This window comes from Paenibacillus sp. FSL K6-1558 (genome assembly GCF_038002565.1).
Classification (GTDB): Bacteria; Bacillota; Bacilli; order Paenibacillales; family Paenibacillaceae; genus Paenibacillus; species Paenibacillus polysaccharolyticus.
Genome location: NZ_JBBOCV010000001.1, coordinates 3,344,945 through 3,402,615, shown reverse-complemented (window position 1 = coordinate 3,402,615; position 57,671 = coordinate 3,344,945). Strand labels below are relative to the sequence as shown.

Below are 57,671 nucleotides of genomic sequence, written 5' to 3'. Positions count from 1 at the left end.
ATCTTCTTCTGGCTTTTGTATCGTGTAAGCGAGGTTCGTGTCGATTTTGAATATTACATTAAATTGTCCAAAAATTTTATTGGCAAAATTCTGCGCATCGGTATACCGTCTGCGATGGAATCGATGGTGTATCACTCCTGTCAGCTCGTATTCACGCTGTATGTGACCTATTTGGGTGCGGAAGCCATGGCAACCAAACAATATGCAGGTAACATTTCGAGCTACATTTATCTGTTCAGTATGGCAATCGGCATGGGAACGTCCATCATTGTTGGCCGTCTTGTGGGTGCTCGGCGGAAGGATGATGCGTACAAACGTGTATTCGACAGTGTAAAATGGGCGCTTCTGGCGACCGTTGTGATTGACGTAATCATTATCATTTTCCGCGTGCCATTGATGAGCATCTTTACGGAAAATCCGGAAATTATCAGGCTCGGCGCACAGGTATTGTTGCTCAGTCTGGTGCTTGAAACCGGGCGTACGTGTAATATCGTTATCATTGGTTCCCTGCGTGCGGCAGGTGATGCGAAGTTCCCGGTATACATGGGGCTGATCTCCATGGTATGCATGAGTCTGCCTCTTGGCTATCTACTGGTGTTCCAGTTGAATATGGGGCTGGCAGGCGTGTGGCTTGCTATTGCGGCAGACGAGTGGACACGTGCAGTCATCATGTACTTCCGCTGGAAGAGCCGTGCATGGGAGAAGCATGAGCTGGTGGAACATGATGAGGAAGAGGCTGGTGCACAGCCGGTTCCGGCAGTCTGATCAGGCTGTACTTGGCCGAGGAGCACATTTAAATGAGAGTTATGAAGAGTCGGTTAGGGACATGGTTGTCCCTGATCAGGCTCTTCTTTTTTTATTTTCCGCAAAAATGATCAAAACGGCTCCTTCGTGAACACGTATAGTAAGGATATGGAAGGGGGACATCTTCAATTGAGTCGATATCAGGAGATGATTCAGGACAGCTTGTTCTACATCGAGAACCATCTGCATGAAGAGATTGGGCTGGAAGACGTGGCTTCCAAGGCGGCATTATCGCCATATCATTATCACCGGGTATTCCGGGATGAGGTGGGCATGACGGTGGTTGATTACATTCGCCATCGGAGGATGAGTCTGGCATCCACCGCACTGCGTTCTACGGATGCAGGGATTCTGGACATATCGCTGGCCTGCGGATTCGAAAGTCAGGAAGCGTTTACTCGGGCTTTTCGCAAAATGTATGGCATGCCACCTGGGCGGTTTCGCAAATTATTTGATCTTAAACTATTCACTGGGAAAACCAGAGGAGGAGAAATAGAGATGAATACGACAACGGAAATCAAAGGTTGGATGTTAACGGGAAGTCACCCGCAAAACTATGAGATGGGACTTGATCCCGCCGAGGTACATCAAGGCAAGGCCTCAGGGTATTTGAAGGCCGTTACACCGATGGAACCAAATGAATTTGCTACGATGATGCAGCAGTTCAGGGCAGATAAATATGTGGGTAAACGGATGAAGTTGACTGGATTTGTTAAAACGGATCGTGTAGAAGCATTCTGCGGACTATGGATGCGTGTGGATAATCAAGTGCACGATGTGCTGCAGTTTGATAATATGCATGACCGGCCGATTACCGGTACGCAGCCATGGAATCAGTACAGCATTGTGCTGGATGTGCCGGCTGAGAGCGCAGTGATTTCATTTGGGGTGATTCTGAACGGAAAAGGAAAGGTCTGGGTGGACAGCTTCCGCTTCGAAGAGGTGGATCTAAACACACCTGTGACGCATATGGAAACGGAATACGAGATGTCGGACGAGCCGTTAAATTTGTCGTTTGAGGAATGAATAATCAAATGATGCTATATAAGTTGAGCTGTTCATTTACACGTTAACGGAGAGGACAGAAAAAAACTGAAAAAGCGGAGCGGTCGCCTGAAAGCTTTCTGTAAGAAAGCTACATCGGAAGCATACGCTGTTCCCCGGATTTTCGCCTTTGGAGAAGGGAATCGAAAAAATCTGGGGATAACCGCTACTCTCCAGGTTGTTCTGTCATCGGAGTGGATTGTGTAAATACTTTAGTTCATTATTTTTAAACAAAAGGAAGGATGGGAATTATGGTATAATGCTGGTGAAGAATGGAGCTGATGATGTGTGGCGGAACTGCTTGATCCACGGGTAGATTTTGTGTTCAAACGCATTTTTGGAAGTGAGCAAAATAAAGATGTTTTGTTAGCTTTTCTGAACAGCACGTTTATTGAAACTGGCGAGGCTCCCTTAACGGAGATTAAGGTTATTAACACGTACACGGATAAAGATAGTCCAGAGGATAAGCAGTCCATTCTGGATATTAAGGCGAAGACGGTCGAAGGAAAGCTCATTAATATTGAGATGCAGCTGTTCAACCCGTACCATATGGAGAAGCGCACACTGTTCTATTGGAGTGAGATGTACTTCCACCAGATTAAAAAGGGTGAGAACTATAATCTGCTTAAAAAGTGTGTGACTATTAACATTTTGAACTACTCCTGTTTGGATAATGAACGTTACCACAATGTGTTTCATTTGCGGGAAGACCACACAGGGATTAGCCTGACGGATGACATTGAAATCCATGTGATGGAGTTAACGAAGCTGGAGAAACACCCTATTCCGCTGGAGAAGGGCGGACTTGTGAATTGGCTGTTATTCCTGAGAGGGATCGACACATCAAATTGGGAGGTGCTGGCGATGAATGAACCGATGTTGAAGAAAGCGATGGATACGCTGGAATTTTTGAGTCATGATGCCGCTACCCGTATGGCGTATGATGCCCGGATGAAGGCCCTGAGTGATGAAAAGTCGATGATTGAGGGAGCGCGGGCAGAAGGGACAGCCAAAGGTAGGCTGGAGGGTTTACGGGAAGGTAAAAAGGAAGGCTTACGAGAAGGTAAACAAGAGATGGCCCGTGAGCTGTTAGCCCTTGGAGTGGACATGTCCGCCATTGTGAAAGCCTCGGGTCTTTCCGAAGAGGAAATCCGTAAGTTGCTACCTTAGCAATAGGTACCAACAAAGATGATTAGAGTTTAAATATTATCAGTCAATTTCACATCGTTACAGTCCACATGTAATAGAGAAATTTTGAGCCAATCCATCGGTGGAATGGCTCTTTTTGCCGTCTTTGGGGTATAAAAGAAGAAGAGCAACGTACCTGCTGCGAGGTATCCATAGGGTAATGAAAACGACCAAAGTTTCATGGCGTAATGATCGCGATCTTGATAACATAAACGCATAAACCAATGACACAGATAAAGAGGATGAATCCGATGAATAGAAAAGTGCTGGTTGTGGATGATGAATCCAGCATCGTCAGTGCCATTGCGTACGCACTGCGGCGTGAAGGATATGAAGTAGAGACAGCGAATGATGGCGAAGAGGCCTTGGAGAAGGTGGCTTTGTTCCATCCTCAAGTCATGATTCTGGATGTGATGATGCCCAAACTGGACGGATATGGCGTCTGCCGCAGGCTAGAGGATCGGGAGGATATCGGCATTATTTTGCTCACCGTCAAGAACGAACTGGTGGATAAAATTGTCGGTCTTGAAATGGGCGCAGACGATTATATGACCAAACCGTTCGAAATCCGCGAATTGCTCGCCCGCGTGAAGGCACTGATGCGTCGGGTAGAGAAAAGCAGTACCCCACCGCAGGACGACTCCAAGAGCCAAGCAATTGTCAATGGAACCCTGCGTATTCATGTTGCTCATCGCACTGTGACGGTGGGTGAAGAGAAGCTGGATTTAACGCCCAAGGAGTTCGACCTGTTGACCATTCTGATGTCCAATCCGGAACGGGTGTACACACGGGATGATTTGCTGGATCGAGTGTGGGGCATGGAGTACGCAGGGGGGACACGGACGGTAGATATTCACATCCAGCGTTTGCGCAAAAAAATCGGAGATACCGATCAGCAAATGCTGCAAACGGTATACGGTATTGGGTACAAGGCAACTGCTCCTGAAACAGGCGGAACGGTATGAGAGTCAGCATCAAGCTAAAATTCAGCGTGTTTCTGGCCGCATTGCTCATCCTCACGGTGGTTGTGCTTAGTTCCCTCGTACTCCGAGGCATTGAGCTTAATCAGCAATCACAGGTAGAGCGTACTCTCGCGCAACAGACGCGTCTCATTAATCTGAATGTGCGCCAGGCATATTATACGGAGGCCATTCGTCAGGAGCCGGAACAGTTCCTGCAGCAAAATGGACGTAGATTGGCGCAAGCTCTCTCTGACTCAACAGGCCTGCCAATTGCACTATATGACATGAGTGGCAAACAAGTGGGAGCTTCTTTTGCGCCAAGTGAGAATGAACTCGTTCAGGAGACTCTGAATTACGCATTGAAGAATAAAATTGCCTATCACGAGCAGGGAGAGACATTGCTTTATGCCGCTCCGCTAGACGGCCCGGAGGGACAGATTGGTGCCATCTGGATTCAATATTCCGTGCAGAGTTATCAGGATTTCTATGCCCGGATTCAACAATTGTTCTTATGGGCAGGCATCACGGTGGTTGCGCTTAGTTTCATTCTAGGTTATCTGTTCTACAACCGTTTTGCTGTAGCGATTACCCGGTTGAAGAAATCAGCGGCCTCCATTCAAGAAGGCAACTATATTACCGAATCTCCGGTCAAACGCAAGGATGAATTGGGCGAGCTGGGACAAGGGATTTATTATATGAGCACGTCTATTCAACAAAACATTGCAGCCATGCATGCAGAGCAGCAGAAGCTGCAACTAGCAATCGAGAAGTTACAAGCGCTGGAGCAGCAACAGAAACAATATATCGGCAACATCAGTCATGAGTTCAAGACACCACTGACGTCCATCAAGGCATACGTGGAGCTCTTAAATATGTACAAGGATGATCCACAACTGCTGGATGATGCGACGAATAATATCGGGAAAGAAACCGAACGATTATATGAAATGGTAGAGAAGGTGCTACACCTGTCTGCGCTTGAAAAGTACGATTTCGAGAATCAGGCGGAGGATGTGGAAATCAGGGCATTGCTTGCGGACGCTTGCGGGCGAATGCGAGGCAAGGTTGAAAAGTTTGCACTGAACATGGAGCTCGATCTGGAGCCTGCCGTCATTCACAGTGACCGGGAGAGTCTGATGCACATTTTCATCAATCTGCTGGACAATGCGATCAAATATAACGTTGCTGGAGGCATCATTCGAGTGGAGAATGAGCGGCGTACAGAGGAACATCAGGCGGTTATTCGCATCTATAACTCAGGTACGCCGATCCCTGAAGAGGCACGCGAGAAGATTTTTGAACCTTTTTACACCGTCAATAAGGACAGAGCTCGCAAAACAGGCGGAACCGGACTTGGTCTATCCCTCGTAAAACAGTTTGTTGAAAAACAGGGCGGAACGATTACGCTACTACCGAGCGATCAGGAGCATCAAGATGGCGTGACATTTCAACTCGTATTCCCACTTGTAAATTGAGATCAATATATCTTGCACTAATCATTTACATAAGAAACGGAGAGGACAGAAAAAACCTGAAAAAGCGGAGCTAAAAGCTTTCTGAAAGAAAGCTAACATCGGAAGCATACCCTTCGCCTTTATCACCGGATTTTCCCCTTGAGAAAAGGGATCAGAAAAATCTGGGGATAAGAGTGATTGGAAGGTTATTCTGTCATCGGAGTATTCATGTAAATAATTTTAGTTCAATTTATATAGATACAAGTTTACAAGTTGGAAACAAGTCTGAATAACTTTGGAAGTATGCCGGCTTTATGATAGGTGTATAGCATAAGTAACCGAGGGGGATCACGACATGATGATATGGATGAAAGTCACGTTTGGAGCGCTGGGGGCAGCTGCGTTATTGATCACTGTTGCCTGTGGAAGCACCACAGAGCCGTCTGGCAATACACAAGGTGCAAAAACAGGCACAGACATTACGGTCAAAGATAACACGAACACGTCCGTTTACCAGAATTTCAAACTTGAGAAAATAGATAAACTGCCTAATATGCGCGGAATCGCTTGGTTGAGCGAGAGTTCGATTGTGACAGATAAAGAAAACACGTCCATGAAACCTGTTAGTGTAGAGGGAGAGGAACGTTATCCGCACAACCTGTACATGGTTGATCTGACGAAAGGCACAGATACACCGCTTATAGAGAGCGAGGTTAACCTGGGAGCACCGCAGGTATCGCCGGATGGACAGCATCTGTTCTACTGGCAGACGGAGGAAACGACAGGCTGGCCTTTCATTCTGAACCTGAAGAGCGGAGAAGCGGTTGCTGCGGGTGAAGAGGATGGATTTGTTCAGGAAGGTGCCTGGCTCGATAATGAACATGTTGTTTTTTCCAATATGAAAGGAGATCTGATCTCGGCTGCACTGGACGGCACCACTAAAGTATTGGTAGAGACAGGTAACTTTAACGTGCGTAGCATCAAGGTGTCGGGCAACATGATCTATTACATTACCGGAGAAGACGGTCAACTGAACACCTATGATACGAAGACGGGCGAAGCCAAACAGGTGCTCAAAAGCGTGGAGTGGGTCATCCCATCGAACGACGGAACGAGGCTTGCGATTGTAAAAAGAACAGCGGATACCAAACGGGCGCTGGTGCTCACCGATCTGGAAGGCAATGAGAAGGCCACACTCGCCAGAGGCACACAGATTTTTGGCACAAGCTGGTCGGGTGACGACTCCAAGATCGCGTACACGATTAATTCCGATAAGGATAACGAAAAAGGATTGTTTGTTTCCAACACGGAATCGGCAGAGCAATTCCAGATCTCCGCAGAGATGGACAATGTGGCTGATTCGTTAGCCTGGAGCCCGCAGGGGAACAAAATTTTGCTGTCACAATCTGTGATGGAGAATGAAAAATATCACTTTGTGACCTCGATCATTACGATTTCGGAATAGTTGCCCAATCAAAGGATAGTGGCGGTATGGAAGGCGTGTTCCATATCTTTCATGCCTTTCTATACATTTATATTGACTAAGTCCTTGCGCTTCCGATAAACTAGTATGCAGGAATATAAAGTCGAATGGTTAGACAGCAGTTCGAGACGATGTTTCGGGCGGCTGTTTCTTTTCTTTTTTTGCAAGTCAGGGTGCAATGTAGGTGGCTCGCCGGAGGAACCGGCCAACAACATGGAAGAGGAACAGGTGATATACATGTGTAACAGCGCGTATCGCGTGCTTTTATATTATAAGTTCGTGAAGATCGAAGACCCCGAGACGTTAACGCAGGAGCATTTGCAATACTGCAAGGACCTAGGGGTGAAAGGCCGTATTCTGATTGCTTCCGAAGGCATCAATGGCACAGTATCAGGAACACCGGAGCAGACAGAGCAATATATGAAGGACATGCATGCCAACCCGCTGTTCAAGGATATGGTGTTTAAGATTGATGATGTGGAAGAGCATGCGTTCAAAAAAATATTTGTACGTCACAAAGCAGAACTGGTGACTTTCCGTGTAGACGAAGAGCTTGATCCGAATGAGATTAGCGGCAAACGCCTCTCACCGAAGGAATTCCACGAGCATTTGCAACGGGATGACGTTATCGTCATTGATGGACGCAATGATTATGAGTATGAAATCGGTCATTTCCGCGGCGCCATCCGCCCGGATGTCGAATCATTCCGTGAATTCCCGGAGTGGATTCGCGAGAATCTCGGCGATATGAAAGACAAGACGATCATTACGTACTGCACGGGCGGTATCCGTTGTGAGAAGCTGACCGGGTTTATGATCAAGGAAGGTTTCCAGGATGTTGCACAGTTGGAGGGCGGTATTGTTACTTACGGTAAAGATCCTGAGGTGCAGGGACGTCTGTTTGATGGCAAATGTTATGTATTTGACGAGCGGATTTCCGTACCGATCAACCGTACCGATGAGGATATTGTCATCGCCAGCTGTTATCACTGTGGTACGACACATGACCGATATATTAATTGTCCGACCTGCAACCTGCAGCATGTCTGCTGTGAGGATTGCGAAGAGACGCATAACCGCTTTTGCTCGGATGCTTGCCGGGAGGCAGCGCCCGTACAGGCATAAGCAGGAGAGCAGGTGCTGAACATGAAGCGTGAAGAAGAACGTACAACGCGTGAACGGATTCTGTTCATGCTGAAGCAGCAAGGAACGATGACGGCCCGTGAAATCACGGCGGAGCTAGGGCTGACCGGAATGGCGATTCGTCGCCATCTGACAGCACTGGAGCAGGAAGGATGGATCGAGGTGCGTGAGGCTCGTGCAACAGCAGGGCGTCCCTCCTCGGTATATCATCTGACGGATCGCGGAGACAATTATTTCCCGAAGTCGTACTCTTCCCTAACGCTGGAACTGCTTGATGAACTGTCTGATACGGCAGGCAGTGGAGTCGTGGATGCCCTTTTTGAAGGTCGCCGTGACAAGTTGCTTCGCAGCGGCTTGCCGCAGATGGAGGGTCATGACCTTGCCGGACGTGTCGAGGAACTGGCACGAATCCAGAATGCCAACGGGTATATGGCTGATGCATCTATCGAAGAAGATGGAACGTATGTCATTACCGAGCTGAACTGCCCAATCGTGCAGGTTGCGAGTGCGTACAAGCAGGCTTGTCGTTGTGAGCTGGAGCTATTTCGCTCTCTATTGCAAGCGGACGTCGAGCGCACCGAATGTTATGCTGATGGCGGCAAGAAGTGCAAGTACCAGATTCGTGAGGTATCGGGGAAATAATGGGAAAGAAAATGTTTTTTTTATGAATATAGTCTATTCGGATGTATAAATAGTAAAAGAATAAGAGATGGTTTCGATGTTTTATCGAGACGATCTCTTTTTTGTTGTTAAAAAATGACGTATAAACGTCATTTTTGGAGTCGATTTACCGTTTTTGTTGGAAATTTTTATAGAAAAAGTATCTTATATTGAATATAATGTTGTTTAAGTTCTTATTTTGGAAAAATTGGAGGGGGATTATGAGAGGGATATCTAGAAAAGTAAGTATTGTTGTTGTCACAGCTGCGGGAGTTTTGGCTCTGATGATTGGGACAAATTTCATAGCTAAGGGTGCAGAGGGTGATAACATCAACGTGGAGACTAACCAAAATAATTCATCTAACAATGGTGATTATTTGACAGGTAAGTCTTCTATAACGCTTTCTACACCGGAAGAGTTGGAGGTCGAATCAGTAACAGGCAGATCTGTATCCTTGAAGTGGAAGTTGATGGAGGGATTCACGCCAACAGTTACCTATGAAGTTTATGAGTCTGGCAATCTAGTCGCTGAAACGAAGACTCCTTTCTATTATGCCGAGGATCTTGTCGCTGGAAGAAAATATGATTTCGGTATTCGTGCGAGACAGGGAGATCGGGTATCTGAACCCACCAAAACAACTCAAGTGACCACATATGGGGAAATAGTGCGGAATGGGAACTTTCTTGAGTTGGAAGAGGACATGAGCGGGGTTGAGTTTTGGCATACGGATCAAGACTTGGCGAAAAGCTCTTTAAAAAGGGTTAACTCTTCCGTTGAAGGAGAATCTGATGTTTTGAGCATACATCTTAGCGGCTCCACGCGTGGTAAAACGGTAATCCTTTCTCAAGACGCTCGTGTCGAAGGAAAACAATTTTACATAGGGTCTGGGAAGGCTCGGGTCGATTCTGCAACTTATACCGGGAAATTGAATTGGGAGCTTCAATTTCTGGACGAATCTGGTGATGTGTTGATGGAATCTGAATGGACAGACCATGTGACGGGAGAGACTCCCGAAGGTACAGCCGCTGTTCGTGTGCAGCTTGTTATGGAAGAAAAGCGGGATGAAGAACCGATGACGGTTTACGTTGAACCAGTAAGTGTATCTATTGAACCAGAGATACATGATACTGCTAAGCTGAACTCCCTAACAGCCAGTCCGGTAACATATCGATATCAGTATGATGTGAACGGACGTCTTACGCTTGTTGAAATGGATCAAGGCGCCATTCAATACCACTATGATGCCAAGGGGAACCTGATCGAAAAAATAAAAAAATAATTATATGACGAGGAGAACATATGAAGAAATCTCTCAGATTGAAAAAGTGTATGGGTGTAATCGTAGCACTTGTGATGATGGTTTCAATGCTTACAGGTACCCTGCAGCCTTGGGGAATTCCTGTAGCCGTAGCTGAACATCATTCTGGTGTGGAAGATAGCTCTTTCCCAGTTGAATTCGAGTCTGCAATTCCTTCGGAAGATCTGATAACGATTAGTTCCGTTGCGGAGTTATATGATGTGGAAAGTGACTGGATTGTATCGGAAATGGGGAAAGGATTCAGTCTAAGCGATATCTACCAGGGTTTGGAAGCGAAGCGTGCCGGAAACAGCTATCAAGAATTTATGGATAAGAAGTATCCTGATCGAAAGCTTACTCCGTATGAAATTCATGAGCAGGAAATGGCATTATTAGAGCAACAATTAAACAAAGATCAGAAAAAACAAATGCAACAGAATTCGCTCTCACCTTCTTCTTCAATGATGGCAGCCCAATCAAGAGGATATGATGAGGTAGCCATTCAGCGGGCCAAATTAAAATATGATCAAGCCCCATATAGCATTGGTGATTCAACGGGCGGTATATCCATGACGGACTCCTCACTCACCTTACGAGTAACTGACCTGGTCTTGCCTGGCTCAAACGGATTGGACTTTGCTCTTACCCGTGTGTACAACAGTACGGCAGGCAAGGACGACATCTATTTTGCCGAAGGTGAGGGCGGGATTTACGGGAATCAGAAACGAATATCTATAGATGATGAACGTTTTCTATTGGGTAAAGGCTGGTCCTGGGATATTTCATATTACAATGTTAGTGAGAACCGTCTTCATATTGCAGGATTAGGCTCGTTTATGCGCTCGGATCGAACGGGTAACGGACTTGAAGGAATGCCGTATCCGTATATCGGATTCGCAGAAACTTCACCTCCACCTGGAGGTAACACAGAGATCCGGTATGTTCTAGAAAATTTTGAAGAGGACACTCGTCAATATTTTGATGGATTTGGTAACCTTGTTGAGATTCGCGACGGAGTGGGGAATCGGATTGTTTTGACCTATAGCTATATGGGGAGATATGGCTATCCGGTCCTTCAGACGGTCATGACGGTTACGGCAGACGACCAGCATCGTAATTATCTGACTTTGGATTATCAGGATAGCAGCAATACGGTGCGTGCTTCTATTGGAAATCGCTCTGTGACGTACAAGAAAACGAAGCTACCTTATACAACGAATGGCACGAACAGAGATGTGTTAAGCGAGGTTATTGATCCGCTGGGACGAGCAACCAAATATACGTATACCCAGTACTCGCGGCTTCCCTTCAATTTATTTGAATCTTATAAAGACTTTACAGGTACGTTGCGTATGCTCTATTGGGGATGGCAAGATTGGGTTTTCTTGTCCGCCATTGAACATCCAAATAAGGCTATTACGCAATACAGTACAGGCATGTATCAGATCTACACTGGAAAGTATGCAGTGGAGACCATAGTTACCTATTCCGGCATGACCCATTCATACAGTTCGCCTACAGCTTCTGAATCCAGAACAAAGACCTCATTTGTAGATACTTCATACTATAACAAGAATTCATACGGCCAAGACGTTACGTACAATGCTTTCGGGGTTGAAGGTGCTCTAGAAACAAAATATACATTCAAACGAAAATATTGGGGTGACAATTCACCTGATACGTACTACTTGCTGAGTAAAGCCATAAAGCCAGCAGATAGCTCTGCTGCCGAGAAGGTCAGTACGTACACCTATGATGAGTCCAAACGGTTCCCGACACCCATTACGTTGAATGAATACAGTTTTGGTGAATCGGGGCTACTGATCGGGAAACCAACAAGACAGACGCTGGATTCGTTCGGACTGGTATCATCCATAACGGATGCAAATGGTGCAACGACGACGATTACCAACGATGTTGTTTCCATCAACAACCGTATTGCACCAACCCGAATCGTACAGCCGCTTAATGCGAATGACAGCTTGATTACAACATATACCTATGATCTGAACAAAGGGTACCTACTGACAAAGGTCTCTAAGAATAAAGCAGGGGTTCTTCTTGAACAGATCAATTATGAATATGATGTGAATGGAAATCCGATTAAAGTAACCATTAAAGGAAATGGAAAAGATACGGTTGTTCGGCAAACATTCAGTCCATCGTCCAAAACCTTTTTTCTAACAGGTCAGTCGGTTCAAGTTACGGATCATACTGGACAATCACATATTCAAACTGTACAGGCGGTCTACGATCCACTTAGTGGCGTACAGCAATCATATACAGATGGGAATATGAACACCACCTCGTTCACTTATGATGCACTTGGACGTATGACGTCAGAGAAGTATCCGGATGGAACGCAGACTAAGGTAACATATAATGATGCGTTGAATCAGGTAACCGTAACTGACCCTACCGGTGTCATGAGTAGTAAAATCTATTCACCTATCGGAGAGTTAAACTCAGAAGTGAATGTTCGGGGTTCGACGTTATATCGCTATGATTCGTATGGAAGATTAATAAGAAAGCTCGACTATAACAACGGCAGTGTCTCCTATCAATATGACCCTTGGAGCCGGGTGTCCTTAGAGGTATTTGGCATAGGGGCGAATCGATATCAATATGATGATGTGAACCGGGTAAAATCCATTACAGATGGAGCAGGTAATACGGTTAGAGAGAGCTATGATCTTTTTGACAGACTCACCAGTAAAGAAGAGGTAAAAGCATCAGGCAACGTGACTTTGATGAAATTGGCCTATGATTTTGCAGGGAACCTGATCTCCTCCACGGATGCCAATCAGAACAGCACGACGTATACCTATGACGCATTGAATCGATTGTTATCCGTTAAGGACTCGCTTGGACAAACGACGAGTTATGCATACAACCTGTCGGGCCACATGACTTCGTTGCAATATGCCGATGGTCAGCGGATGGTATACGAGCATGATGAGTTAGGCCGATTGATCAAACAGACTGATCCGCTAGGCCAACAGGAGTGGTTTACGTATGACAACGCAGATCAACTGACAGTGTACCGGGATCGTATGGGACAAGAGCAGACGTATGTGTATAACAATCGAGGTTTTGAAGTCCAACACATAACCTCAGATGAGACAGTAACATATGCTTACGATGCCGCAGGAAGACGAACAGCGATGACCGACGGGACTGGAACGACAGGTTACGCCTATGATGCCAATGGCGATCTTGCTACATTGACGTATCCCGATGGGTCCACCTTGACTTACGCTTATGAAGAACGAGGTTTGCGGACGAGTCAACAATTTGGTTCAGGCAACTACCAGTTAGGTGTGGAGCAGAGTTACCTTGTTCCGCTGCCACAGGTATCCAGTCTGAAAGTGAAGAGCGCGGGTAATACCGAACTAGGCTCGTATACGTACAGTTACCGGAGTAACAAGACCCTGTCTCAATTCAAAACAAGTAATGGATTGCAACAGAATTACATCTACAGCGGGTTTGATATGACGGGGCTTACGCAGACTCGTAATGAAAATGTATTTGGTAACTACGGGTACAGTTTCGATAACAATCGAAATATCGTATCCAAGACCGACAATGCAGAGACTTCCCTCTACACCTACGATGCACTGAATCGATTGAAGTCCTCGAGTGTATTTAACGAGAGTTATACGTATGATGCGCGTAGCAATCGTAAAGAAATGATAAGTGAACGTCAACCGGATCTGAGTCAGGCCAAGTACAGATATGACGGGCGGAATCGTCTGATCGAAGTCGACACAGAGAAAGGCAAGGTACAGTATCGCTATAACGGTGACGGCCTATTGTATGAGAGAACAGGTCAAGGAGGAGCAACAACCCGATACTACTATGACGATCGTCAATTGCTGGTGGCAGAAGGCACAGTAGGATCAAACAACCAAGTGTCCATCACAGCAGGTTACGTGTATGACGCTAGCGGGGAACTTCAGGCACGACATATCCCTGGGGATAGTGGTCTGCAAACCTATTGGAAGAACGGACACGGTGATGTGACCGAGCTGAGAAATGCCGCAGGTGACATACTGAACCGGTACATTTACGATGTGTGGGGCAATCCACGGGTGGTGGAAGAGCAAACACCGAATGTGCTCCGCTATGCGGGAGAATACTGGGATGAGGAAACAGGGCTGCAATATCTGCGATCCCGCTGGTACGACCCGAATCTGGGACGTTTTATCAACGAAGATACCTATGAAGGGGATAAAGCAGAACCGAGTAGCCTGAATTTGTACACGTATGTGGAAAATAACCCGTTGATCTACACCGATCCTAGCGGAGAGGCCAAACGAGGAGAGAAAAACGCCTTGGAAGGCTTAGGCTCAGGAAGTGGCAGCGCCAGTGGCAGTGCCGGAATGGGCCGATCCTCTGGAGGAGGACTCGGCGGAGGCGGCGGTGGAGTAAAGGGTGGAATCTCTGGCAATAAGCCTAAACCTTCGACTCCAAGTAATGGACAGTCGGGCCAGGTGACGAATAAACTAGAGAGAAGCGAACACGCAGTGCTAAGAAGTAAAGAGGGGAGGCCTGTGGGTTCGGCGATTAATGATGTTCAAAAGGCCAGACAATCTGATGTTCTTGTTCAACAAGACGGAAGATGGGTGATCAAAGGAGACAATGGCAGGATTCATATTGTTGAAGCTGATGGAAGCCAAGTAATAACATCTTTCAAGAATCCAAGTAAAAATACAAATATGAGAATACAAGATGGTAGATGGAGTAGACCCTCAGAGAGTGAGCTTCAAAAGTTTAAAGAGATATTTTCAGACTATGTGAGGTGGTAAAATGGATGTATTAAAATATGAAGAAATTGCTAGTGTGACCTTGTTTGAATTGCAATTATCAGAAGGCGAATTAATGGTGTATGAAAGTTGTATTGAATTTGTATTAGAAAATTGCCCTGAGGAGAAACTTTATGAATTAACGGGGTGTGAAAACAGGGAAGAATTATCTTCTTATCAATTGGATTTAAAGAATTTGCTTCAAAAGATTAATAAGGACTACTTACCAAATAAATATCAAAGATAATCTTGTTCAGTTTTAATTCAGACAATTTTTAATATTACCTTTCTCTTTTTAAGGAGACCTCGATGGGCAATTTGCTAATCTTGGTCTCTTTTTTCAAGATATCTTTTTGAAACAAGTGAACGTCAACCGGATCTGAGTCAGGCCAAGTACAGATATGACGGGCGGAATCGTCTGATCGAAGTCGACACAGAGAAAGATGACGATCGTCAATTGCTGGTGGCAGGAGGCACGGTAGGATCAAACAACCACGTGTCCATCACAACAGGTTACGTGTATGACGCTAGCGGGGAACTTCAAGCACGACATATTCCTGGAGATAGTGGTCTGCAGACCTATTGGAAGAACGGCCACGGCGATGTGACCGAGCTGAGAAATGCCGCAGGTGACATACTGAACCGGTACACCTACGATGTGTGGGGCAATCCACGAGTGGTCGAAGAGCAAACACCGAATGTGCTCCGCTATGCGGGAGAATACTGGGATGAGGAAACAGGGCTGCAATATTTACGATCCCGCTGGTATGACCCCAATCTGGGACGTTTTATCAACGAAGATACCTATGAAGGGGATAAAGCAGAACCGAGTAGCCTGAATCTGTACACATATGTGGAAAATAACCCGTTGATCTACACCGATCCTAGCGGAGAGGCCAAACGAGGAGAGAAAAACGCCTTGGAAGGCTTGGGCTCAGGAAGTGGTAGCGCCAGCGGCAGTGCCGGAATGGGCCGATCTTCTGGAGGAGGCCTCGGCGGAGGAGGTGGAGCAAAGGGTGGAATCTCTGGAAATAAGCCACCTACACCAACAAGTAACACAGGGTGGTTATCAGGGAAAAACGGGGTTGTGAACTGGAAAAGTAAGCCTAATTTCGGTCATACTTTTGATACTCATGGTGCAGGTAAAAAGAATCTTGAATCACTAAAGGGAAGAGCAAGAACAGCAAACGAGTCTGGAAAGATGTCAGAACAAGGCCAGTGGCTTGATAATGATAAGGCTGCAAAATTCTTGAATTCATATGGTAGAGTTGATAAGCCCACGGTAGTGGATATACCAGAGGGATTAGGTCAAATAATAAAACCCTCTTGGGATATAGTTTCAGCTAAAAGAGCAGTTATAATTCCTAATTTGAAAACAGGAACGATAAGAACAGCTTACCCAGTAAGTGAGACATTTGTATTAAAATAATTTTAAAAATTAAAATTTGATGATGGATATAAAGGAGGTTTTAATTTGTTCAAAATGTATTTAGAGAATACAATCGATATTAAAAAAATTGAAATTAATAATTTAAAATACGATGACCAGTTGGATGATCAAACTAGTGTGATCTTTGATATTTGTAGATGTTTTCAAAAAACTAATAGTGTAAATTTTGTGATTGAAGGTTTTGGGAGTAAGAGGTGGCCTGTTGACTGTGAATATGATCTCCCTTCTGTTATTGAAGAAATACCCGAGATTATAGAAAAATTTAATAATAGAGAATATAACCATACTTTAGGTTTTTATGAGCAAGGTGTCATGAGAGAATTAATTTTTAAGGAGGCAGGTGATGGAGAGCTAATGTTAGAATGCAAAAGTTTAATAGAGGGGTGGTCACCTTCGCCATCGCATATTTTAGTGGGAAAGTTAAGTGTTATGCAAATATTAGAAGAGATGTATAGAGTGTTTATTTCACTTGGTAAAATCGTGTGCCCCGAGTTATTGAGGGAGAGGATTTTTATAGATTGGATAAATAAATATAATATTTCATATATATTAAAATAGTGTATTTTTTAGAACCCTAATTGTTGTATGGCAGTTAGGGTTCCCCTTTTTCCTTAGATGAGGGACGTTTCATCAATAAAGATACTTACGAAGGGGGATAATGCAGGACAAGGTAGTCTGAAACTGTACACGTATGTGGAAAATAACCCAAGGTGATCTAGTAAATACGTTCCCAGGAGAACTGGGGTTTGGAGAGTAACGATATGTTTAAAATTATATTAGAATCTGTTGAAGGTAAAAGATTAGGACAAATATCTGAAGAGAATAATGCTGAATATCTGCAACAAGATGAGAATGAATTTGAGTTGTTAGGTGATTTATCTACATGTAGTTACGATGTATTTTCAGCTAAAGACATGGATTGTTTAATTATTGAACTTATGAATTTACAAAAGATAAGACTTGATTCTAAGGAAATTAAACATCTCGAAGATATTATAAATCTAGCCAGAGAATGCAAAAAAACAGAGGGTAGCCGAATGATTTTCACTCCTTTTGATGAGTAAACTTTAAAATGTAAGTATAAGTGTATTGATTCTAATTCAGCCCGAATCTCTACACACTCTGAAAATAACCTAATCATCTACACCGATCCTAGCGGAGGGGCCAAACGAGGAGAGAAAAACGCCTTGGAAGACTTGGACTCGGGAAGTGGTAGTGCCGGTATGGGTCGATCCTCTGGAAGGAGGCCTCGGCGGAGGCGGTGGAGTAAAGGGTGGCAGCTCGGGTAGTAAGCCATCAGTTAAGGGTAATACTGTACAAAAAAATACAGGACAAGCTAAGAATTTTATGAAATCTGATCCCAAAGCAACTGGAGACCACACAGTTCTAAAAAGAGATCCCAAAACTCATGAGGTCACAAATTATGAAATATATAAAGCTAATCCTCGAAATCCAAGTGGCTTTGATAAGGTTATACGTTCTGATGGAATAGGCAAAGGTCATTTTAATAAAGTGACAAAGCAGAATGTCCCAACACCCGATGTTAATGGTAAGTCGATTCCTGGGGGTTAGACCTGCTAATCCTAATGAAATTCCAAAGAAGAGGTAGAGAATATGGATACTTTACTATGGCTGCAGAATTGGTATTATCAACATTGCAATGGTGATTGGGAGCATACCTATGGTGTTAAAATCGATACTATCGATAATCCTGGCTGGTCCGTAGAAATCAATTTAGTTGAAACTTGTTTAGAAAATGAACATTTTGATTCTATTGATATCGAAAGAGACGAAGAAAATTGGTATTACTGTAATGTGAGAGATGGGAAATTTATTGGTGCTGGTGGGGCAAGGAATCTAGAAGAAATACTAAATTCCTTTAGACAGTGGGCTATGATAAAAGAATTAAAGTAATGACTGACCCTAAGTACCTTGATTGGCTTCGTGCCTTTCAAGGTTTCTTTTTTAAGGGGACGGGTGATTCTAGTAAATTACCAAGTCAAGGTACGATTGACTCAGGTGTAAATGGAGCACCAAAAGTAGATACAGGAAAGCAAGGTAAGCATGTTCCGGGGCATGGTAACAACGTTTCAACCAAGTTACAGTGGCCTGAAAGTCAAAATGGTGTCCAATTAACTCAAGAAGCATGGATGAAAGGTACTGGATCGGCTACACTTAGTTGGACAGAAAAGAACCGGTACACCTACGATGTGTGGGGCAATCCACGAGTGGTCGAAGAGCAAACACCGAATGTGCTCCGCTATGCGGGAGAATACTGGGATGAGGAAACAGGGCTGCAATATCTGCGATCCCGCTGGTATGACCCGAATCGGGGACGTTTTATCAACGAAGATACCTACGAAGGGGATAAAGCAGAACCGAGTAGCCTGAATCTGTACACGTATGTGGAAAACAACCCGTTGATCTACACCGATCCTAACGGAGAGGCCAAACGAGGAGAGAAAAACGCCTTGGAAGGCTTGGGCTCAGGAAGTGGTAGCGCCAGCGGCAGTGCCGGAATGGGCCGATCTTCTGGAGGAGGCCTCGGCGGAGGAGGTGGAGCAAAGGGTGGCAGTCCGGCTAGTAAGCCTAAGCCTTCGACTTCGGGTAAGATTAGTGGTTCTCTAGACGGTTTAACCAAAGCAGAAAAGAAAGTTGTAAATGATTTAATTAAAAGTGGGAAAAATGTCGAGGTTATTCCAAAAGACCCAAAAGCGATAGAAAAAAGACCAGATTTTAAAGTTGACGGAATAAAGACAGAACTCAAGACTCTAGAAAACCCCAATATCAATACAGGGATAACAAGGATACAAAAGGGATTAAAACAAGGTGCAGAAACAGTGATTATTGACGCTAGGGTTTCGGGGCTGACTACAGAGCAAGCAAAGCAGATTATTAAACGTGCTTCAGGAACATATTCTAACAAGACAATTCCTGGAAAGGTAGAAATTTGGACAAATGAAGGAACTATAACATATCCTTGAGGGGTGTTTTAATGGCAAGATTTCAATGTAAATGTGGTGCAACACTGTCGAATTCACAAGCACCTAATGATGTAGAATTAGTGGTGTATACAGATAAAGAATGGGACCGTATTATAAATTTAGGAGATTTAATTGATCCAATAACAATTCCCTTTCCTCAGTATGATGTATGGAGATGCTTACAATGCGAGAGAATTTATGTTTTTGATAAGGATACTGTCATAAAGACATACGTGCTGGAAAACAAAGATTAAGTTACTGAAAATATCTCTATAGTGAATAATATTATCTTAAATGACCACCTGCTTAAAGCCTAAAGCAGGTGGTCATTTACCTAATCAAAACACAGAGGTTAATTAATCAGTGCTGGAATAAGCTCCCGCTGGTACGACCCGAATCTGGGACGTTTTATCAACGAAGATACCTATGAAGGGGATAAAGCAGAACCGAGCAGCCTGAATCTGTACACGTATGTGGAAAATAACCCGTTGATCTACACCGATCCTAGCGGAGAGGCCAAACGAGGAGAGAAAAACGCCTTGGAAGGCTTGGGCTCAGGAATTGGCAGTGCCGGAATGGGCCGATCCTCTGGAGGAGGCCTCGGCGGAGGCGGAGGAGCAAAGGGTGGCAGCGCGGGGAGTAAGCCTAAGCCATCGACTTCCACGAGTGGACAGGCGAGTCAAGGAACTGTTAAAGCCGTCAACGTTTCTGAATCCAAAATGTATCAACTTGGTGATCACTTTAATAAACACGGGAGAGGGATGGGATATGAATCTAAAAAAGCATATGATACAGCAGCTAAAGAGTTCGCTACAAAAAATCAGTCCAACTCTAAATCTAGTGTTGTTGAAGGAACTTGGAATGGTTCGGGCTCATTAAATGGAACAACTCAACGTGCAATAACTTACGATGGAAGGACAGTTATTCTAGATACTAAAACAGGACAAGTAATCGATTTCTTTATAGGTACAGAATACAAAGGTATAAATATAGTAAAGTTACAATAAATGGGGTGTGCAAACTGTGTATGGGGAAATTATCAATGGTAAGAGTGTTGGGAATTACCAGCTCGGGTGTACGATTCAAGAATTAAAAGGGAAAATTTCTGAAGACTACACGGAGGAGTCTCTGGCCAATCATTACACTATAACTACAAAAAATATAAAATTTTGGATATCTAAAGAAAAAAATATAGTGACTCAAATAATGGTTTTTGGTTCATATAACGGTAAATTTAAAGATTCTATTGGAATAGGGAATACTATTTCCGACTTAAGGAAAATTGGAATTAAATACTCTAAAGAAGATTACATCTACACGCTACCTGATTATTCTGGCATTTGTTTTGAACTTGAGGATATAGATGATTGGGATGAGTATAACGCACCAATTGAATCAATATCAATTTTCTAATAGTGTGAATCCATAAGCCTAAAATTTTACTCACATTAGCTCTAAAAGATTATTTCTTTAGAGCTTTTTTGATTCACTTACGAACTGAAAGTGCCGATTACAGCAAGTTACTCTCACCATAAAAGTGATTTTGGTAGCACTACCGAGATCTCAATATCTAAATAGAGCAAATTAAATTATATGCTCCCAGATGAGGAGAAGTCATTGTATGAAGAGATTGCAGTGTCCGTGTTGTTATAATTTTACTATTGAAGCCGAGGAAGAAGTAATTGTAGATATTTGTGATGTTTGTTTTTGGCAGTTTGACAGTGTAGCTCATTCTAATCCCGAAATAAATATAGGTGCAAACCATATTACATTGAACCAAGCTAGAGAAAATTATAAAAAATTTGGTGTGTGTAAACCTCAATTTAAGAATATGGTGAGAAAGCCATTAAAAGAAGAGCTTCCAGAGAATAATTCTTCGGAGTAGTTAACTGTGGGCTATTACAAAAAAAGTATATAAATTAATCTTAATCAGTTACATTTGACGATAGTTTTATTTAAGCTGGAATTCATAATGTTTTTTGAACCTTGATTAGCAATTTGCTATTCAGGGTCTCTTTTTTCAAGATATCTTTTTGAAACAAGTGAACGTCAGGCCAAGTACAGATATGACGGGTGGAATCGTCTGATCGAAGTCGATACAGAGATAGGCAAGGTGCAGTATTGCTATAACGGTGATGGCCTATTGTATGAGAGAACAGGATTGGATTCAGGGCAATACTCTCGTGTAGTTAATACTGGACAGGTTGTAGGTACTGTAAAACCAAGTATCCCTGGATTTGGTGGAACTAAAACCACATGGATACAGATTTTAACAGATGTCAGAGGGAATCTGGTTACTACATTTCCAATACCTGTTCCATGATAATGAAAGTGGTTCTTGGATTTGCTAATCAACAATTTAATGAATCTCCGTTGTGAAAGGTTGTAGATGATGAATAACAAAAGGAAAAGTAAAAAGCTGTGGTCAGAAGTACTAGAGCTATTTTCAGAATTTGAGAAAATAGATATGATCAGTTTCTTATACGAATTAATTAACATAGTAAGAATTAATTCTGAGTATATCAATCAAACTTTAAATACAGGGAAAAGTGATAATAGTTACACATTTTCAGAAAACGAAGTTTTTTTCTTTGGATTTATTGCTACACTGAATCCTGAAATGTATGTTATAGGTTCGTCAGGGGATGATTTCAAGTCGATTGTTAAAAGCTACATTGACCGAGAACCTAAGACGGAATTTGAGGTTTTACGAAGGGTATCAAACTTGGTGAGAGACATCATAACATTTACATCAGCAGAGGAATGTCCGCAATGTAAAAGTGACCATCTTCGTATCTTTACTGAAGTCAATAGTGAAAAATTGTATAGACACTGCGAGACCTGTTTTTTCGTTGATACGGATGATGGAGAGATTCAAGCTCAAAATAAATTTATTCCTGCTAATATCACTTTGCTCAAGAGGGCGGGTTATTTAAATTAATAAGTTTCCTCGATACTTAGAGCCTATCGGCTGGCATCAATCATTCATCGTTATGATATGCAAGGGAATACAATTAAATAGAAGGAGATAATATTGTGGAACTACAGAAGAAAATAGATGCTTTAATTCAAAACTTGGAGTTTGAGAGGGTTCATTTAAATGGTATTCCGCTGTTGAAGTATAATAACTCTTATTACAAAATAAGTTATATTGAGGGTCTCAATTCCTATGTTATTGAATTTGCAAAAAGTTATGATGAGGCAGCTAAAAATATGTTTGAGGACGGGGATGTATATCCTTTGTCACTGGGTGAAGATAAATTAATTAATGAAATGCATCATGATCTGATAAAGTATTATCTTAATAAATTAAACTGATACATTTAATAAAATATTTGGTCCAACAAAGATGCTTAAATTTGAATTTAGAAACCTTGACTGGCTGTGAGCCTCTCAAGGTTTCCTTTGTAATGAATGAAAATGTAGTTACTTTCATATTCAGTCTGTTAATATGCTTAAAAACTAATCATGGTCAATATAGGGCAACTCATGTCCTCTCAAGTGGAAAAGTTATAACCACGGTTGGAGGTGACACAAGATCATTGAAAAATTAGAAATATGTAACTAAAATGTTAAATAACCAAGGCAGATTTAGTTCTCTACCACAAGATTAGAGGTGTGAAAATGGCTAATTTAGAAAATGAGGAAAGAAATATTTCTCTATCAATAGATTTAATAAACAATAAATTTCTTGATGTTGACTTACAAAGGGAAGATTACGAGAATTGGATACCCTTTATACTATCCTTGAATTTAGAAAATGAAAGTTATAATTACTCTGAAGCAAGTGGAGCTACTTTAACTATTTACGAGATCGAAGGTTTATTAAGTCTAATTGAAGAAATGATTGAGAAGAAAGAAAATAATCGTGTAATTGAAAAATATGAGTTCTCTAGTTCAGAATGTTATTTTGATTTGATTTTTTTTGATACATTTGAAGTCAATTTAATTTATGTAGAGGTTTGGATTAATATCGGTTCATATACTGAGGGAGGGACATTTGGTTACGATAAGGGGTTTAGGTTTGTGGTTGATCTAAACAGTTTAGAAAACTTTAAGAATAAGATTAATAGCCAATTGAATTTGTTAAGAGCTATTAAAAATTAAGATTAAAGAAGTGCCCCTTTATTGAAGGGGCACTTCAAATATAGGTTAAATCGACGAGGTTGAAACTATAATTATGATTCTAAATACTATGACGATCGTCAGTTGCTGGTGGCAGAAGGCTCCGTAGGATAAAACAACCACGTGTCCATCACAGCAGGTTACGTGTATGACGCTAGCGGGGAACTTCAAGCACGACATATTCCTGGGGATAGCGGTCTGCAAACTTATTGGAAGAACGGCGACGGCGATGTGACCGAGCTGAGAAATGAAGCAGGTGACATGCTGAACCGGTACACCTACGATGTGTGGGGCAATCCACGGGTGGTAGAAGAGCAAACGCCGAATGTGCTCCGCTATGCGGGAGAATACTGGGATGAGGAAACAGGGCTACAATATCTACGATCCCGCTGGTATGACCCGAATCTGGGACGTTTTATCAACGAAGATACCTATGAAGGGGATAAAGCAGAACCGAGTAGCCTGAATCTGTACACGTATGTGGAAAATAACCCGTTGATCTACACCGATCCTAGCGGAGAGGCCAAACGAGGAGAGAAAAACGCCTTGGAAGGCTTGGGCTCAGGAAGCGGTAGCGCCAGTGGCAGTGCCGGAATGGGCCGATCCTCTGGAGGAGGCCTCGGCGGAGGCGGCGGTGGATTAAAGGGTGGCAGCAGGGGGAGTAAGCCTAAGCCTTCGACTTCCACGAGTGGACAGGTGAGTCAAGGGGGGAATTCCTCTGTAAAGGTCAATTATGGAAACAACAAAGTAGAGGTCTATCGTGGAGGTAAAACATTTGAAGTGAGAACGAATGAAGTTAAGCTGGATAAGAAGACTGGTCTAGTAAAAACAACGCATGGGTTATCTTTGGATATAAACCCTAACACTATTTCTAAGTTTGGAGGAGCTTATAGAATTGATAGTATTCCAGATGGTCTAAAAATAATTCAAAGAGGTAGTAGACTGGAACATTTTGAGATAGTACCTGCATACGATATGACACTAAAAATGTATCAAGATTTATTGAATTTAATCAAAGTATCACCAATGAAATAGTGGAGGTATCGTTATGGATACAATTAAAATTTACTTTCTAGAAGACACAGAATTAGCCGAGTATGAAGCAGTCAGCAAAGGATATCGAAACGATGTCATTGTTGCTATATCAGATTTGATCTACCATATATATGTATATGATATTACAAGACTTCAGCAGGATTTTAAATCGGAAGTAGAAAATTATGGATATTACTCTATCGAGCCTAATCTAGTCCTGGTGAAAGAAGCAAGCAAAGAAGTAATTCAATCAACGATCAAGGCATTATTTGAACAAAACTACTTTGATAGTCTTAAACCTGTTGATAAAAGTAGTGTTGGCGATCTCTTCATGAAATAATACATCAAAAAAATAATAAAGAGACCTTGATTGGCAATTTGCTATTCAAGGTCTCTCTTTTTAAAGATATCAGATATCAAGTTATCTTTTTGAAGGCATAAATAAGTGAACGTCAACCGGATCTGGGTCAGACCAAGTACAGATATGACGGGCGGAATCGTCTGATCGAAGTGGATACAGAAGAAGGCAAGGTGCGGTATCGCTATAACGGTGACGGCCTATTGTATGAGAGAACAGGTCAGGAAGGAACAACAACCCGATACTACTATGACGATCGTCAATTGCTGGTGGCAGAAGGCACAGTAGGATCAAACGATCACGTGTCCATCACAGCAGGTTACGTGTATGACGCCAGAGGGGAACTTCAAGCACGACATATCCCTGGGGATAGTGGTCTGCAAACCTATTGGAAGAACGGACATGGCGATGTGACCGAGCTGAGAAATGCCGCAGGTGACATGCTGAACCAGTATACCTACGATGTGTGGGGCAATCCACGAGTGGTAGAAGAGCAAACACCGAATGTGCTCCGCTATGCGGGAGAATACTGGGATGAGGAAACAGGGCTACAATATCTACGATCCCGCTGGTATGACCCGAATCTGGGACGTTTTATCAACGAAGATACCTATGAAGGGGATAAAGCAGAACCGAGTAGCCTGAATCTGTACACGTATGTGGAAAATAACCCGTTGATCTACACCGATCCTAGCGGAGAGGCCAAACGAGGAGAGAAAAACGCCTTGGAAGGCTTGGGCTCAGGAAGTGGTAGCGCCAGCGGCAGTGCCGGAATGGGCCGATCTTCTGGAGGAGGCCTCGGCGGAGGCGGAGGAGCAAAGGGTGGCAGTCCGGGTAGTAAGCCTAAGCCTTCGACTTCCACAAGTGGACAGGTGAATCAGGGGACAAATTATGCTGGAAAGGCATACTCGGGTACAAGAAATACTAAATCTGATTTTATGAGAGGTAACGGGAAAAGCACCCTAAATAAACATTATAATGACCATAAAAGTGATTTTGGTAGCACCACCGAGACCCAGTATCTAAATAGCGCAAGGAATTTTCTTGATAAATCTCCGACTTCAACAACACAATCTTTTGTTTCTAGAGAAGGCACCTATTTTAGATATGATACGGCAACGAATGAGTTTGGAATTATAAATCAGTACGGTGGAATATCAACTTATTATAAACCGACAGATGGATTAAAATACTGGATAGAGCAAATTAAATTATATGCTCCCTGATGAGGAGAAGTCATTGTATGAAAAGATTGCAGTGTCCGTGTTGTTATAATTTTACTATTGAAGCCGAGGAAGAAGTAATTGTAGATATTTGTGATGTTTGTTTTTGGCAGTTTGACAGTGTAGCTCATTCTAATCCCGAAATAAATATAGGTGCAAACCATATTACATTGAACCAAGCTAGAGAAAATTATAAAAAATTTGGTGTGTGTAAGCCTCAATTTAAGAATATGGTGAGAAAGCCATTAAAAGAAGAGCTTCCAGAGAATAATTCTTTGGAGTAGTTAACTGTGGGCTATTTACAAAAAAATATATAAAATAATCTTAATCAGTTACATTAGACGATTTTATTTAAGCTGGAATTCATAATGTTTTTTGGACCTTGATTAGCAATATGCTATTCAGGGTCTCTTTTTTTAAGATATCTTTTTGAAACAAGTACAGATATGACGAGCGGAATCGTCTGATCGAAGTCGACACAGAGAAAGGCAAGGTACATTATCGCTATAACGGTGAAGGGCTATTGTATGAGAGAACAGGTCAAGGAGGAACAACAACCCGATACTACTATGACGATCGTCAATTGCTGGTGGCAGAAGGCACGGTAGGATCAAACAACCACGTGTCCATCACAGCAGGTTACGTGTATGACGCTAGCGGGGAACTTCAAGCACGGCATGTTCCTGGGGATAGCGGTCTGCAAACCTATTGGAAGAACGGACACGGCGATGTGACCGAGCTGAGAAATGCCGTTGGTGACATGCTGAACCGGTACACCTACGATGTGTGGGGCAATCCACGAGTGGTAGAAGAGCAAACACCGAATGTGCTCCGCTATGCGGGAGAATACTGGGGTGAGGAAACAGGGCTGCAATATCTGCGATCCCGCTGGTATGACCCGAATCTGGGACGTTTTATCAACGAAGATACCTATGAAGGAGATAAAGCAGAACCGAGTAGCCTGAATCTATATACGCATGTGGAAAATAACCCGTTGATCTACACCGATCCTAGCGGAGAGGCCAAACGAGGAGAGAAAAACGCCTTGGAAGGCTTGGGCTCAGGAAGCGGTAGCGCCAGTGGCAGTGCCGGAATGGGCCGATCCTCTGGAGGAGGCCTCGGCGGAGGCGGCGGTGGAGTAAAGGGTGGCAGCGCGGGTAGTAAGCCTAGGCCATCGACTCCAAGTAATGGGCAGTCGAGTCAGGGAAACAATAAGGTTACAAGCGCTAAGAATCTCATTGGGAAAGATTTTGAGGAATTCTTGACCAAGCAATTAGGTGGGAATGGAAGTTTTTCAAAAGGTGGGAGAGATTTTGATGGTGGAATTGGAGGAAAGTGGTGGGAAGCAAAATCAGGGGAATACTGGAACAAAATAATGGAAGGAAAATTTGGTGGGGTAGCAAAATTTAAATCAGATATGGGTGCGAGACTAGAGATTGCAACAAAGAATGATGCTACGTACTATCTATACTCAAATTCTAGAATTCCTCAATCTATTAAGGATTGGCTTAATAAAAAAGGTATTAGTTTTAAAGAATTTTTAGATTAAAAGAGGGAGAGGGAATGTATGTCTACTTCAATATCTATTGAAATATTCTTATCAGAGAAAATTTCAGGGATGACTATTCTTAATAAATTAGAAAAATATGGTTGGACGTACAATGACCATGGGAATGTTGCTTTTTTGCCTATTGGTGACAATGATAATTATGATTGGCAACGAACCTCCATCTCTAAAGAAAAATTGTTAGGTATTCTTAGTGAAAAGGAGAAAAGTGGGGAATTAATTGGAGTTGTAATGACTTGGGAAGATACCAATATTGGAGGAACCTTTTTAATACGTAATAATGGTACTTTTTTAATGAGCCCTGATATTAATAGAAGATTCATTGATATAGAGGGCTACAATAAAGTAACTGATTTAAATTGGTACATGACCAAATTGCTTCCCATATTTAGTTCGTTATTGGAATCATTTTCTTACCAGGAACACGTATAAGGTGTGAAGAAAGCTTAGGGATAGGATGCTAGGGCACTAGTAGCAATTGTCAGGGGTAATATGGCTAGGGGAGAATCAAAAGTTTAAAGAGATATTTTCAGACTATGTGAGGTGGTAAAATGGATGTAATAAAATATGAAGAAATTGCTAGTGTGACCTTGTTTGAATTGCAATTATCAGAAGGCGAATTAATGGTGTATGAAAGTTGTATTGAATTTGTATTAGAAATTTCCCTGAGGAGAAACTTTATGAATTAACGGGGTGTGAAAACAGGGAAGAATTATCTTCTTATCAATTGGATTTAAAGAATTTACTTCAAAAGATTAATAAGGACTACTTACCAAATAAATATCAAAGATAATCTTGTTCAGTTTTAATTCAGACAATTTTTAATATTACCTTTCTCTTTTTAAGGAGACCTCAGATTGTTTCGAATGTCGAAGCAGTCTTTTTTTTTATCTAAAAAAACATTTGTACGTAATTTTTATACACGTTTATTCGCTCTGATATGAATAAACACACCCATATCTCATTATGAACATATGTGAGTTAAATTACTTGTTATATGAATTCTGATCCAAATTTTTTTTAAGAAGCGGTATTTTTCGGATTAAAAACACTCGTGATTATACCGATATATATCATATAAAAATTATAGCTTCTAAAAAAAAGGGGATAGGTCATGGCTCGGAAAAAATCAGGTTTTCTTCGTTCAATACTCACATTTTGTTCATTAAGGCAAACGGCAGGACAAATCATGCTGTCTTCACTGATCATCGTTATTGTCTGTGTTGCGGTCCTTTCAGTTACCTTCTATGTTCCTACATCGAATCAGGTCAAAAGTTATTCAACGAAACAGCTCGTATTGGATACGAAATTGCTGGCCAAAGAAATGGATATCAAAATGAAAGAGCAACAAACTATCGTTAGAATGATTGCCGAGCAAGGTGCATCAATTGGAGACAATAAAGAGCAACAGATGCAATTTCTCTCCAGTTTAAAAGAACAACATCCGGAGTTTACTACGGTTCTCTATTCACCGGATGTAACAGGACAGTCTGCGATGGACGCGACAGGTAAAGAATATGACTTATCGAGCCGGCCTTATGTAAAAGAAATTCAGGCGGGTCGTCCGTATGTCTCTGAACCGTTGATTTCTGTAGTAGATAATAAACTTGGCGTTGCCATTGGGTCGCCGATTATGAAAGATGGTCAACCGGTTGGTTTCTATACAGCTGGATATCAGATTAATGAATTGGTCGAAGATGTAATTGCATTTAAGCACGGCAACACGGGACAAGCAGTGTTGACGACAGCGAGTGGAATCTTTATCTATTCTCCAGATGAGACGAAGATTATGAATAGTAATATTACGGATATGGGCAACACCCATATGAATGAAGCATTTGCTGAAGCGGTAAAAGGCAATTATCTTGCATTTGATTTTCAAATAGATGGTGTTAAAAGATTGGGATACATGACTCAAACAGAACTGAACTGGGTTGTTGTTACATATATGGATGAGAGTGAATTTTCAAAACCGGTTAATGATCTGCTCGTACTTGTACTAACTGTAGGAATCATCATCGTTGCGGCAGCATTGTTACTCAGTATTTTAATCGCGACAAAAATTGTAAAGCCCATTCGTCAACTCACACACGGGATTGATCTACTGGCACAAGGCGATCTGACGTATCGCATTCCTGTAAAAGGGAAAACGGATATTAGCGCAGCCTTGCATTCATTTAATAGATCTAGTGAGCAACTACATCAGTTGATGACGAATGTTTCGGATCTATCCGGACAATTAACCGATTCTGCCAAACAGCTAGCCGTAGGTGCTGAGCAAGGTTCCAATGCATCACAGAGCATTACGGAGGCTATTATGGTGGTTGCCGAGGGCTCGGAGCGTCAAACGTCGAGCGTACAAGATGGTAGCGATGTAGCGGAAAATATTGCGATGCAGATTAATGGCGTCGCAGAACATAGCTCTCATGTATCCACCGTTGCTTCGGAAGCGAATGTACTCGCAACGGATGGATCTACAGCGATGCATGATCTGGGTAGGAAGATGGATGAGATGGAGTATGGAATTCGTGAGTTGTCCGGTACGATTCAAAACCTCAGCAGTTTGTCCACCTCTATTGGTGAGGTTGTAGGTGTAATCAGCAACATCGCCCGGCAAACGAATATCCTCTCTCTGAATGCGGCAATAGAAGCATCACGTTCTGGTGAGGCTGGCCGAGGATTTGCCGTCGTGGCCGATGAAGTTCGTAATCTTGCCGGACAGTCGATTGCATCCGCAGAGCAAATTGCTGGATTTATTGGGCGCATTCAGGTGGAGATTGAGCGTACACTTCGTGCTTCTGAGCAGACCGTTGAGCAGGCTGCTCAAGGCAAACAGGCGGGCGAAGTGGCAAGTGAGCTGTTTACGAATATTCGCTCGTCCGTGGAACAGGTCGCAGATAGTATCCGTAGTGTAACAGCGGCGGCAGAGGAGATTGTCTCTGGAACGGGAAGCCTGGTGGGCTCTATTCGCCTCATTGCTGATTCGGCTAGCGAGACAGCAGCAGAGACTGAAAATGTCTCCGCAGCGGCACAGCAACAAATGGCTTCTATGGAGGAAGTCGCTTCCTCATCAGCGGAACTTGCTAATATGTCAGAGCAACTGAGGTCACAGATTGAGAAGTTTAAATTGTAGATCGGTATAACGTATTAGATCGATGCTTATGGATTAAAGTAGATATAAAAATGAGGCAACCCGTTATTTGGGGTTGTCTTTTTTTGATAATGTAAAGTTTTCTATCACGTATTCGGGTAAAACAAAAATGGAAGCGGTTCAACCATTGACGGAAGCAGGGATGCCCTTTAATATTAGGAAAACAATAAAAGAGCAACACGGCATGGACTTCAGTCGCATGCCAAAAGTCTAGATTTGTCTGCTTTTGTCGATCAAAGCAACAATGCGTTGAAGCGTTTGTTTTGTTCCGCTCTATCGTACCTGAGGGGATACAAGATGGAGTGTAACCGGAAGACCACATTTTTAACATTTGGAGAGGGGTTCTTACAGATGAAAAAAAAGTTTTGGATGTCATTGATGATGGCTGCTTCGATGATCATAGCGGCAGGTTGCGGAAATAACAGTGGTGCAGGCTCGGAGTCCAAAGGTTCAGACAGCACAACAGGGGGCGGAAGCGCAGAGAAATCCTACCAGATTGCCATCTCCCAGATTGTGGAACATCCCTCGCTGGATGCTACACGTGAAGGTTTCATCGCTGCTCTGAAGGATGCCGGCATTGAAGAGAACAAAAACCTCAAGATTGATTATAACAATGCGCAAGGGGATTCCACGAACAACTTGTCTATTGCCCAGAAAATTGCCGGTGATTCCAAAAACGACCTCGTGCTCGGGATTGCGACGCCATCTGCACTGGCTCTCGCACAACAAGTGAAGGACAAGCCACTCTTGTTTGCAGCTGTGACGGACCCACTGGGTGCGAAGCTCGTGAGTGATATGGACAAACCGGGTGGCAATGTAACCGGTGCATCGGATACGAATCCAGAGGCGATTGTGCAATTGGCTGATTTTATCGCTAAAAACCTGCCGGATGTAAAAACAGTAGGACTGGTCATTAACGAAGGTGAGCCGAATGCAGTTGTCATGGCGAATAATGCCGAGAAGGCTCTGGCAACACATAACATCAAGCTGGTTAAAGCACCAGTAACCAATACATCGGAAGTCAAACAAGCGACAGACTCGCTGGTTGGTAAAGTCGACGCATTCTACATTACACTCGACAACTCCGTTGTAAGTGCGGTGGATACGATCATCCAGACGGCAAACAGCAACAAAATTCCGTTCTTCTCCAGTGATCGGGATACGGTAGAGAAGGGTGCTTTTGCAACCGTAGGATTTAAATATTATGACCACGGCTACCAAGTCGGTGAGATGGCTGCGGACATCTTGAAAAATGGAACCAAACCGGGCGATATGAAGGTGACTGTTCCGGACAAGCTGGATCTGATCCTGAACCTGAAGGCAGCTGAAGCTCAAGGCATCACGGTAACGGATGAGATGAAGGCCGAAGTGAAAGATCAGGCAAACAATATTATCCAATAAGAACCAATGGCCGGATTCATTTATTGATTAGCTGAAAGGTTGACATTACTTCGGCAGACGGAGGCGAGGCGAACGAGCAGGTGGGTTCGCCTCATTCTTTTCCGGTAGAGATAGACAGGGAGGAAGCAGTGTGAGTATAAGTTGGAATTCCATTGAAGGGGCCATTGAACTGGGACTGTTATATGCACTGATGGCACTGGGTGTTTATATTACGTTCCGTATTCTGGATTTCCCCGATCTTACCGTAGACGGAAGTTTTACTACAGGAGGCGCTATTGCGGCGGTCATGATCTCCAATGATTACTCCCCTTGGCTGGCCTGCTTGGCAGCTATGGCTGGCGGCATGATCGCTGGAGCCCTAACGGGTCTGCTGCATACGAAAGGCAAAATTAACGGACTACTGTCCGGGATTCTGATGATGATTGCCCTGTATTCGATCAACATGCGTATTCTTGGCGCACCGAATAAATCGATTATGGGCGTGGAAACGCCATTTTCAGGCGAACATGTCATGATCATTATCATTATTGTTGTGCTGGTATTTAAAATCATGCTTGATCTGTTCATGAAAACAGATATCGGACTCGCGCTTCGCGCTACAGGGGATAACAAACGCATGATTCGCAGCTTTGGTGCGAATACGGATGTAACGACCATTATTGGTGTCAGTCTGTCTAATGGGCTGGTAGCCTTATCTGGTGCGTTTATTGCTCAGCAATCCGGGTTTGCTGATATTACAATGGGCATTGGCATGATTGTCATTGGTCTGGCCTCCGTCATTATTGGCGAAGCAATTCTGGGTGCCAGAACGGTATTCTGGGCGACGCTGGCAGCTGTCGTTGGTTCCATAATCTATCGGATTGTGGTTGCACTTGCCTTGCAGGTGGAATGGTTTGATACATCTGATCTGAAGCTGATCACTGCCGTTATCGTTATTATTGCACTCGTCTTCCCGACAATGCAGCGTTCCATGAAACAGCGTAGCCTCGCTCGCAAACGGACCGAAGAGCTGATGCGTTCCGGCGGCCAACAGGCAAAGGGGGGCATGTAGCATGTTAGAGATTACACAAGTCACCAAACTGTTCAACCCGGGCACAACGGATGAGAAAACAGCTCTGGTTGGTGTGAATCTGATTATGAATCCGGGTGATTTTGTAACGGTTATTGGCAGTAACGGCGCCGGGAAATCAACCTTGATGAACATTATCTCAGGTGTGATGAAACCCGATATGGGTGACGTGCTCATCAACGACCGTTCAATCAGAAATCTTCCAGAGCATAAACGCAGCAGTTGGATCGGTCGTGTCTTTCAGGACCCGATGGCTGGAACCGCCCCGCATATGTCCATTGAAGAGAATATGGCAATGGCGTACAAACGCGGCAAGGGACGCGGACTTGGTTTTGGTGTGACCCGTGCGAGACGTGAAATCTTTAACGCGCAGCTGGAGAAGCTGGGAATCGGGCTGGAGAAACGCCCGAATGCGAAGGTGGGTCTTCTGTCGGGCGGTGAGCGCCAGGCGCTCAGCTTGTTGATGGCAACCTTCACTCAGCCGCAGATTCTGCTGTTGGATGAACACACAGCTGCGCTTGACCCATCTCGCGCAGAGCTGATTACCGAGCTGACAGAGACCCTTGTCCGCGAGATGAGACTTACCACGTTGATGGTAACGCACAATATGGAACAGGCCATTCGTCTAGGCAACCGCCTGATCATGATGGACAAAGGGCGAATCATCCTCGATGTCAGTGAAGAGCGTAAGCGCACACTAACGGTGCCAGAACTGCTCGGCGAATTCGAGCGGATCAGCGGCAAAAAAATGGCGGATGACCGCGTGGTATTGGGATAAGGTTGAATTCATGTGAAGTCACATCCACAACTATCGTTGAGAAACAGGGCCCTTTGCGTTATCGCAAGGGGCTTTTTTTATGGTATGTTGAAGAGTGAGAATTGAAAAATACTTGAGAGATACATAGATACATTAGAAAAAAAAGATAAAGCAGATTGCTGATCTACGTATGACATATATGAGGGCACACAAGGGAGGAACGAGAATGTCTCTTCAATTTGATGAGGGAACCTATACGGTATCTCAGCAAATGGATTCGATTCGCTTGCTGGCGAAGGAGTTTGCGCTTTTGCATTTTCTGTACGAAAACAAAGATAAGGCCTTCACACGCAGTCAACTGCTGGATCGGGTATGGCCGCTAGAATATCCGGTGGAGCGCACCGTAGATGATCACATCTATCGTCTCCGTAAGAAGTTGAAGCGCTGGGATGAAGTCAGTCTAGATACGGTTCGTGGTTATGGATATCGGCTTGCTTTACGGGAGAATAGGGCCGTGTTGCCCCCGAATCCGTCTATCCATGATCCCGAGATGCAGGAAGTTGTGCATGGACTGCTTCGGAAATATCATCTGTTCGGCCAAGGGAATTCAATCCAGATGCTGATTCGTCAACAAGAGGCACTCGGCGTACGAATAGAACCGTATTATCAGTTGTACCTGCATTTCATACAGGGAGATCTGGATTGGCTAATGAACACAGCGGAGTTTCCCTTGGAGGAGCGTCTGTATTGGCTGCTGATTTATGTCCATGCTCTCGTTGAACCTGCGGAAAGTCTGATGTTGTACAAACAAGCGATTCATTCATCTGTTTTGCCTGCCGAGCACCGCCAGGAATTAAGGATTCTTAATATCATTGATATCTATGCCGAGACGGGTCAGTATCAGGAAGCCAAGAAGCAGTTGGAAGAAACATATCGGGTGATGGAAGCAAATCAGTTAATCTATTTCAAGTTACCTGTGAGTATAACTGCACTGTCTGTTGAACTATGGGGTGGGAGCGGTGAGGCCGTTGAGGAACAGATGGCCGTTCTGCGCACGCAATTAAAAGACGCTCCTTATCTGCGGGAGATCGGCCGTTTCCAGGTGATGGAGGGCTTATGGCTACTGCGGCAGGGACGGGTGCGAGAAGCTGAACTGCGAATGGATGACGGTCTGGAAGTATTGAAAATGTCGCTCCATGCACCGCTTTATCTTAATTCAGCGTATCAAATTCTCCTGTTCATGGATCATCACCGAGTTGAAGGGAGACTCCGCAATAAATACCAACAGATTTATACAGAAATCAGTAAATCCTATGGCGTGTCCGTATACGGGCAGCAGATCGTGAAGACGATCCGTCACTTTTTATCCGCTAATTCCTTATCCTCTGATCTTCCTCTGACATAGCTCACCTAAGATTACAGCTAAGGACATCATGTTCGCAAAACCGCTGTAATCAAGGGAGGAAGTACATGTATGACAGCTAATTCATCAAGAAACGACACATCCGATTCATCTACACCAGATAATTCATCTGGTAAATCTGCTGCAAAAACCTCAAAAAGCCTCTGGACTAATCTTAAGTTTGTGCGTCTGTTTGTTGCTTACGCACTCGCCACCTTTGGCGATTGGTTCGATGCGCTCGCCATCCAAGTCATGGTGGCTTACCGATGGGGAGCCGATCCGTTGATTATCGCGCTGATCCCTGTCTGTATGGCTGTGCCAGGTATCTTGTTTGGGTCGGTAGCTGGTGCTCTCGCTGATCGACTGCATAAAGTGAGAATTATGATTCTCTGTGATGGCATTACCATTGCACTAACGGTGGGCATTTTATTCGCACCAAGCCCGGCATGGCTGCTGCCACTTCTGGCTCTGCGTGCGATGATGAGTGTGTTTCACGTTCCTGCCCAGCAGGCGTTGACACGGCAGATCGTGGCAGAGGAGCAACTGTTTCAAGCCTCGTCACTGAACGGGTTTGTGAATCAGTGTGCGAAAATAGCAGGTCCCCTTCTGGGTGCAGTTGTATTGGCCTTTTTTTCTCCACAAATCTGCATTCTGATCAATGCGTGTGCTCGGCTGTTATCGGGCGCTGTATTATGGCCTTTGCGACGTTTGGTAGAGAAGAAAGAAGCTTTAGCAACCGATGAGCATAACGAAGAGAATCGGAAGGAACCCGAGACTTTCTTCAAGCAGTGGCAACAGGGCTGGAAGTATTTACGCCACACCCATACAGTCAGGAATACCATCGTGTTTGGCTGTCTTGGCCTCATGTCTATTCTGATGGTCGAATATCAATTTACGACCCTGTTTCGGGAAATCAAACCAGGTAATGAATCTATGCTCGGCTGGCTCGGTTCATCCGTAGGTGCGGGAGCAGTGTTTATCATTTTGCTGTTAAACCGATTGCCGAGATTAGGGTACGGATGGGGTCTAGGCGGCGGATATTTCCTCATTGGCGCCGGAATTGCAGGACTCGGCTGGGTTGATCCGGATACGTCGACGGCATGGATTATTATGTTGGGCCTGTGTACAGGTCTGGGGAATGGACTGTTTATGGTCACGATGAATTATTTGCTGCAAAAAGAGACCTCTCCTGACTATGTAGGACGTGTATTCGGCATTCAAAACTCGTTATACAGCGTTGTGCTGGTCGCTGCCCCGCTTGCTGGCGGTGCGATCATCCGCTTGGCGGGACCGAGTCCGACTTTTCAAATGATCGGTCTGGCTACGCTAGCCATTGGTCTGACAGGCATCCTGTTCCAGCGTATGTTGTGGTCGCTTAACAGAAGATCCACTTCGAGTGAAAAGGTGGGATCTGCACAGCAACAGCAAGGCGTCTCCTAAATTGCTTGTTTGGATCGTTCCATATCCTAACATACGAAATAGCCGCATTCGGTCCTTATCCGAACGTGGCTATTTCTGTTCTTTGGCCTGCACAGAGGCAAGGCTATAGACCATCATACTTCCCACCAAGTGAAATACGTCGTGGAGGCTAACAAACCAGCAACGGAGAGTGATCCGGTTACGGACAGGTTTATGGCCTGACCCGGAGGGATCACGTATTTACCGAACTCGTTGGATTGAAATGGACCAACTTGCAGAGGCATGGACATTATAGCGGTAGCACCGGATGGGGCTGCTGTAGAAAATCGAACAAGAGCAACACTTGTGTTACTACTGGACAGATTACTGTTTACGGCTGTAAGTGTGCTGGGCGATGAGAGTGTACCGTTTGCAGTTAGGGTCAACGTGCCGCTGAACGAAGACAGCAGATTGAGTGCAACAGTAATTCCACCAGACAAACGGGAAACATACAATGTTCTGCCGCTTCCAGTTGGATTGGCGAGTTGCAAAGTGGCCGTTACGCTCCCTCCAAGCAAACCCAGTGTGGTGGAGTTAGTGGAACCTGCATTGTACAGGTTACCTGTGCTGCCCGCATTATTTTCAGGTGGGGCAACAATGCCAGGTGAGATATATGTGTTGGTATTGGAGGTGTAAACGGGTTGGTTCAAGGGATTAAATACATTATTGTTCGGCATGATTCGCTCCACCTTTACTCAAAATACAGGTTAGAATTCCCACCAAAATAGATTGATAGATCCCACCTGGCTTCCTGTTCCCAAGCTTATGGATAACGATTGACCCGGAGGCACAACAATAGATCCATTCAAATCGAGAGCATACAGACCTGCGGTGAGCGGAATGCTGAGCAGGCTGGTGAAGGTACCTCCAAGTGTCCCTGTATTCTGTCTTGTCGTTACGATACTGGTGTTGGCATTGCCTAGCAATGTATTGACAGGCACGGGTGTGCTACCGACAGTCACGGTTCCGCCGGAATAGACCACGAGTGTGGCTGCTGCTGTTGTGCCCCCTGCGAGGCTCGCAATGCGTATCGTTCTGCCGCTACCTGCTGCATTCAAAATTTGCAGAAGTAGATTTTGGTTGGAGGGGATCGATGTATTGTTCGTGGTTAGGGCGAAAAAACTGCCTGCCGCAGCCGCACCGGTGTCTGGAGCTGCTCCGATTCCCGGGGCCGCAAATGTGTTGGTCAGCTGTGTGAATAAAGGGCCATTGGACTGGTTGAATACATTCGTATTGGTCATCCCGCTTGACCTCCTCTGAACCATGGAATAAATGGAAAAAAGCCTATAGCCTGCGTTATTTCGCCTGTCCTCATTACTAGCATGATATGTAAAAGGAAGAGAAAGCGTTTGGGGATTACATCCGAATTCCCAAATAACGGCGGATGCCGTGCCCGTATTCTCCTTCCGGGCATACGATGCGTAAGCACATTTTTTAAGGGGAAATCGAGATGAGTCGAACAGCCAAGCGAAGCAGGAAGAGAACGAAACCCTCAGCCCAGCAGACAATGAAACCAAAAACTAAATATGTCAGCCGCCGCCCATCCCGTTGTTCTCGCCGCGCCAAACTGCTGAAGCCCCCTTGTTCCCGGATTACCCGTCCTAGGTTCAAACAGGGTGCTTTCTCACGCACGAAACTCCCTGGTGCTACTCACTGTTTTACAGAGCATACCTACACTGGAGCAGAGACAGGTCGTGGTGAACATGCCCTCCCGCCGCAGGACACCTCATCTCTGAGCATGTACAGTTATGGCGTGGTCAATCGTGGAAAACATCCAGCGATCGTTCAAGTTCAGGTTAGTCCGAATGCCGTAGATTATGCGGTGGATAGTCAGGAAGTCATTGAGGGGGGACAGACAAAGGCGCTGGTTCCGTTGCGATTTCTACACTATACCCGGCTTGTGCTCCTGCCTGTAGATCCGGCTCAGCCTACTCGGCTTGATGTATATTTTCAGGCACAGCGTATGCTCGTAAGGTAGTTTAATTACCCAGATTGTCCAGGGAGGAGGACGAGGCTCATGCCTAACTTTACAACGTTTAATACGAATCCGGATAACTTGAGAACATTGATTTTTGGTCAGGATAGTACAGGTACGGCTCAGCCCGTCAGAACGGATACAAGCGGGAATGTGGTAGGTATCATTCTAGACGGGACGATCAGCAACATTTCAGGTCTGACCACGGTTACCATTAACGCGGGCACAATCACCAACATTCTGAACGGTACCATCACGAACGTACTCGGCGCGACGATTACAGCCGGAACAATCACCAGTGTGCTCGGAGCAACGGTGACTGCAGGGACCCTGACGAACTTGCTAAACGGTACCATCACGAGTGTCCTCGGTGCAACAATCACTGCCGGAACATTAACTAATCTGTTGAACGGTACAATTACCAGTGTGCTCGGAGCAACGATCACCGCAGGAACAATTAACAGCGTACTCGGTGCAACCATCACGGCTGGAACGCTGACCAACTTGCTGAATGGTACGATCACGAACGTGCTCGGCGCGACGATAACAGCTGGGACAATCACGAGTGTACTTGGAGCAACGGTGACTGCGGGGACCCTGACGAACTTGCTAAACGGTACGATAACCAATGTGCTTGGAGCAACGATCACGGCGGGAACCATCACGAGTGTATTGGGTGCTACGATTACCGCCGGAACGATTACCAGTGTGCTCGGAGCAACGTTGACGGCAGGTACCTTAACGAACCTGTTAAATGGTACGCTCACCAGTGTACTGGGCGCGACCATTACCGCAGGTACGTTAACGAACTTGTTGAACGGAACGATTACGAATGTCCTCGGAGCAACGATCACAGCAGGTACGATTACCGGTGTGCTTGGTGCTACCTTGACGGCCGGAACGCTGACGAACCTGTTAAACGGAACGATCACCAGCGTGCTCGGTGCCACTGTGACGGCTGGCACATTGACGAACTTGCTGAATGGTACCCTTACAAGTGTTCTCGGTGCCACGATCACAGCCGGAACGTTAACCAACTTGTTGAACGGGACCATTACCAGCGTGCTTGGCGCAACGATTACGGCCGGTACACTGAGCAGCGTAACCTCCATCTCGCAAAAAAGTTTTCAGGAGAACCAACTTGTCGGCACACCGACTGCTAACACATTTACACCGCTACCTGCTGTGACCACGAGTGTATTCGGCACATACTCCTTTTTCGTGTATAACAGGGGACCAGGTGTGAACAGGGTGGATGCCCAAGTGGAGATCAGTGCGAACGGAACCAACTGGTACACCGATGTGACTACGGTAACAGGGATTCTATCCGGTTCTGTAGATGTTCTGGTACCGCAACGTTTCCTGAAATACACACGTCTTTCTTATCGCTCAAGCTTGCTCGGTGCACCAAGCACGATTGACGTGTTCTTCAATGGACAAGGCACATAACCTGCTCTGCTGTCATATAGGTACATGGAGTTCACTTTAGTGGGCTTCATGTATTTTTATGTATTGGAGGTCACTGCGGATGCAGAACCGGTTACTCGGCATTCATATGATTGTGCAAAATGAAGAGCATCACCTTCCCCGCTGTCTGGACAGCTTGAAGCAAGCGGGTTCGGAATGGTTCATTACGGATACAGGCTCGTCCGATCGGACACCTGATATGGCCAGAACATATGGTGCGACAGTGCTACACGCCAGTTGGGAAGATGATTTTGCTAAAGCCCGAAATATTAGCCTGCCCCTGGCAACGACCGAATGGATTCTCTGTCTGGATGCCGATGAGTATGTCATCGAAGGTCTGGATCAATTGATGAATGTTTTGCCAAACATCCATAAGAGCATCACCCGATTACGCATCACGATCGAAAATCAATACGGCGAAGGGATAGAGGACAAGATCCTGTCCCATCCGGTACGGCTGTTCCGTGCTCAGCACGGTTACCAGTACACAGGGCGCATTCATGAGCAGTTGTTTCGCCAAAATACGGATTATCAGAGCGATGCCGTTACACCAAATAAGTCCATAAGTAAGAGCGATATACACTTAGATTCACTGGAAATAAGTACAGTAGATCATTCAGCAGCTGTTGAAGTAGAAATAGATGTAGAAGTCGAAGAAGAGCCGCTTGCTCCTTTGCGTCTGGGGCATGATGGTTATCTTGCTACCGTAATCGCCAAAGGGGATAAGAGCAAGCGTAATTTGCGCCTGATCGAGCGGGAGCTTGCCGATCATCCTGCAGATCCTTTTCACCTGTATAATCTGGGCGTAACACGCTGCCAGTTGGGTGATTTGGAACAGGCGGTGGAGGCATTTCGTGAGTCACTGAAACAGGCCAAATGGCAAGCTCCCTATCGCTCCACCCTTGTGAGAGATTTGGCCAAAGTGCTGGTAGAACTGGAGTGTTACGAAGAAGCACATCTGTTGCTTTCCGAAGAAACTCAACGTTACCCTGCATACGCTGATCTGCATTTGATATACGGTGAAGTGTTGGAGCGACAAGGCTTGCAGGAACGGGCTTATCGTGCCTATGCACGGGCGTGCAACTGTGGCTCTAGTCCGAATGATCACGGAAGGTCTGGCGGCGGTGAAGCCGTGGTCAAAGCTTTTTACGTGACAGAAGCAGGCTCTTGCAGTTACCGGGCATATACATCGATGGCTCGGCTGGCACAGCAACGGGGATTCGGGCAGGAAGCGGTTCGGCTATATGAGCTTGCCCTGGAGCATCTATCTACCTACAGACCGGCTTGGATGGGGCTGGCGGATGCACTACAACAACAGGGAGTTTCGGACGAATCCATTGCAGATCGGTTGCTTCATCTAGCTCATCGATTACATCAGATCCATGTGACGACAGATCATGCAGATCAAATGAACCGGCCACATCCCTATTTGGGAAAGGAAACGGAGATTGTGCTGATGCATGTGCTCTATGCCCTCGCTAATTGTGGAGCGTATAAACAAGCACTACTTCTTCTGGGTGGTGAGGCATCCCATATTCATATTCCAGTAGGTGATCAACTTCACTGGATGTTGTGTGCAGGCCAAGTTACCGATGCATGGAATCTCGCTCAGAGTAGCTGGGGAGAAGCGGATAGAGAGGATCATAAACGGACCTCTTTCTCGGCTGTCATCACGTCAGGAGTGGAGGATGCTGCTGATATGAGCCTTCAATCGGATGAGCGAAGTGATTGGGCGCTAGCGTGTTGGGCGAGTGGCAGGCGTTTGCCTGCATCTTTCTTCGCTAAAGTATCTCCTCTAGAGAGGGGAATGTGGAAGGTAGCGGACCGATTACTGTTTGAGTATAAGCCTGCAGCTCTATCAGCTAGTTCTTCTACCGCTCCTGTACCTGCTGTATCGGATGGGCAGCTTCTGCAATGGAGTGAACCTGTGCAAATGATCGCAAGGCAGTTAGTGGCTCGTGCGATTCAGAGCGGGCATTTGGTCATCGCACAGCAGTTGCATGAGCGACTGGTTCGTATCATGTCAGATCCTGAGAGGACAGAAACAGAAATTCGGCGGAATTATGCGGGTCTGTTGCACCAGCATGGATACACGATGATTGCCGCCGAGATGCTGATTCAGTGTATGACGGAAGGAGAACTGGATGCGGAAGGGCTGTTCTGTCTGGGCGAAACGCTGTACTCCAAAGGACATTTGGATCAAGCACTGTCGCTCTTGGAACAGGCACTGGAGCAAAAACCGGATTTCAGTAAAGCCCGTGCTGGAGCGGCTATCTGTTACTTGCAGATGGCCCTTGGTTTAATTCGTCAGGAACGGAATCGTTCTTCCGAGGTTAGAGTGCTTGCGGATCAGCAACTGGCTTTGGAACAACAGTTGCGAACAGCGGAGGGGATACCTTGGCGGACAGTATATCATGCAAAAGAAAGGAGGAATCATCATGCAGGCACATCAGCATCAGAGACAGCGGAGTCAGGCCGAGCGGATCTCTCTGTGCATGATCGTCAAGGATGAGGAAGAGATGTTGCCACGTTGCCTTGAAAGTGTGCGGGATGTGGTGGATGAGATCATTGTAGTAGATACTGGATCATCTGATCGCAGTGTGGCCATTGCGCGGGAGTATGGCGCGTCGGTGGTTGAGTTTGCGTGGTGCGATGATTTTGCCGCCGCGCGAAATGCTGGCCTGGAGCAGGCTTCCGGCGACTGGATTCTCTTTCTTGATGCGGACGAGGCGCTGGAAGCGACAGCTCGGGAGCAGATCAGGAGCTGGACGGAAGTCAGCGGATGCGACGGATTGTTTCTAAACATTCATAACTATACGGGTTCGGGCCAACAGGGCGCAACGGTCAATCCGGTGCTACGTTTGTTTCGCAGTCATCCTGAGCATCGGTTCAAAGGTCGCATCCATGAGCAGATTGCGGCGGCGATCTGTGAGCGAAATCCGGAGGCCGCGTTTCATATCACAGACATGGTGATTCACCATTACGGGTATCAGACAGTGGTTGTGGAACGCAAGGACAAGGTGAATCGCAACGTGCGTTTGCTACAACAGGCGGTGGAAGAAGAGCCAGATCAACCGTTCCATCACTATAACTTGGGCGTGGAGTATTTGCGTGTGGGTGAAGCGGAGAAGGCACTCGAATCGTTTGTTAAAGCTCGAAAGATGATTGATCCTGCAGTGACCAGTTATGCTCATCTGCTGCTGAAATACGAAGTCCGCTGTCTGGAGCATTTAGAGCGCTGGCAGGAGGCATTGGAATGTGTGGACGCGGCGCTGGAACTTTTTCCAGAATACACAGACCTGATGCATCATCGGGCGATATGTGCGGATGCTGTGGGGGATACGGATGCTGCTGAGATGTGGCTTCGTAAAGCCGTTCAGCAAGGGCCACCGCCAGCGATTTTTCACACAGAGGAAGGCATGGGCACATACCAGACATGGTACACGCTGGGCCGCTTGCTGGAAGGAAAGGCCGATCTTGAGGGAGCGGTCGATGCTTATGTGGAAACGGTGCGGGCAAAATCCAGCTTGGTACCGCCACTGTATCGCCTATTTCGAATCATGCGGGTATCCGGGCAGGAGGGGCAGATTCCAGCGGTGATGGAGTCGCGTTTTGCCATGAGCTCGGAGGAAGCTTTATCTAAAGTACTAGGTATTCTGGAACAGTGCCATTGTTACGATGCGGCGCTTGAACTGCTCGGGGAGTTACCGTCTGCTTCTTCCGGCGAGCAACGGGAGAAACGTTCTATAGCTGAGGCTGTTCTGCATGTACAGCGAGGGGACTGGAGTAGCGCGCGTTTGAAACTCGAAACGGTGAAGCGGAAAAAGGGCTCATTTGCACCTATGGCTGCCCGTTGGCTTGAACGTTTGCAATGGCTGAGTGGGAAAGAGGGGCAGGAAATGAAATTCCAGGATGCCTTCACCCGTTGGCTGATGAACGGCTCACAGGTAGGCGAGGGCAGGGAGAGTGCATCTGAGGAAGAGTCAGGGTCTACAGGATGGGGAAAGCTCGCAGTAGAGATGGGGAACAGATCGAACTTGGAGAATGCAGCTACACTTGAGGGTGTGGCGGACGCAGACCATGCAGAGTTGTACGACGGATGGCAAGCTCTCGGGCTGATGCTGGAAGGCTGTGTTCAGTCTGGAAGATGGCAGGCGCTGCATGGATTGATTCAACGGGGGAGGCAACTGCTGGATGAGGTGCATGATGCAACTGAAAAAAGACTGGCGAAGGAGAGAAGTCAGGGAGAACAAGTTGAACGGGAGATAATCGATGCCGAAAAGTTGATTCGAGAACCGTTTACAGGAGCTTCGGATACGCTTAGCGGAACGAGCTGGCTAGTTAAAGGACTAATTCGTGCAGCAGATCACCATCTGGCGCAACTGACATCTGATAAGGAACAGGTGGAGCCTGGGAAAAGGCAGCGTCTTGCACACTGGCCTGTCATTCAGCATATTCGGCTGGAGTTGCCTGGAGCAGACGGATTCGAGGGCTAAGTCGGAAGAGCGGCGGACAATACATGGAAGGCGAAGGATATTCAGGGAGAGTTTTGACGGAAGGAGGGCAGGGTACGGGTGAAGGAAGGTATTAGCTTATGTATGATCGTGAGGGATGAAAGCGAGTTTCTGGAACGTTGTCTGGCTTCAGTACGTGAAATCATAGACGAGATCATTATCGTGGATACAGGTTCAGCGGATGATTCCGTAGCTATTGCTCAGCGATATGATGCAACCATCATTAGTGCAGAGTGGAACGGAGACTTTAGCCAGGCGCGTAATCTTTCACTTGCTGCCGCAAGTTTTACATGGATTCTGGTACTGGATGCCGATGAAATGTGGATGCATACGTTATGGACAAAGTCAGAGCTAATGGAATGGCTCAAAGCGGGGAGTGAAGAGAGCTGGGGGTATTGGGTTAAGGTGACGAGTCTGCTGGGTAACTCAGGCGAAGAACGTGTAACGGACGAGGTGTGCCGTTTATTTCGAAATGACCCCCGAATTGCTTTTCATGGAAGAATCCATGAGGAAGTCGCTTCTTCTATTTTTGCGCTGATGCCGCAAGGGATTCGTCATTCGGACATCGAGGTTGTTCATTACGGTTATTTGGATAAAGTGATTGCTACTAAACGAAAAGATGTGCGTAACATGAGATTGATTCGGCTGGCTCTGCAACAGACACCAGATCAGCAGGAACTGCTCTATGCGCTGGCTGCAGAGTGGTTTCAGCAAGCGAAGTATGATGAAGCAATTCGATTACTGCTGCCGCTGCTGGCAAAGCTTGATCCGACGTGTGGATATCATTCGGATGTGGTACTAAAAACAGCATATACGTGGAGAGAGTTGGGGCAGATTGAGCTGGCGCTCTCTGTGGTGGAGAACTGGGTAACGGTATATGATGATTTCCCGGACCTACTTGAACTTGCGGCTGTGTTGGAACTGGATCAGAACCGTGCAGATCGTGCATTAGAATGGTTAAAGCAGGCGAAATCCGCCGCATCGACAGCAGGGAGATATACCTCGGTGTCCGGTGCCGGAAGCTACCGTAGCCTGACGTTGGAAGGCATGGCACATGAACAGGATGGCCGCTGGGCAGAAGCGGAAGCGTCCTACACGGAAGCGCTGTGCATACAGCCCGGCAACGGGGTAGCATGGCAGCGAATGTTGCTCCTTGGGGCAGCCACGGGACGGCCGCAGGCCATTGCTGGCGTAGCCGAGTGGGGGAGCTTGCCGCTAGCGTCGTGGCAAGCACTGGTCTCTGTTGCGCTGGCGGCGCATCGGCCGGAATGGCTGTTGCGCCATGCATGGACGCTGGGCCCGGTGCAGCGCGAGCAGCCACTTGCCGAGGGGCTGGCGCTGGCCCAGATCGGCGAGGATGCAGCCGCGAGGGCGGCACTGCGGCTGTGGGCAACGCATGCGCAGCATGGGCCCGAGGCTGCGCTGGCACTGTGGGCGCTGGGCCACAAGCAGCGTGAGCGCGGCGTGCCCGGGCGTGCGGCGGCAACGCGCCAGCGTGTAGCCGTGCCGGAGGTGGCGCGTGCGGCCGAGGCGCTGCTGCAAGGCGAGGGCGCAGCAACGTGCGGCGCTTACGCGAGCAGCATGGCGCTACCCGCACAGGCGCTCGCCGCCGTGGGCGCCTGGCCCGCATGGCTGCACCTGCTGCAGGCCCTGCCGCCAGCCGCCTCGCTGGCGCTGCTTGCAGCGCTCCCGCCTGCGGCCCGCTGCGGGCTGCTGTGCGCGCCCGCTTGCGTCCGCGCAGGGCGCTTGCGCTATGCGGCATGCCTAGCGGCGCGCAGCGCCCTGCGCGGACGAAGTGCCCGCCCCGGCGCTCGCAGCGCATGCGCTCCTGGCGGGCACGCTCGCGCTGCTCGCCAGGCGGCAGAGCCTGGCGCGTGATTGGGCCGATTGCGCGGCCCGGATCACGGCACGGCCTGCTGCCGCCCAAGGCCGCCCGGCGAAGACCCCGCCGCCGGGCCTACAGACCCTGCTGCGCCTGACGGCCTCTGGCGCAGCCCATGCCCCAACCTTCCAGCAGCAGTGCAACATGCTGCTGGTATACCTGTAATCCGGCGTACCCATAGCGCCGGATACCCCGGGATGCCCCGACTTCACAGCATAGCAAAAAAGCCGGGGGCATCCCGGCACACACTGCATTTACCACAAGTTTGGCCTGCTGGTTCAGACGGATAAACATATAACTATGCAATTCGTTATGCAATCCGTAACACTACCGTTTCCTCATATTACGTTTGGACACCCGATTGTTTTCTTATCAAAAGCCTCTATGAGAGTGCTTATTTAGATGCTATATAAGTTGAACTATTCTTTTACACAATAACGAGAGGACAGAAAAAACCTGGAAAAGCGAAGCGCTCGCCTAAAAGCTTTCTGTAAGAAAGCTACATCGGAAGCATATGCTTATCACCGGATTTTTCCCTGTAGAAAATGGAATCCAAAAAAATCTGGGGATAACCGCTACTCTCCAGGTTCTTCTGTCATCGGAGTGGACTATGTAAAATCTTTAGTTCAAATTATATAGATCGGATGAAGTACTGTATAACGTGTGTAAAGATAGGTGTATTAAAATGTTGTGCCTCACTAACGACACTATCCCTTTCCCGTCTTGCATATGACAGCCCTGAAACAGCGGATGGGCGCGCCGTACATCTCCGAGGAGATGGCGTCCGTAGGCTCTTCCACAGTTAACTTATCTTCAATCATCAGCCCTGTGACAGCCATGATCGTTTCCAGCAAATCCGGTCGCATCTCGGGCACATCAAAAGTGGCGATTAACTGTCCGCGTGGTTTCAACACCCGAGCGAATTCGCGAAAAGCCCGCAACATCGTGCCCGTGTCCAGATGCTCCAGAACAGAGATGCAGAATACGCGGTCAAACTGCTCGGGACGATATGGAAGCTGAGCCAGATTGGCCTGAGCGCGGTGAAGCCGGGTGAGGTAATGTTCGGGCAGATGGAGAGCCGCCTGTTCGCCAAAATCAGCCGCAATATCTAGACGAATCGCCTCTTCCGACAAGATGCGTTCATCCCAATCACATGCGTGAACTTCGCGGCAATGTTCCGTGAGCCAAAACTTGAACGGGTGCGAAATACCGCAGGCTGCATCCAGCACTACGTCGCTTGAACGCGCGAATTGCCTTGCCCATTCATACTCATAAGGACGGCTCCACCATGCGGGATGAAGCGGAAAAACGAGCGTGTCTGTCTTCGGATCGCTTTGCCGGATGTACCTTGATTCCATTATTGCCGTGGTGTCGGGTGTGTCCATCATGTTTGAATCGCCTCCTTCAATCCTGTTTCAGCTAAAAAAGATTCCAGTACCCTGCTCCACCGGCTGCGCCATATGGACAGATCATAAGACAGTGCGGTTTCGCGCGCATAGATCCCCAGCCGCTCCCGCTCGGAGCGATCTTGAACGAGCCTGATGAGCGCGGCAGTCAGTGCCTGCTCACCCGGAGGTACGAGCAATCCGTTGAACCCATCCTGAATGAGATCATTGAGTCCGCCGACATTGGAAGCGATCACCGGAAGACCGCAGCTCATCGCTTCCAGGCATGCGTAGGAGGTTCCCTCCGAGAATAGGGTAGGAATGACAACGATATCTGCCTGATGGTAAGCGTCACGAATATCTTTGAAATCGTACGTATGCTGGTAGATGCGGGCTGTATGCGGATGTGTACGCTGCCAATAGCGAAAGGCTCTGCCCACCGTACTGCCTTCGACCAGTTCTCCGGCAAATTCAACCTCCACATCTGGAAAAGCCCCGAGCAGCTTATCTGCCGCCAGCATCATAGGAATAATACCGCGCTCGCTACTGATGCGGCGTGGATATAGAATGCGGATTGGACGTGGGACTGGTACATCCACAGCGTTGTTCGTATGACCCTGACCTTGATGAGGAGTGATTTCCGCAAACCCGTTTTCGAAAGAAACAGCATCAGCGCCGGAGTCTTCACTTTGCTCTCGCTTAAAATTCTTCGTTCTGGCTTTTTCTCCTGAACTGCGATATAACTCTGAATCATTAAGGCCTGCTGTATGATGATCTGCTGCATCCTCTTTGTATTCCTGAACAAGGGTGTCTTCATGTTCAGCCTGAAGTGCGGTGTCTCTTTTCCATGCCGTCATCCATTCCTCTTCATGCTGCGGTGTGAGCATCCTGCTTGGCGGAGCCGGGATGAAATAAGAGGTGTCCACTGCGTTGGGAATCAGCACAATTTGTTCTGAATCGGTATACATACAAGCTGCCCTGCAGAAAGTCTGGAAATGAGAGTCTACCGAAACGATGCGAACCAGTCCGTCCAGCGCGAGCTGAATGTGATCGGCAACCTGGCGTTTCGTCTCAAGCGGCAGACGGGGGCGATCCCAATTAATGCCATGGCATATTCCGAGACTGCCAGGTTTATAGGTGATGGGTTGCCACAGGCAACTGGCATAGATGATTGGACCGCGAGCGGCTGCGGCCATCCGGTCAAAAGCTTCCGGTACATTTTCCATGTCGTAATCGTAACCATAGACGTCGATCTGTTCGGTTCGGGTCTGGAATGATTCGAAATAGGACAGCTGGTGTACCTCGGGAATATGTCCGAGTCCGCGGATGACACTGCATAGATCGAGAATATAACGTTCCAGCCCGCCGCCAAATACCCGGCCAAACTCCCGGTTGTAACCATCGGTAAAACTATGGGTCAGTATGCTGACCACACCCATATTACGACTCCTCCTTCCAAGGGAGCAGGCGCGGTTCAGGGTCCAGAATGGACTCATACTGCGCTGGGTTGCCCCATTCCCCATGCGGATCAATACGTTTGTAACGTAAATATTTGCGTACCCGATCCTCCAAACTTCCAGCCCAGCCGAGATGCTGAACTTTCAGTTCAGTGCATACCCCTGGTAACACGGTGCAGGACGCGGGAAGACGAGGAACATGGTGATTCTGTTGCGGGTAAAAGTAAGGATAGCCCGGCATATAACGGACAAGGGAGGCAGTGTGACGTTTGTGCATGGACCACAGCTCATCCTCCCGATAATGTGTTCGGCAACCCCACATATCGTAGAATCGGAAGGCAAACCAGTCTGCGTAGTCCTGATCAATGAGTTTGCGCATTGCCTTTTTGGCATCAGCACTGTATAGTTCATCGGCATCTACCGAGAGAAGCCAGTCTGGATCTGTACTGACGGCAGCTTGCCATAACGTGTTGCGAAGGCGCCACTCTTCGGCAAACAGTGGCTTCTGTAACACATCAAGACGAACTACTTTTGGGAAAGCTCTGCATATTTCCGGTGTTCCATCTGTACTGGCATCATCCACAATGACGATTTCATCCACGAATTCACTCAGATTTTGCAACACTTCTTCCAGATACCGTCCTTGCTCATTACGTACCTGAAGCATGGCAGTCAGCTTGTTGTTTTTATTTTTGCGCACCCGACGTACGGGAGAGTTTTGTTCGTATGCGTCTACCTCTACATCACGGCTCGCGGAAGAATTCGTTTCCTCTTCGATCCGTGAGTTAATGATGCGATGAACTTGACTTGAGAAGTTTTGGCTTTGGGCTTCGGAACTCGAAGACGATTGAAGCGAATCATGCATAACGGGCCTACTTCCAGGGGTTCTGCGCTTCTTCGGGTCTATCATTAAGGCACCTCCCCAAGCAACTGTTGTACGGCTTGATCGAGCAGCTCCAGTTCCATAATCCGAGCTAAGGCCTCTTCATCCTCCACAGCTGTCTCCAGAAACAGCCTTACCGCACCGTGACGTTCCCCTCGAAGAGCCAGTGCCGTCCCGGATAGTTGTCGATATTGCAGAAGGCTGGTCGCATCCTGAATATCACTGGCATGAACGAGCGCGAGCGCATCCTCCACACACTCTGTTTCCTGATAGATACGGAACTTCCAATGCCTTGCCGTTTCCCCGCCAAGCTCATCCAGAACGCGCAGAGCACTGCCGTAATCATCATTGATGCGCAGCAGTTCCGCTCGAACCAACTGTTCCTCTCCGGCTTCAAGCCAGCGGCACAATTGCTCATAATGATGACGTTCCTGCTCGTTATTTGCACTGATGCCAAACACCTGTAGAGCTTCTTCAATCTGACCTGATCTCGCATAGATGGCGGAGAGGAACCGGTAATGAGACACCACACAATCCTGCCTTCCGTTGATGACAGCATGAGTGAATGCTTCCTTGAGTGAGGCGGCGGCACGTGAATCTTCCAGTAAATACTCATATGCGGACAGAAGAAACGAGATGGTTTCATGAGCACCTGTTTTGGCTCGGAGCTGTCTGTAGTAGTCAGCTCGCAAACGACATTGAAGCGTGGTAACGCGGTCTGGTTTACCAGTCAGTACCTGCTGAAGTGCATGCATAAAAAATATCTCATAATCGCGCAGTGGAATACGTGTACCGTCATAATGGATGTAACCGGCTGGTGAAGTGTCTTCTCCCCCTAGCCAGATGGCACGGGTACCTTGAAAGAGCAGCTTCATATACCGGGTTTCCGAGGATGTGGCCACTAGATCGGCAATGCCGACAAGTCTGGAGATATTGCTCTCCCAGAGTGGAGATGCGGCTTCATCTCCTACGGGTTCAGGCAGTAGTGCAATACATAATTCAGGTTGTAGTGAAGCTACAGCTATAAGCCAGTATGGGTGTGCGACGATTGCAACTGTATGTGGTTCCTGTAATCGGTTCTCCGCCTCCGAAAGAGAGATCGCCTGAATGGACTTTGGTAATCCCTCTTCCTCAGCCGTACGGCTACTGACATATAAGATCGTGCCTTCTTGAGCTGCAAATAAAGCAACGATGTCCGGGTAGGGGAAGGATAACCAGCCTCCTTTTCGCGGGAAAATCACATATTGAACGGCAAGATCTGTGGACACAGACAGGTCCATTGTTGCCTGTTTTATATCCTCTTCTTCCCTCTGTTTTGGCTTTGGATCCACATCTGTTAACGGTTCAGCATGTTCCATTTGTAACTCACCACACTTTGATAAGGGATTTTTGGTATGTAAAAAGCCGCTGTAGCACTTCACATATCTCCGTCTGACACTAACATATGGGCATTTGTCTCCAAACATGAACAACTTCCATGAATACGTGCATCAGTCAAGACCAATCAGGCAACGAACAAGCCTGATAAATAGGCTTAATTTTATCTATTGTGTGACCGAGGTCACTTTTTTTACGTAAGAGGGACGAGTTAGTGATAATTATCACATGTGAAAATTAGGTAATCTGGCACAATACGTTCATCAACGTATTTGGAGGACAGACAGCGAAGAAGCCCGCTTCAAAGCCATTTACGTATCTTGCTAAAGCGAACAGAAAGAAGGGGTAAAGGTATGGATCCGATTATGCTATCGCGTATCCAGTATGCACTTACAACGATTTTCCACTTTTTCTTCGTACCGCTATCCATTGGCCTCGTGCTGCTGGTAGCCATTATGGAGACGTTGTATGTTGCGAAGGGAAAAGAGATTTACAAAACGATGGCCAAGTTCTGGGGCAAGTTGTTCCTGATTAACTTTGCCGTCGGTGTGGTCACCGGTATTTTGCAAGAGTTCCAGTTCGGTATGAACTGGTCGGAGTATTCCCGCTTTGTTGGTGATGTCTTCGGTGCGCCGCTGGCGATCGAGGCTTTGCTGGCATTTTTTATGGAGTCCACATTTATCGGTTTATGGATATTCGGTTGGGATCGGTTGTCCAAAAAAGTGCATCTGGCCTGTATCTGGCTCGTATTTGTCGGCACATTCCTGTCAGCGGTGTGGATTCTGGCAGCGAACTCGTTTATGCAACATCCCGTTGGATTCGCCATCAATAATGGCCGGGCGGAGATGAATGACTTCTTTGCACTCATTACAAATGGGCAGTTTCTCGTTGAATTCCCGCATACGATTTTTGGTGCGTTAATGACGGGAGCCTTTGTCGTGACGGGCATTAGTGCTTATAAGTTAATGAAAAAGAAGGATGTCGAAGTATTCCGCAGATCCTTTAACATCGCGGTTATTATCGGTCTTGTCTCCTCGCTGGGCGTGGCCTTCTCAGGGCACTTCCAAGCTCAATATCTGGTGGAAACACAGCCGATGAAGATGGCTGCAAGTGAGGGAACCTGGACAACAACCGAAGACCCGGCACCGTGGACGGTTATTGCCTCCATTGACCCGGATAAACAGGAGAACTCCGGTGAGATCAAAATCCCTGGATTACTCAGTTATCTCTCTTATAGTAAATTTTCCGGTAGTGTCAAAGGCATGAAAGAACTGAATGCCGAATACCAGCAGACGTACGGACCTGGAGACTATATTCCTCCTGTACGAACCACATTCTGGAGCTTCCGTGTCATGATTGCTGCGGGCGGCTTGATGATTATGCTCGCGATGTATGGTACATATCTGGCTTGGCGCAAGAAATTGGAAGTGGCGAAACCTTGGTTTATGCGTCTGATGGTCTTTGCGATCTCCCTGCCGTTTATTGCGAATTCCGCAGGATGGATTATGACTGAAGTCGGAAGACAGCCATGGACGGTGTTTGGGTATATGACGACCGAGGCAGGTGTGTCACCTAATGTTTCCGCAGGAATGATTTTGTTCTCCACGATTGCCTTTACTGCGGCGTATACGGTTCTTGGCATCGTGATGGTGTATCTGTTTGTACGCAAAATCAAAGCAGGTCCATATGCCGTCGATAAGTCAGACGAGCATGATGAGCCGGCTGATCCGTTTGGCGTAGATGGGGGGTATTCCGTTGTTACTAAGTGAGTTGTGGTTTGTACTGATCGCCGTATTGTTTATCGGTTTTTTCTTTCTCGAAGGATTCGACTTCGGGGTAGGGATGTCTACGGGTCTGATTGCCAAAACAGATCGTGAACGTCGTACATTAATCAATTCGATTGGTCCGTTCTGGGATGGAAACGAGGTCTGGTTGCTGACCGCAGGCGGTGCCATGTTTGCGGCTTTCCCGCACTGGTATGCAACGCTGTTCAGCGGATTCTATCTGCCACTGGTGGTTGTGTTGCTGTTGTTGATTGGACGCGGCGTCGCCTTTGAGTTCCGCAGTAAAATGAAACAGCAGCGCTGGCGTAAAACATGGGACTTTATTATCGTAGTGGCAAGTACTTTACTGCCATTCCTGTTTGGGGTTGTTTTTGCAACGTTGATGAAAGGTCTGCCCATTGATGAGCAAATGCAAATGCATGCCGGTTTCCTGGATATTGTGAATCCGTACACCGTTGTGGGTGGTTTGAGTGTAACGCTATTATGTCTGGTTCACGGGCTGTTATTTGCCTCCCTGCGTACCGTAGGTGAATTGAGAGAACGGGCACTTCACCTGGCGAAAAAGTTGATGATACCGCTGGTTGCAGTGCTTGCAATATACGCATTGTTGACCTATCTGATGACCGATGTGTTTGCTGTTCGTGGCTGGGCGCTCTGGATTATGGTTCTGCTTGGTGCTACGGCACTGGCTTTTGCGGTTTACTTCATTCGTCAGCAACGAGAAGGTTGGGCTTTAGGGATGACAGGTGCGGTTATTGCCATTGCTTTTGCCTCCGTATTTATCGGATTGTTCCCACGAGTTATGGTGAGTTCCATCAATTCGGCATTTGATCTGACCGTATATAACGCAGCATCGGGACCTTATTCATTAAAAGTGATGACTATTGTTGCGTACACCTTGTTGCCGTTTGTACTTGGATATCAGATCTGGAGTTATTATATTTTCCGCAAACGTCTGAACGAACAGCACCACCTGGAGTACTGACATGGGACGCGGGCTAATGAAGCTGCCTGGCATCCGGCCGGTACTCGCACTGGCATCTGCGCTGGTGCTGTTGCAGGCGATGACGATTATTATGCAGGCCAAATGGCTGGCACAGGCGATTACGGCATTGTTCGAAGGTGCCACGGTTTCGTCACAGTATCCGGTGCTGCTGCTGTTTCTGGCTGCTTTTGCCGCCCGCTATGCCTTGTCATTCTGGTTACAACTTGTCACTACGCGGTATGCGGAGAGAACCGGAACCGATCTGCGTAAACAGATGACGGAACAATGGTTTAGACTCGGGCCACGTTATGCCAAGACAGAAGGTACGGGACATCTGGTGACACTGGCACGTGAAGGGGTTTCCCAATATAAAACGTATCTGGAGCTGTTTATCCCGCGTATGTTGGGCATGGGGTTTATACCTGTTGTCCTTCTGCTTTATGTATTCAAACTGGATACGATGTCCGGTGTGATATTAATGCTGACGCTACCGATTCTGATCGTATTTATGATCCTCATTGGTCTGGCGACTCAGCGTAAGATCGATGGACAATTCAAGTCCTACAAAGCGCTGGCGAATCATTTTGTGGATACACTGCGTGGACTGGAAACGTTGAAAACGCTGGGGCAAAGCAAAACACACGAAGGCTCCATCATGCAAGTAAGCCAGCGATACCGAAAAGCAACGATGTCCACACTACGTATGGCCTTTTTGTCCTCATTTGCGCTGGATTTCTTCACCATGTTGTCGGTTGCGTCCGTTGCAGTAGGTCTCGGACTCCGGCTTACGGAAGGACATATGTCACTGTTTCCTGCTCTAACGGTATTAATTCTAGCACCTGAGTATTTCCTGCCCGTACGTATGTTGGGTGCAGATTACCACGCAACTCTGGATGGCAAGGAAGCTGGAGAAGCAATTAATCAAGTGATTGAACGAGGCAAGGCCGCAGAACAACGTCAGACAGAGGTTTATGCAAGTGCATTGGATCAAGCTGAAGTGTTGGGTGAAAATGAAAATGGTTCTGTCTCCTCTTCACAGCTGCGAGTGGTATTTAACCGGGATAAACATGTGATGCAAGATGTGGCAACTTCATCATCTTGGGGAGAGCATAGCCGATTAGCGCTGAAGGATATTCAGGTCCAGCATGAAGCAGAGGGAGCCTACTCCCTTCAGGATGTGAGCTTTCAGCTGAAGGGTATTGGTAAGATCGGAATTATCGGTGCCAGTGGAGCGGGAAAATCAACGCTTATCGATGTTCTCGCGGGTTTTCAGCTTCCAACAGCCGGACAAGTTCTGGTCAATGGCCAGCCTCTAAGTCTGGAACGGCTCAAGGCCTGGCGTAGCCAGACGGCGGCGATTCCGCAGCATCCGTATATTTTCAGTGGTTCCATTGCGGATAATATTCGTTTTTACATGCCGGAGGCATCCGATGCGGAAGTAGCTCAAGCGGCACAGGTAGCGGGGCTGACAAAGCTATTGTCATCTCTGGCAAATGGACTGCATGAACAGATTGGCGCAGGAGGCAGACAGCTCAGCGGAGGTCAGGAGCAACGTGTGGCGCTGGCAAGAGCTTTGCTGAGTGAACGCAGTGTTCTGTTGCTTGATGAACCTACGGCACATCTGGATGTCGAGACCGAATATGAATTGAAGCAGACGATGCTACCCTTGTTTGAAGGTAAACTTGTCTTTCTGGCAACGCATCGTCTGCACTGGATGCCGCATATGGATCGCATTATTGTCATGGATGGCGGTACGGTAGCGGAGACAGGCACACATCAGGAACTGCTTGCACGAAAAGGGGTATATTATCACATGATTGAAGCGCAGATGGAGGCGATATGAGATGAGATCCGGACACCCAGGGACAGAGACCGAAGCACAAGGTGGGAAAAATAGCTGGATTACTCCATACGCGGTACAGTACCGCTGGCGATTGATCGGTGCGATTGCACTGGGCACATGCGCGGCTCTCTGTGCGGTGATGCTCCTTTTTACCTCCGGATATCTGATCTCCAAGTCTGCGCTGCGTCCTGAAAATATTTTGATGGTCTATGTTCCGATTGTAGGTGTACGTGCCTTTGGTATCTTCCGGGCGGTGTTCCGTTATGTCGAGCGGCTGGCAGGACATGATGCTGTTTTGCGTGTGCTCGCAGATCAGCGAGTGAAGCTCTATCGCATTTTGGAACCACAGGCTCTGTTTCTGCGTTCGCGAATGCAAACCGGTGACGTGCTTGGTGCACTGGCCGATGATGTAGAACGTCTGCAAGATATATATCTTCGTACCGTATTCCCGGCTGTTACAGCACTTGTGATCTACGGAGCGGCTGTACTGGTATTCGGCAGTGTAGATCCGATGTTTGCACTATGGATGGCACTGTATATGTTGTTTATTGTTGCATTGCTTCCTGCAATTTCTTTAAAACTGACCTGGAGATGGCGTGTGCAGCTCAAAAGAGAAAACAGCAAGCTGTACACACGTCTGACCGACGGCGTACTCGGGCTGGGAGACTGGATTGCCAGTGGCAGAGCGGCAGCGTTCGTGCAATGGCAGGAAGAGGACGAGGAGTATGCTGATCAGATTCGCCGTAGATTGCGTCGCTGGAACCGCTCACGCGATTTTATCGCGCAATGCTTCATTGGCGGGATGGTTGTTTGGGTCACCATGTGGGCAGGACAAACGACTACAGCGGCCCAGCTACCTGCGGTTATGATCGCGGCATTTGTGCTCGTCTTGTTCCCGCTTACGGAATCACTGCTACCTGTTAACGATGCACTAGGACATATTCCGGATTACCGTGAATCTCTAGATCGATTAAGCAAGTTGGAAGGCTCGGAGGGTAAGGTGCGTCAGAATGGGGAAGAGCAGAAAAAGAAGTCTCAAGTATTGGAGTCTCATAACAGACATCGATCTGGTTCAGTTGCGGTGCAATCGACCGATGATATAGCCGCAGCGGATCGGGGAACGACTGCAGATGGACGAATCCGTCTGCGCATTCCGCCGAAACTGCGCGCGGATATTAGCATTGAGCAAGTGAGTTATCGGTATGAAGCAGAGACAGCATATGCCGTTCAGGATATCTCTCTGCATCTGCCTCAGGGCAAACGTATGGCTATTCTTGGACGTAGCGGTGGTGGTAAAT

51 protein-coding genes and 2 pseudogenes (2 of these 53 running past the window's edge) are annotated in these 57,671 nt (G+C 46.5%); 46 read left to right on the top strand and 7 right to left on the bottom strand.

What is annotated here, in order from left to right; translation table 11 throughout:
* The 37 genes and pseudogenes from MHI38_RS14625 to MHI38_RS14445 form a co-directional block, all read left to right on the top strand.
* Positions 1–765: the 3' portion of an MATE family efflux transporter gene (locus MHI38_RS14625; protein ID WP_308722623.1), read on the top strand. It extends 645 nt beyond the left edge of the window; only the last 765 of its 1,410 coding nucleotides appear in the window; its start codon lies beyond the left edge, outside the window; it ends in the stop codon at positions 763–765.
* A gap of 147 nt (positions 766–912) precedes the next feature.
* Positions 913–1,830, top strand: a complete 918-nt coding sequence (locus MHI38_RS14620; RefSeq protein WP_308722782.1) for a helix-turn-helix transcriptional regulator — start codon at positions 913–915, stop codon at positions 1,828–1,830.
* A gap of 306 nt (positions 1,831–2,136) precedes the next feature.
* Positions 2,137–3,018 carry an Rpn family recombination-promoting nuclease/putative transposase gene (locus MHI38_RS14615; RefSeq protein ID WP_308722624.1) on the top strand — a complete coding sequence of 294 codons (882 nt, stop codon included), beginning with the start codon at positions 2,137–2,139 and terminating at the stop codon, positions 3,016–3,018.
* Between the two features lie 269 nt (positions 3,019–3,287).
* A complete protein-coding gene (locus MHI38_RS14610; protein WP_154960523.1) occupies positions 3,288–4,001 on the top strand; it encodes a response regulator transcription factor in 714 nt (237 codons plus the stop codon).
* Positions 3,998–5,473 (top strand): sensor histidine kinase, encoded by a 1,476-nt coding sequence (locus MHI38_RS14605; protein WP_308722625.1) that lies wholly within the window; start codon positions 3,998–4,000, stop codon positions 5,471–5,473. Before MHI38_RS14610 ends, MHI38_RS14605 begins: the two co-directional genes overlap by 4 nt.
* 334 nt (positions 5,474–5,807) lie before the next feature.
* Positions 5,808–6,917, top strand: a complete 1,110-nt coding sequence (locus MHI38_RS14600; RefSeq protein WP_341181351.1) for a TolB family protein — start codon at positions 5,808–5,810, stop codon at positions 6,915–6,917.
* A 255-nt stretch (positions 6,918–7,172) separates the two neighbouring features.
* Positions 7,173–8,060: an oxygen-dependent tRNA uridine(34) hydroxylase TrhO gene (gene trhO, locus MHI38_RS14595; RefSeq protein WP_154890350.1), complete on the top strand. Its 888-nt coding sequence runs from the start codon at positions 7,173–7,175 to the stop codon at positions 8,058–8,060.
* A gap of 21 nt (positions 8,061–8,081) precedes the next feature.
* Entirely contained in the window at positions 8,082–8,720 is a 639-nt protein-coding gene (locus MHI38_RS14590; protein ID WP_154890108.1) for a winged helix-turn-helix transcriptional regulator, read from the top strand.
* A gap of 239 nt (positions 8,721–8,959) precedes the next feature.
* The gene (locus tag MHI38_RS14585; protein WP_341181350.1) at positions 8,960–10,018 is read left to right on the top strand and encodes a fibronectin type III domain-containing protein; all 1,059 of its coding nucleotides are present in this window, start codon (positions 8,960–8,962) and stop codon (positions 10,016–10,018) included.
* A 20-nt stretch (positions 10,019–10,038) separates the two neighbouring features.
* Positions 10,039–14,844: an RHS repeat domain-containing protein gene (locus tag MHI38_RS14580; protein WP_341181349.1), complete on the top strand. Its 4,806-nt coding sequence runs from the start codon at positions 10,039–10,041 to the stop codon at positions 14,842–14,844.
* Position 14,845: 1 nt separating this feature from the next.
* A complete protein-coding gene (locus MHI38_RS14575; RefSeq protein ID WP_154892228.1) occupies positions 14,846–15,088 on the top strand; it encodes a hypothetical protein in 243 nt (80 codons plus the stop codon).
* 216 nt (positions 15,089–15,304) lie between these two features.
* Entirely contained in the window at positions 15,305–16,270 is a 966-nt protein-coding gene (locus tag MHI38_RS14570) for an RHS repeat-associated core domain-containing protein (RefSeq protein ID WP_341181926.1), read from the top strand.
* A 45-nt stretch (positions 16,271–16,315) separates the two neighbouring features.
* A complete protein-coding gene (locus tag MHI38_RS14565) occupies positions 16,316–16,849 on the top strand; it encodes a hypothetical protein (protein ID WP_154892229.1) in 534 nt (177 codons plus the stop codon).
* 188 nt (positions 16,850–17,037) lie between these two features.
* On the top strand, positions 17,038–17,355 hold the full coding sequence (locus MHI38_RS14560) for a hypothetical protein (protein WP_154892230.1): 318 nt from the start codon (positions 17,038–17,040) through the stop codon (positions 17,353–17,355).
* Positions 17,356–17,500: 145 nt separating this feature from the next.
* Positions 17,501–17,863 carry a hypothetical protein gene (locus MHI38_RS14555; RefSeq protein ID WP_222592209.1) on the top strand — a complete coding sequence of 121 codons (363 nt, stop codon included), beginning with the start codon at positions 17,501–17,503 and terminating at the stop codon, positions 17,861–17,863.
* A gap of 42 nt (positions 17,864–17,905) precedes the next feature.
* On the top strand, positions 17,906–18,205 hold the full coding sequence (locus MHI38_RS14550; protein WP_154892232.1) for an Imm53 family immunity protein: 300 nt from the start codon (positions 17,906–17,908) through the stop codon (positions 18,203–18,205).
* 278 nt (positions 18,206–18,483) lie between these two features.
* Positions 18,484–18,735: pseudogene (locus tag MHI38_RS28770) on the top strand (RHS repeat-associated core domain-containing protein); the annotation flags it as partial.
* A gap of 75 nt (positions 18,736–18,810) precedes the next feature.
* A complete protein-coding gene (locus MHI38_RS28765; protein ID WP_186809879.1) occupies positions 18,811–19,275 on the top strand; it encodes a CdiA C-terminal domain-containing protein in 465 nt (154 codons plus the stop codon).
* An 11-nt stretch (positions 19,276–19,286) separates the two neighbouring features.
* Complete coding sequence (locus MHI38_RS14540; RefSeq protein ID WP_154892233.1) at positions 19,287–19,529, top strand: hypothetical protein; 243 nt, start codon at positions 19,287–19,289, stop codon at positions 19,527–19,529.
* A gap of 117 nt (positions 19,530–19,646) precedes the next feature.
* Positions 19,647–19,787 (top strand): annotated as a pseudogene (locus MHI38_RS28760) (RHS repeat-associated core domain-containing protein); the annotation flags it as partial.
* A 511-nt stretch (positions 19,788–20,298) separates the two neighbouring features.
* The gene (locus MHI38_RS14530) at positions 20,299–20,688 is read left to right on the top strand and encodes a hypothetical protein (RefSeq protein WP_154892235.1); all 390 of its coding nucleotides are present in this window, start codon (positions 20,299–20,301) and stop codon (positions 20,686–20,688) included.
* Positions 20,689–20,896: 208 nt separating this feature from the next.
* Positions 20,897–21,160 carry a CPCC family cysteine-rich protein gene (locus MHI38_RS14525; RefSeq protein ID WP_154892236.1) on the top strand — a complete coding sequence of 88 codons (264 nt, stop codon included), beginning with the start codon at positions 20,897–20,899 and terminating at the stop codon, positions 21,158–21,160.
* A gap of 507 nt (positions 21,161–21,667) precedes the next feature.
* Positions 21,668–22,216, top strand: a complete 549-nt coding sequence (locus tag MHI38_RS14520; RefSeq protein ID WP_186809877.1) for a hypothetical protein — start codon at positions 21,668–21,670, stop codon at positions 22,214–22,216.
* A gap of 95 nt (positions 22,217–22,311) precedes the next feature.
* Positions 22,312–22,593: a hypothetical protein gene (locus MHI38_RS14515; protein ID WP_222592210.1), complete on the top strand. Its 282-nt coding sequence runs from the start codon at positions 22,312–22,314 to the stop codon at positions 22,591–22,593.
* Positions 22,594–22,899: 306 nt separating this feature from the next.
* The gene (locus MHI38_RS14510) at positions 22,900–23,382 is read left to right on the top strand and encodes a WapI family immunity protein (protein WP_154892239.1); all 483 of its coding nucleotides are present in this window, start codon (positions 22,900–22,902) and stop codon (positions 23,380–23,382) included.
* Between the two features lie 141 nt (positions 23,383–23,523).
* Positions 23,524–24,435, top strand: coding sequence for an RHS repeat-associated core domain-containing protein (locus tag MHI38_RS14505; RefSeq protein ID WP_222592211.1), 912 nt, complete (start codon positions 23,524–23,526; stop codon positions 24,433–24,435).
* A gap of 13 nt (positions 24,436–24,448) precedes the next feature.
* Positions 24,449–24,775 carry a hypothetical protein gene (locus MHI38_RS14500; RefSeq protein WP_154892240.1) on the top strand — a complete coding sequence of 109 codons (327 nt, stop codon included), beginning with the start codon at positions 24,449–24,451 and terminating at the stop codon, positions 24,773–24,775.
* Between the two features lie 170 nt (positions 24,776–24,945).
* The gene (locus MHI38_RS14495; protein ID WP_445667212.1) at positions 24,946–26,019 is read left to right on the top strand and encodes an RHS repeat-associated core domain-containing protein; all 1,074 of its coding nucleotides are present in this window, start codon (positions 24,946–24,948) and stop codon (positions 26,017–26,019) included.
* A gap of 17 nt (positions 26,020–26,036) precedes the next feature.
* Positions 26,037–26,300, top strand: a complete 264-nt coding sequence (locus MHI38_RS14490; RefSeq protein WP_154892242.1) for a CPCC family cysteine-rich protein — start codon at positions 26,037–26,039, stop codon at positions 26,298–26,300.
* Between the two features lie 239 nt (positions 26,301–26,539).
* Positions 26,540–27,565, top strand: coding sequence for an RHS repeat-associated core domain-containing protein (locus tag MHI38_RS14480; protein WP_445667211.1), 1,026 nt, complete (start codon positions 26,540–26,542; stop codon positions 27,563–27,565).
* 18 nt (positions 27,566–27,583) lie between these two features.
* Positions 27,584–28,015, top strand: coding sequence for a hypothetical protein (locus MHI38_RS14475; RefSeq protein ID WP_154890114.1), 432 nt, complete (start codon positions 27,584–27,586; stop codon positions 28,013–28,015).
* A 682-nt stretch (positions 28,016–28,697) separates the two neighbouring features.
* Complete coding sequence (locus MHI38_RS14470; RefSeq protein WP_341181348.1) at positions 28,698–30,716, top strand: methyl-accepting chemotaxis protein; 2,019 nt, start codon at positions 28,698–28,700, stop codon at positions 30,714–30,716.
* 369 nt (positions 30,717–31,085) lie between these two features.
* Entirely contained in the window at positions 31,086–32,135 is a 1,050-nt protein-coding gene (locus MHI38_RS14465; protein ID WP_341181347.1) for an ABC transporter substrate-binding protein, read from the top strand.
* A gap of 190 nt (positions 32,136–32,325) precedes the next feature.
* A complete protein-coding gene (locus MHI38_RS14460) occupies positions 32,326–33,186 on the top strand; it encodes an ABC transporter permease (protein WP_240036800.1) in 861 nt (286 codons plus the stop codon).
* 1 nt (position 33,187) lies between these two features.
* Positions 33,188–33,982 (top strand): ABC transporter ATP-binding protein, encoded by a 795-nt coding sequence (locus MHI38_RS14455; RefSeq protein WP_090921652.1) that lies wholly within the window; start codon positions 33,188–33,190, stop codon positions 33,980–33,982.
* Positions 33,983–34,187: 205 nt separating this feature from the next.
* The gene (locus MHI38_RS14450; RefSeq protein ID WP_221786676.1) at positions 34,188–35,366 is read left to right on the top strand and encodes a winged helix-turn-helix domain-containing protein; all 1,179 of its coding nucleotides are present in this window, start codon (positions 34,188–34,190) and stop codon (positions 35,364–35,366) included.
* Positions 35,367–35,435: 69 nt separating this feature from the next.
* Complete coding sequence (locus tag MHI38_RS14445) at positions 35,436–36,803, top strand: MFS transporter (protein WP_221786672.1); 1,368 nt, start codon at positions 35,436–35,438, stop codon at positions 36,801–36,803.
* A gap of 113 nt (positions 36,804–36,916) precedes the next feature.
* On the opposite strand, the gene MHI38_RS14440 is transcribed toward MHI38_RS14445, so the two are convergent.
* Positions 36,917–37,498 carry a hypothetical protein gene (locus tag MHI38_RS14440; protein ID WP_221786671.1) on the bottom strand — a complete coding sequence of 194 codons (582 nt, stop codon included), beginning with the start codon at positions 37,496–37,498 and terminating at the stop codon, positions 36,917–36,919.
* Positions 37,499–37,528: 30 nt separating this feature from the next.
* Entirely contained in the window at positions 37,529–38,062 is a 534-nt protein-coding gene (locus MHI38_RS14435) for a hypothetical protein (RefSeq protein ID WP_221786662.1), read from the bottom strand.
* A gap of 209 nt (positions 38,063–38,271) precedes the next feature.
* Between MHI38_RS14435 and MHI38_RS14430 the strand changes: the two genes are divergently transcribed.
* From MHI38_RS14430 to MHI38_RS14410, 5 genes are all read left to right on the top strand, one after another.
* Positions 38,272–38,799, top strand: a complete 528-nt coding sequence (locus MHI38_RS14430; RefSeq protein WP_341181346.1) for a DUF6385 domain-containing protein — start codon at positions 38,272–38,274, stop codon at positions 38,797–38,799.
* A 39-nt stretch (positions 38,800–38,838) separates the two neighbouring features.
* Positions 38,839–40,245 carry a DUF6385 domain-containing protein gene (locus MHI38_RS14425; protein ID WP_260510666.1) on the top strand — a complete coding sequence of 469 codons (1,407 nt, stop codon included), beginning with the start codon at positions 38,839–38,841 and terminating at the stop codon, positions 40,243–40,245.
* 79 nt (positions 40,246–40,324) lie between these two features.
* Entirely contained in the window at positions 40,325–42,775 is a 2,451-nt protein-coding gene (locus MHI38_RS14420; RefSeq protein ID WP_341181345.1) for a glycosyltransferase, read from the top strand.
* Positions 42,702–44,759, top strand: a complete 2,058-nt coding sequence (locus MHI38_RS14415; protein WP_341181344.1) for a tetratricopeptide repeat-containing glycosyltransferase family 2 protein — start codon at positions 42,702–42,704, stop codon at positions 44,757–44,759. Before MHI38_RS14420 ends, MHI38_RS14415 begins: the two co-directional genes overlap by 74 nt.
* Positions 44,760–44,837: 78 nt before the next feature.
* Positions 44,838–46,655 carry a glycosyltransferase gene (locus tag MHI38_RS14410; RefSeq protein WP_341181343.1) on the top strand — a complete coding sequence of 606 codons (1,818 nt, stop codon included), beginning with the start codon at positions 44,838–44,840 and terminating at the stop codon, positions 46,653–46,655.
* Between the two features lie 79 nt (positions 46,656–46,734).
* Here the strand turns inward: MHI38_RS14410 and MHI38_RS14405 are convergent, their stop codons facing one another.
* From MHI38_RS14405 to MHI38_RS14385, 5 genes are all read right to left on the bottom strand, one after another.
* Positions 46,735–46,953 (bottom strand): hypothetical protein, encoded by a 219-nt coding sequence (locus MHI38_RS14405; protein ID WP_341181342.1) that lies wholly within the window; start codon positions 46,951–46,953, stop codon positions 46,735–46,737.
* Positions 46,954–47,366: 413 nt separating this feature from the next.
* On the bottom strand, positions 47,367–48,047 hold the full coding sequence (locus MHI38_RS14400) for a class I SAM-dependent methyltransferase (protein ID WP_253499384.1): 681 nt from the start codon (positions 48,045–48,047) through the stop codon (positions 47,367–47,369).
* The gene (locus MHI38_RS14395) at positions 48,044–49,483 is read right to left on the bottom strand and encodes a glycosyltransferase family 4 protein (protein WP_341181341.1); all 1,440 of its coding nucleotides are present in this window, start codon (positions 49,481–49,483) and stop codon (positions 48,044–48,046) included. The genes MHI38_RS14400 and MHI38_RS14395 overlap by 4 nt, the downstream gene beginning before the upstream one ends.
* 1 nt (position 49,484) lies before the next feature.
* Complete coding sequence (locus MHI38_RS14390) at positions 49,485–50,411, bottom strand: glycosyltransferase (RefSeq protein WP_341181340.1); 927 nt, start codon at positions 50,409–50,411, stop codon at positions 49,485–49,487.
* On the bottom strand, positions 50,411–51,742 hold the full coding sequence (locus tag MHI38_RS14385; RefSeq protein WP_341181339.1) for a hypothetical protein: 1,332 nt from the start codon (positions 51,740–51,742) through the stop codon (positions 50,411–50,413). The genes MHI38_RS14390 and MHI38_RS14385 overlap by 1 nt, the downstream gene beginning before the upstream one ends.
* A gap of 372 nt (positions 51,743–52,114) precedes the next feature.
* On the opposite strand from MHI38_RS14385, the gene MHI38_RS14380 reads away from it, so the two are divergent.
* The 4 genes in view from MHI38_RS14380 to cydC are tightly spaced (at most 1 nt apart) and all read left to right on the top strand, a layout consistent with a single transcriptional unit that may run on beyond the window.
* Positions 52,115–53,530, top strand: a complete 1,416-nt coding sequence (locus MHI38_RS14380; protein WP_341181338.1) for a cytochrome ubiquinol oxidase subunit I — start codon at positions 52,115–52,117, stop codon at positions 53,528–53,530.
* Complete coding sequence (cydB, locus tag MHI38_RS14375; RefSeq protein ID WP_341181337.1) at positions 53,517–54,530, top strand: cytochrome d ubiquinol oxidase subunit II; 1,014 nt, start codon at positions 53,517–53,519, stop codon at positions 54,528–54,530. Before MHI38_RS14380 ends, cydB begins: the two co-directional genes overlap by 14 nt.
* Position 54,531: 1 nt before the next feature.
* Positions 54,532–56,373 carry a thiol reductant ABC exporter subunit CydD gene (gene cydD / locus MHI38_RS14370; RefSeq protein WP_341181336.1) on the top strand — a complete coding sequence of 614 codons (1,842 nt, stop codon included), beginning with the start codon at positions 54,532–54,534 and terminating at the stop codon, positions 56,371–56,373.
* Between the two features lies 1 nt (position 56,374).
* Positions 56,375–57,671, top strand: the 5' portion of a protein-coding gene (cydC, locus tag MHI38_RS14365; RefSeq protein WP_341181335.1) for a thiol reductant ABC exporter subunit CydC. The gene runs 647 nt beyond the window's last position; 1,297 of the gene's 1,944 nt are visible here — the first part of the coding sequence; its start codon is at positions 56,375–56,377; the stop codon falls past the right edge of the window.

Coding starts and splice junctions, on each gene's coding strand:
- MHI38_RS14620 (WP_308722782.1), top strand. CDS start 913: ATGGAAGGGGGACATCTTCAATTGAGTCGATATCAGGAGATGATTCAG.
- MHI38_RS14610 (WP_154960523.1), top strand. CDS start 3,288: ATGAATAGAAAAGTGCTGGTTGTGGATGATGAATCCAGCATCGTCAGT.
- MHI38_RS14605 (WP_308722625.1), top strand. CDS start 3,998: ATGAGAGTCAGCATCAAGCTAAAATTCAGCGTGTTTCTGGCCGCATTG.
- MHI38_RS14600 (WP_341181351.1), top strand. CDS start 5,808: ATGATGATATGGATGAAAGTCACGTTTGGAGCGCTGGGGGCAGCTGCG.
- trhO (WP_154890350.1), top strand. CDS start 7,173: ATGTGTAACAGCGCGTATCGCGTGCTTTTATATTATAAGTTCGTGAAG.
- MHI38_RS14590 (WP_154890108.1), top strand. CDS start 8,082: ATGAAGCGTGAAGAAGAACGTACAACGCGTGAACGGATTCTGTTCATG.
- MHI38_RS14585 (WP_341181350.1), top strand. CDS start 8,960: ATGAGAGGGATATCTAGAAAAGTAAGTATTGTTGTTGTCACAGCTGCG.
- MHI38_RS14580 (WP_341181349.1), top strand. CDS start 10,039: ATGAAGAAATCTCTCAGATTGAAAAAGTGTATGGGTGTAATCGTAGCA.
- MHI38_RS14575 (WP_154892228.1), top strand. CDS start 14,846: ATGGATGTATTAAAATATGAAGAAATTGCTAGTGTGACCTTGTTTGAA.
- MHI38_RS14550 (WP_154892232.1), top strand. CDS start 17,906: ATGGATACTTTACTATGGCTGCAGAATTGGTATTATCAACATTGCAAT.
- MHI38_RS28765 (WP_186809879.1), top strand. CDS start 18,811: ATGGGCCGATCTTCTGGAGGAGGCCTCGGCGGAGGAGGTGGAGCAAAG.
- MHI38_RS14540 (WP_154892233.1), top strand. CDS start 19,287: ATGGCAAGATTTCAATGTAAATGTGGTGCAACACTGTCGAATTCACAA.
- MHI38_RS14525 (WP_154892236.1), top strand. CDS start 20,897: ATGAAGAGATTGCAGTGTCCGTGTTGTTATAATTTTACTATTGAAGCC.
- MHI38_RS14520 (WP_186809877.1), top strand. CDS start 21,668: ATGAATAACAAAAGGAAAAGTAAAAAGCTGTGGTCAGAAGTACTAGAG.
- MHI38_RS14510 (WP_154892239.1), top strand. CDS start 22,900: ATGGCTAATTTAGAAAATGAGGAAAGAAATATTTCTCTATCAATAGAT.
- MHI38_RS14500 (WP_154892240.1), top strand. CDS start 24,449: ATGGATACAATTAAAATTTACTTTCTAGAAGACACAGAATTAGCCGAG.
- MHI38_RS14490 (WP_154892242.1), top strand. CDS start 26,037: ATGAAAAGATTGCAGTGTCCGTGTTGTTATAATTTTACTATTGAAGCC.
- MHI38_RS14475 (WP_154890114.1), top strand. CDS start 27,584: ATGTCTACTTCAATATCTATTGAAATATTCTTATCAGAGAAAATTTCA.
- MHI38_RS14470 (WP_341181348.1), top strand. CDS start 28,698: ATGGCTCGGAAAAAATCAGGTTTTCTTCGTTCAATACTCACATTTTGT.
- MHI38_RS14465 (WP_341181347.1), top strand. CDS start 31,086: ATGAAAAAAAAGTTTTGGATGTCATTGATGATGGCTGCTTCGATGATC.
- MHI38_RS14460 (WP_240036800.1), top strand. CDS start 32,326: ATGGCACTGGGTGTTTATATTACGTTCCGTATTCTGGATTTCCCCGAT.
- MHI38_RS14455 (WP_090921652.1), top strand. CDS start 33,188: ATGTTAGAGATTACACAAGTCACCAAACTGTTCAACCCGGGCACAACG.
- MHI38_RS14450 (WP_221786676.1), top strand. CDS start 34,188: ATGTCTCTTCAATTTGATGAGGGAACCTATACGGTATCTCAGCAAATG.
- MHI38_RS14445 (WP_221786672.1), top strand. CDS start 35,436: ATGACAGCTAATTCATCAAGAAACGACACATCCGATTCATCTACACCA.
- MHI38_RS14440 (WP_221786671.1), bottom strand. CDS start 37,498: ATGCCGAACAATAATGTATTTAATCCCTTGAACCAACCCGTTTACACC.
- MHI38_RS14435 (WP_221786662.1), bottom strand. CDS start 38,062: ATGACCAATACGAATGTATTCAACCAGTCCAATGGCCCTTTATTCACA.
- MHI38_RS14430 (WP_341181346.1), top strand. CDS start 38,272: ATGAGTCGAACAGCCAAGCGAAGCAGGAAGAGAACGAAACCCTCAGCC.
- MHI38_RS14425 (WP_260510666.1), top strand. CDS start 38,839: ATGCCTAACTTTACAACGTTTAATACGAATCCGGATAACTTGAGAACA.
- MHI38_RS14420 (WP_341181345.1), top strand. CDS start 40,325: ATGCAGAACCGGTTACTCGGCATTCATATGATTGTGCAAAATGAAGAG.
- MHI38_RS14415 (WP_341181344.1), top strand. CDS start 42,702: ATGCAGGCACATCAGCATCAGAGACAGCGGAGTCAGGCCGAGCGGATC.
- MHI38_RS14405 (WP_341181342.1), bottom strand. CDS start 46,953: ATGTTTATCCGTCTGAACCAGCAGGCCAAACTTGTGGTAAATGCAGTG.
- MHI38_RS14400 (WP_253499384.1), bottom strand. CDS start 48,047: ATGATGGACACACCCGACACCACGGCAATAATGGAATCAAGGTACATC.
- MHI38_RS14395 (WP_341181341.1), bottom strand. CDS start 49,483: ATGGGTGTGGTCAGCATACTGACCCATAGTTTTACCGATGGTTACAAC.
- MHI38_RS14390 (WP_341181340.1), bottom strand. CDS start 50,411: ATGATAGACCCGAAGAAGCGCAGAACCCCTGGAAGTAGGCCCGTTATG.
- MHI38_RS14385 (WP_341181339.1), bottom strand. CDS start 51,742: ATGGAACATGCTGAACCGTTAACAGATGTGGATCCAAAGCCAAAACAG.
- MHI38_RS14380 (WP_341181338.1), top strand. CDS start 52,115: ATGGATCCGATTATGCTATCGCGTATCCAGTATGCACTTACAACGATT.
- cydD (WP_341181336.1), top strand. CDS start 54,532: ATGGGACGCGGGCTAATGAAGCTGCCTGGCATCCGGCCGGTACTCGCA.